Origin of the sequence: Chitinibacter sp. GC72 (assembly GCF_009760905.1) — a bacterium.
GTDB lineage: Bacteria > Pseudomonadota > Gammaproteobacteria > Burkholderiales > Chitinibacteraceae > Chitinibacter.
Map to the genome: position 1 here is coordinate 1 of NZ_VIRW01000022.1, position 49,247 is coordinate 49,247.

Genomic DNA, 49,247 nt, shown 5'->3' on the forward strand with positions numbered 1-49,247 from the left:
GTTTCGTGGAAACGGCGCAAAGCGGTGGCGGAAGACCTGAAGCGGATTTACCAGTCGGCGACGGTCGAGGAGGCCGAACAGCGGCTGGCTGAATTTGAAGCGCGCTGGGATGAAGAATATTTGCCGATCAGCCAATCCTGGCGGCGCAATTGGGCGCGGCTGATTCCCTTCTTTGACTTCCCGCCGGAAATTCGCAAGGTGATTTACACGACCAACGCGATTGAGTCGATGAACATGAGCCTGCGCAAGCTGGCGAAAAACCGAGGCTCATTCCCGAGCGACGAAGCGTTGCTGAAATTGTTCTACCTAGCGCTGCGTAATATCAGCCAGAAATGGACGATGCCACTGCGGGATTGGAAAGCGGCGCTAACCCGGTTTACTATCCAGTTTGAGGAACGACTTCCTCAGTAGTCAACGAGGCCGATTTACACAAAATTCTGCACACGCTCCGCCAAGGCGGTAATGCCGTTCACTTAAGCCAAGTGAACGGCATTTTTTCTGCTCATCGCAACCCTATTCCACGTACCATCACGGCTTTTTATGTCGACCTGTTGATGGTAGTTAGAAACTAACCCACTAGAGGCCATATTTATACAAATAATCTGACCCAGCACTTAAAAAACAAACTTTCATATTTAGAAAGTATTTGTATCTAAATTTAATAGCGCATTCGCTATCCCATCCAGCCGACCCTTCACTTTTTCCCAGTTCGGCATCACTTGCCCGATTAGTCGGTAAAACCGCTCGCTATGGTTGTGTTCAGCTAAATGGCAAAGTTCATGCACGATTACGTAATCAATACAATCTCTGGCTGCTTTGACTAAGTGAGGATTGAGTGTCAATCGTCCTGCTGGTGAGTAGCTTCCCCACTGAGTTTGCATGGTCAGAACACGGAGTGGTGGCTTTTCGCTGCCCCATAGGGCTTGCTCTAGCATTGCCTCTAATCGACGGGCAAAGACTTCTTTCGCTCGCGCTTTGTACCAATCTGCAAGCAGTGCGCTGATTTTCTCTGCTGACTTTTCCCGTACCGTCACTTCGATCTTTCCGCGAAGTAGTTTCACGGATGGTTTTTCTGTCGGGTGTTCGGTCACTTTCAGGACGTACTGCTTGCCTAGGTAATAGTGGCTTTCACCGCTGATGTATTGCCGTGGACGCCACAATGGCTGAACGCGGCTAAAGCCAAGATCGAAACCTTTCTCGCCGAACGACTGGCAGCACGAATCAACCCCAGCAAAACCATCCTGCAGCCCATCGCGCGCGGCATTGATTTCGTCGGGCAGATCATCAAACCCCACCACCGAATCACCCGCCGCCGCACAGTTGCCACGGCCTTACGGCGTTGCGCCACCGTTCCGGCCAACGAATTATTTGAGACCGCCAACAGCTATTTCGGCCTACTGCGCACCGCATCACACAACCACGCAGACCGATGCAAACTCGCCAATATTTTGCGACGGCGCGGCCACACGATCAACGGTGACATCAATAAGGCCTATCAAAAGTCAAAATAAACGTCCAGCCCACTACCTCCGATCAGGACGCCCATCCATTGCGACGGGCTTTTTTAATTCGCGGTGTAAATCTTCAGCTTTCAGTTGCGTATAGCGCGCCAAGTTTTTCCAGCTCTTATGTCCCGACACCAGCGCCACTTCCTGAATCTGATAACCCTGTTCAAACAAGCGGCTGATCGCCTCATGACGCAGATCGTGAAACGTCAACCCATCAATTTTCGCCAAGCGGCAAAGCCGCTCAAAACGCGACCTCACCCCATCGGCGGTATAAGGAAAAATCCGCGCATCAGTGCGCGGCTGGGCTTGGATGATTGCCAGCGCCTCACCCAATAGCGGCACGCGTTGATTGTTACCGACTTTTTCCTTTGGGTCTTTGCGATCCCGAATCACAATCGCTTTTTTAACCTCATCCAGATCATCCCACAGCAGCCCGATAATCTCCCCTTGCCGCATACCCGTCTCAATCGCAAAGCGCACAATATCGCCAATCGGGATAAATCCCTTGTGCTTCCACTTTTCGGCCTGCACCAAAAACGCAGCCAGCTCACCAGGCTGCAAGCGCCGCTCACGCTCGACCGATTTAGCCAGCAAACCCAACGACCAGCACTCATCACGCCCCAGCTCGAATGCTTCAATCGGCACATCCAAATCAAAAAACGCTTTGGCGCGGCGCAACACCCCACCTAAATAAACAATATCCTGATTGATGGTTTGCGGCTTCGCGCCCCCTGCGCGGCGGTCACGGCAATGCGCAATCACATCGGTTGGCTTAATATCGACCAGCGCCACTGCACCGATGCGCGAACTCGCCACAATTCCTAGCGCACTACGCTTGGAGTCTCCAAGCGGCTTGTCCTTCTCAACAAAGACGATGTATTTCGCAATCAGGTCAGCCAACGTCAGCCCACGCAAATTGCGAGCGCGAATCGCAGAATCATCTTTCATCGCATCAGTGAGCCGAGCCGCCCAATCCTCAGCCTCACGTTTGGTGGCCGCCTCAGCCCTTGGACCTTTACCCATCACCAGAAAACTACGCGACTCGCTCAATACAGTTGTACCGCCGCGATATAAGCGAACTATGGCCTTAAAACTAATCGTGCCGTCTTTGTTTTCTTTGCGTAAAATAGAAGCCATCGCCGCCCCATTTGCACCTTGAGCATTTTTATGGCCTCAAGGTACAGTCAAGGTGCAAATTTTGCAAGCCAACACGCATCAAACCCAATAAAACTGTAAACATGTCAAATAACAAAAACCCAGCAAAACCAAGTGAAAATCCGGAAAATTCAATGGGCACAAGGGGTAGACGCTTCTGCATTGCACCGATGCTCGATTGGACAGACCGTTTCTACCGGCGTTTTGCGCGAGAGCTGAGCCAGCATACCTGGCTGTATACCGAAATGGTTAATACCGGGGCGATTCTGCATGGTGATCCGCAGCGGCATTTGCGCTTTGATCCGGTGGAATATCCGGTGGCGCTGCAACTGGGTGGCAGCGAGCCCGCCGATCTGGCGCGTTGTGCCAAGATTGCCGAAGATTGGGGCTATGACGAAGTCAATCTGAATGTTGGCTGCCCCAGCGAGCGGGTGCAGTCCGGCTCTTTCGGCGCGTGTCTGATGCTCGAACCTGGCTTGGTGGCCGACGGCGTAAAAGCCATGCGCGATGCCTGTCAGATTGATGTCACGGTGAAGCACCGTATCGGCATCGACAAAATAGAGGAATATAGTTTTGTCCGCGATTTTGTCGGCCAAATTGCCGAGGCAGGTTGCAGCACCTTTATTGTGCATGCGCGCAACGCGATTTTGAAAGGTTTGAGCCCGAAGGAAAATCGCGAAATTCCGCCGCTTAAATATGATTATGCCTATCAGCTCAAACGTGATTTTCCACAACTGGAGATCATTATTAATGGTGGCATCACGACGCTGACCCAATCACTCGAGCATTTGCAATATGTCGATGGCGTCATGGTCGGCCGTGAGGCTTATCACAATCCGTGGCTGCTTACCGGAGTGGATGCGGCGATCTACGGCCAAGCGCAACGGGAACAAAGCCGCCGTGGCGCCATCGAGAATTTGCGCGGTTTCATCGAAGCCGAGCTGGCGGGGGGTACGCCACTACGCTTTATAGCCCGGCATATTCTGGGGCTTTTTCAGGGACAATATGGCGCGCGGCAATGGCGCAGGATGCTCTCTGATGCCACACTACTTAAAAATGCCGATTGGCAGCTGATCGAACAAGCCTTGCAACAGATCGAGCATAGTCAGGGCCAACGGGAAACCTCACAGAGCGAGCAATGATCATGTTAAAACCCGCAATGATTGCAATCAGCCTGGCGCTGAGCGCCCTGCCGGCCCTGGCCGACGATATCGTACTGATCGGCACCATGGGCAATAAGGGCGTATTCCAGATTAACGGCCAGAAAAAAACCCTGCAAAGCGGGCAGCAAAGCGGGATATTCAAAATCATCTCGATTCAAGCCGAATCGGCGATTATTTCCAGCAATGGTCAGCAACGACAATTGCTGCTGGGCCAAGGCTATGTGGCGCAAGGCGGCAACCCCGCAGATAGCCATGCCAGTAGCTTGACGCTGACACCCGACGAGCGTGGCCATTATCTAGTGAATGTGGGCATCAACCAGTCGTCGCAAGCAGGCCTGATCGACACCGGCGCGACGCACTTGTCGATGTCGCGCCCAACTGCCGATAGCATGAAAATCAGTTATAAAAACGGCCAGCAAGGCCGCTCCCAAACCGCCAATGGCAATATTGGCGCCTGGCTGGTGAAGCTGCCGCAAATCCGGATCAACAATATCACGCTCTACGATGTCACCGCCGTGGTACGCGACAGTAATGATAATGCACCGATTCTGGTTGGCATGAGCGTGCTCAACCGCTTCCAGATGCGGCGTGAGCAGGAATTGATGATTTTAAGCAAAAAAGCCTACTAACTGGGTATAGCCCTGCGAGTCATACCTGTTAATAGCCAGAAGCCAATACCCCATGAAAAAAATTGTCCTCGCCAGTAATAATGCTGGCAAGCTGAAAGAATTTGCTCACTTGCTCGCCCCACTGGACGTGCAGATCATCGCGCAGGGCGAGCTGGGAGTGCCCGAATGCCCGGAACCGTATGGCACTTTTATTGAAAATGCGCTAACCAAGGCACGCCATGCCGCCAAAATCACCGGCCTGCCCGCGCTGGCCGACGATTCGGGTCTGTGCGTACACGCGCTGGGCGGCGCACCCGGCGTCTATTCGGCGCGCTACGCCCAACGCGCTGGCGAGGCCAAATCGGATCAGCGCAACAATCAGCATTTGCTCAGCGAGCTGGCGCAGCACACCGACCGGCGCGCCTGGTATTACGCCGCGCTGGTACTGGTGCGCAGCGAAAATGACCCGCAACCGCTGATTGCTGACGGGGTCTGCGTGGGCGAAATCGCGCAACAAGCCAGCGGCGACGGTGGTTTTGGCTACGATCCGCTATTCTGGCTGCCCCAATTTGGCAAAACTGTCGCCCAGATTTCTGCCGAAGAAAAAAGCCAGATCTCGCATCGCGCCAAAGCGCTGCAGAGCCTGATCGCAAAAATGCAGGAAACCGGCTTATGAACCCGCAAGACGAAAGCCGCTGGGCAAAATGGTGCCGTGACGACGGCTCCGTGGTATCGTGCACCGAAAAAGTCAAAGTAATGAATGAAAACCTTGATGAATTGGCGCAAATGGCACAAGACCTGTTTGAAGACGGCCTGCTGATGGAAGTGTCGGCCGAACAAATGCGAGAGGTCTTGCACCGCCTGATTGATCATTTGCACGACCCCTACAATACCAACACCTAATTCACACTGCAGATCAGTTGACCGGAGAATATTTCAATAATGAAACATCTACTACTCGTTGCCGCGCTGACTTTACCATTGCTACATAGTGTGGCTATTGCGGCAAAGGATAACCCAAGCAATGAGACAGCAGCCAATAATCCATTTACAGCTGAGCGCAACAAAGCGATCGGAAATCTAAGTACATCGATTGTAATCTTGCAAAAGATGGGAAGCGAGTGCAAAAATCAAGCCAAACTCAGCGAAGACAAAATTAAATCCAGCCTGAATAAATGGATTGAACGCAATAAAACTTATCTCCAAATGCATGCCGATTATATGAATGGATATTTTGCAACCATTCGGCAATTTGAGGGCGAAGAACAAGCTAAGAAAGTCGTTAACGACATGGGCAAGGTATTTAATGAGCAAGCCAATACTGTAGTTCAATTAACACTTGAAAAGAATGGTAAATCCGAAGCCTGCCTGAAATACTTCCAATTGCTGGGCGAAGGTAAAATGGATATTAAAATAGGCTACCCTGATTATAAAATTCTGACCGAAATGGTTGAATACTCAAAACGCAATACACCCCAAGCGGGCAACAAGTAAATTAATGCACACCATCTCACTGGCCCAGCTGGGCAGCTCTGGCCTGAGCGCCCTGCCCCCGCTGGCGCTGTACATCCATTTTCCCTGGTGCGTGAAGAAATGCCCGTATTGCGACTTCAACTCGCACGCGGTCAGAGACGCTAACTACCCGAGTGGCCTGCCGGAAGCGCAGTATATCGATGCGCTGATCAGCGATCTGGAAAGCAACCTGCCGCAAGTCTGGGGCCGCTCGGTTTCGAGTATTTTTATGGGCGGCGGCACGCCAAGCTTATTCTCGGCTGCCAGCATGGACAGGCTGCTAGAGGCGATCCGCGCGCGCGTTAAGCTCAACCCGGATGCCGAAATCACGCTAGAGGCCAATCCGGGAACATTCGAGATCGAGAAATTCGCCGGCTACGCCGCAGCCGGGATTAATCGGCTGTCGATTGGCATTCAGAGCTTCAATGCTGAACACCTGAGCGCGCTAGGGCGCATCCATAATCGGGACGAAGCTTTGCGCGCAGTCGAGATTGCGCACCAGCATTTTGCCAACTTCAACCTCGACATTATGTACGCGCTGCCGCAGCAAACGCTGGCGCAAGCACAGGCTGATATTCGGCTGGCGATTGAATGCAATTCAACGCATTTAAGTGCGTATCACCTCACACTCGAGCCCAATACCCTATTTCATCGCTACCCACCACAGCTACCCGACGATGACCTGGCCGCCGATATGCAAGAAATGATCGAAGCCGAGCTTGCCAGCGCGGGCTTTGGGCACTATGAAACCAGCGCCTTCTATAAAAAGTCCCAAAACCGGGATTATCGCAGCCAGCATAATCTGAACTACTGGCAGTTTGGCGATTACCTCGGCATTGGCGCTGGCGCACACGGCAAAATCAGTTTTCACGATAAAATCATCCGTCAGGCGCGCTATAAGCAGCCAAGCGAATATCTGGCCAAAATGGCCGCTGGCAATGCGATTCAGACCGAAAATGTCGTAGAAAAGGCCGAGCTACCATTTGAATTTATGCTCAACTTGCTGCGCCTGACTGAAGGCTTCCCGCTGGCGCTGTTTACCGAGCGCACCGGCTTGCCGCAAAGCAAGATTTTTGCTGAGATCGAGCGCGCCTGCAGTGAAGGCTTGCTCGAGCGTGATTTACACTGGGTCAAGCCAACCGACAAAGGTCAGCGCTTTTTGAATGTATTAATGGAACGCTTTTTGCCGTAGGGTGGGTTAGGCCATTAACAGCGCGTGGAAGAGACAGCAACCCCCAAAGGCCGTAACCCACCATAACAGCAAACAATGGGTATACCACCAGAAGAAAGAAGCAATTTACCCTAGCAAGACATACCCAACCCCGTATCAACAGGATTTATTATGGAATGGCCAGTCGCGGCTTTGTCGCCGAGCGAAAAATACAATCTGATTACCGACTGCGTCGTGCCACGCCCGATTGCGTGGGTGAGCAGCATCGACGCTGCGGGCAAAATCAATATCGCGCCATTTTCCTACTTTAATATTGTGGCGAGCGAGCCGATGATTGTGTCGCTCAGCGTGAATCGCCGCCTAGGCCAGGACGGTAGCAGCGAACAAAAAGACACTGCGCTCAATTTAATCCACGGCGGCGATTGCGTGATTCATATTCCATCGCACGATCACGCCCCGGCGGTGCACGCCACCGGCTCGGGCACACCGCCAAGTCAAGCGCAAATCGACGCACTCGGCCTGCAATTTAGTCCATCACAGCAAGTCAAAACACCGCGCATTGACAACTGCGCTGTCGCGCTCGAAGGCCGTTTTCTGCAGCATATTGAAGTCGCTCAACCGGTCGTTGCCGACCTGATTCTGGTTGAAATCGTGCATATTTATGCTGCTGATGACTTGCTGCACAATGAGCGCGTGCATCCTGAGCCGTATGCGATCAATGCGAATAAACGAGCATGAAAACGTCCTTTAAAGTTGGGAGCTGCATTGCAATTGGGACTCTCAATTTACTAGTCGGCTTTATTCTCGGTGCTTACTTTTGGTTTGGTGGACACCAAACAATTAAGGCCTATGTGCCTTATCTTTTATTAATTGCAAGCTTGATCGGCATATACCTCATACTGTCAAAAAACCGTCTAAAAAACGTAGTGATCATCTTTATCACTGCGCTGATTTTATTGCTTCAGCAGCTTGGTATTGTAATCGGCCAAGTTGACTACTTTATCGCTAAACCTTGGACCGAGTTAGATAGCAAAGATTGGCCTGAAATTAAAAATACTTTTTATTTAGCAATAAATAATCAATTGTAATTTTCAAAGGAAAAACCATGAGCAAAGAAATCATCCATTCAGACAATGCCCCCAAAGCCGTTGGCACTTACTCGCAAGCGGTTAAAGTGGGCAATACGGTTTACCTGTCAGGCCAGATTGGTCTTGATCCGGCGTCGGGCGAATTGGCCGAAGGCTTTGAAGCTCAAACTCATCGCGTATTCCAAAACCTGCGCGCGGTCTGCCAAGCCGCTGGCGGCGATTTGTCCGACATCGTGAAACTCGGCGTGTTTGTGGTTGATCTGGCCAACTTTGCCAAGCTGAATGAAATCATGGGTGAATACTTCACCGCCCCCTTCCCGGCACGCGCGGCGGTACAAGCTGCAGCCCTGCCCAAAGGCGCGATTGTTGAAGCCGATGCGGTCATGGTATTGACGAAGTAATATTCAGGGGTATATCACTGCAGGGCAATGATAAATTGCTCTACAGCGATATACCCACTAGCTCAGATTAAATTGAAGATGGGAATGAAGATGACTTTCCAGAACCCTTCCGATGCAGAAATCAAAGCCATTTTACTCTCAACCAAACGCATCGCCATAGTAGGCCTGTCGGATAAACCGACGCGAGCAAGTCATGGGGTGAGTAAATTGATGCAGCAATGGGGTTTTACCATCGTTCCCGTCAATCCTAAGCCGCTGGACACCATACTGGGCGAGAAAGTCTATCCCGATCTGGCGCAGGTGCCGGGCGAGCTGGATCTGGTCAATGTGTTCCGGCGCAGCGAAGAAGCCGGTGCAGTGGTTGATGCGGCGATTGCGCGTGGCGCCAAGGCGATCTGGCTACAACTGGGCATCATCGATGAAGCCGCAGCAGAACGCGCCACAGCGGCCGGAATTCCTATCGTGATGGATCGTTGCTTAATGGTCGAATACGGCCGGCTTTTTGCGGATTAACTTGCCGCCCAACGGCGGCGGCGTTAGCCTTGCTGCATCCTTGGACTGTATCCACATCATGAAACTGAAATTTAGCAAAATGCACGGCCTGGGCAATGACTTTATGGTCATCGACGGCGTGCGCCAGACTGTCTCGCTCTCGGCCGATGTGATCGGCCAGCTGGGGCATCGCAATTTTGGAATTGGCTTTGACCAGCTCTTGCTGGTGGAAAAAAGCAGCACGCCCGGCATTGATTTTCGCTATCGCATTTTTAATTGCGATGGCTCGGAAGTTGAGCAGTGTGGCAATGGCTCGCGCTGTTTTGCCCGTTTTGTATTTGATCAAGGCTTAACCGACAAACACGAGATCGCCGTTGAAACCGCCAAAGGCGTGATTTACCCCAAGCTGGCAGCCGACGGCAATGTAACGGTGAATATGGGCGTGCCGCGCTTTGCCCCGGATGAGATTCCTTTTCAGGCACCCAGCGAAGCCATCATCGACCCGCTGATCGTCGATGGTCAGGTTTATGATATTTCGGTAGTGTCGATGGGCAATCCGCACGCTGTGCAGGTCGTTCATTCGGTTGTCACCGCCCCGGTAGCCGAGCACGGCCCGTTGATTGAAAACCATCCTCGCTTTCCGCAAAAAGTGAACGCCGGCTTTATGGAAATAGTGAGCCGCGATGAAATCCATTTGCGTGTGTTCGAGCGCGCTGCCGGTGAAACGCTGGCTTGCGGCACCGGCGCTTGCGCGGCGGTGGTGGCGGGCATCCGTCGTGGCCTGCTCAATCCATCCGTACTGGTGCACACCCGGGGTGGCGATTTGCGCATTAGCTGGGCAGGCGCAGGGCAAGCGGTCATGATGACCGGGCCGGCCGTCACAGTTTTTGAAGGTAGTATCGAGATTTAAACCGGCCCTCGCCGCCATGCGCCTTAGCGTTGGGTGGCAAGGGCTGCTTAACCCGCTTCCAGAAGGAAAAACAGATGCAAGCGAATGATGTCGTTCAGTGGTTAAAGCAAAACCCGGCCTTTTTCGATGAGTTTGCCGATGATATTGCGCAGATTTTTGTGCCGCATAATCACGGTGGGCACGCTGTTTCACTGGCCGAACGCCAATTGCTCACTTTGCGCGACCGCAATCGCCAGCTGGAAGCCCGCTTGGGCGAGCTACTGCAATTTGGCGTGGAAAACGACGCCATTTCCGACAAGCTGCACCAGCTCACCGTCGATTTGCTCAAGGCTGATGACCTGGCTTCGATCATTGGCACGCTGGAATACCATTTGAAAGCACGATTTGCCGTGCCCTGGATGGCGCTGCGCCTGTGGCTGCCTGCGGGGCAATGCAATCTGATGGAGTTTTCGCCCGTAGGGGAGACAATTCTGAAGCTGGCAGACAATCTGGTGTCGCCTTACTGTGGCCCCTACGTCACCGATGAAGTGCTCGACTGGTTTGAAATCGGCAGCGGCGAGCTAAAATCGTTCGCCCAGTTCGCACTGAAAACCGGCGATGCACCATTTGGCATTCTGGTCATGGCCAGCCCGGATAGCGAGCGCTTCTACCCGGATATGGGCACACTGTACTTGCAACGCATGTCCGAGCTGGTGTCCGCGGCAATCCGGCGCGTCGTACCAGAGGCACGTGTACCGGAACCGGCAGCACTAGAATCAGGTGTGTCGGAATCTGCTGCGCCGGAACCGGAACAGATCGCGCCGGAACAGCATTAAGCCCCCCCGATCCGCATGTCAGCCACCAAAACCAGCGCAACACCAACGCACGCGCCCCTCAGGCGCAGCAAGACAGCGCAGGAATCCCCTCCGCAAGCCGCTACGCTAGCGGCGTCAACCCAGGCCGAGCTGGCGCATTTTTTCCGCTTTCAACAAGGCGAAAAGATGGCCAGCGCACATACCCTTAGCGCCTATCAGCGCGATCTGCAACTACTGGCGGGGCTGGCGCAGGCAAGGGAATTATCCAGCCTGCGGCCACAAGACATCCGCGCCTTTGTCAGGCAGCTAGCCAGTCAAGGGCTATCAGGGCGCTCGATTGCCCGCACCTTATCGGCCTGGCGTGTTTTCTACCGATTGATGATTCGTGATTTTCAATGGGCGATCAATCCGGTCGACGGCATCAAGGCGCCCAAAGCGGCCAAAGCGCTGCCAGCAACACTGAACGCTGACGATGCGGCCGGTTTTCTGGATAATCTGCCCGATGATGACGCACTGGCCATCCGGGACAAAGCCATTTTCGAGCTGGCTTACTCATCCGGGCTGCGCGTGAGCGAGCTGGTTGGGCTTAAATTGATCGAGCTCGATTTGCCGCAAGGCATGGCCAGCGTCACCGGCAAGGGTAATAAAACGCGACTGGTGCCAATTGGCCGCCCGGCGCAGGAAGCTTTGCGGCACTGGCTGAGCATTCGTCCCGAATGGGCCAGAACACACACGCCAACGATCTTTGTCAGCCAGAAAGGCACCGCAATGACCCCGCGTGCTGTGCAATTGCGGCTGCGCCATTGGCAGCAGGAGCTGGGCATTCAGGAGCCGCTTTACCCGCACAAGCTGCGCCATAGCTGCGCCAGCCATTTGCTGCAATCGTCGGGCGATTTGCGTGCGGTGCAAGAACTACTGGGGCACGCCAGCATTGCCACCACACAGATTTACACCCATCTGGATTTCCAGCATCTGGCTCAGGTTTATGATCAGGCACACCCCAGAGCCAGAAATACCCCTGATGGGGATAAGGCTGCAACAAGCACAGAACAAGCTACAGCAGAAGATACCCCATCAAATAGTACTACGTCAGATCGCCGGTAAATTCGAATAAATCATAGCCATTTTGTTGCTCGATCAACTTGGCCGCGCGCAACATCAGTGACTTGTCACCCAGTAAAACGGCGTATTCACGCAGCGGCGTATAAAGCCCTTTCTGCGTTGCAATGCGCGCCGATTGCTTGAGCGCCGGAATCGCTGGCAATAGCAGCGCCGGCACAAAATCCAGCCCTTGCTGCTGGGTTGGGCGTAGTAAAATCGCCTGCGCCTTGGCACTCATCACCTGCAAACCCATTTCCATCGACCCGTTCTGATGCTGGTGCAGCCAGCGAATCGAAGCCACCATCCAGTTGCTCTCTTCCGCTACCGATAGCGCGACAATCTCCCCGGCATTGGCCTGCTCTCTGGGCAGCTCGTGCGCCAGAATGCCATAGCCCCCCGGGCTTTCGTTGACCACCTGCCATTGGGTCAACAGCAAGTCGCCTTCGTTCAGCGGCACGCGCTCGGTGCCCTGCCCCAGCTCATGATTGAGGCGAAACGCCGTGCGGCGCAGCCCTAGCGCCACGCTGATCGTCGATTGCGCCGGAATGCGCTGGTACAGGCGATGCGGAACAATGCTCCACTGCCGGATCACGCGGCGCAAGATTTCCAGCCAGATCTGCACCTTGGCCCTGTCCTTGGCCATCGGCGCTTTGGCTTCAACCGAATGCTCGGCTTTGTAGAGTTTCTTGGCCAGCTCGATGGTATCGAACAGCACGGCCTGACCGGCATAATGATCAAGCGAGCGGTTGCCCACAAAGCATGGCGGCTTGTCCGAATTGAGCTCGATCAGGAAAAAACCGGCGCTCGAAGCCAGTTTGCTCAAAGGCTGAAAGTGCGCATGCGGTGCATAGTTTTCGATAATTTCAATGACTTTATCGAGCTCGGGCCCGGCAAAGCGGTGCGGGTCAGCCAGCGCCAGCAGCACCATCTGCTTGTACAGAGTGGCAATCGGGCGGCTTGATTTGTCTTTCGGATTATCGTTTTTGGGCTCGTCGAGTATTTTATTTTCCGCGCAATAACGGAAAATCTGGTGCATCTCAAACCACATTCCCTCGCCGAGCGTCTGGTACAAACGCCCCGACATCTGGTACACCCGCCAGTAGGCATACAGCAAGGCTTGCAATAAAACCGGCGAGGTTTTGTTGCCGCTACTGAAAAAACCGAAGCGCTTTTCTTCGTTTTTGTCATGAATGGCAATTTTCCAGCCCACGGCCAGCTCATACCAGACATTGCGTGCCAATTGCGCGGCCGCTCTAGCCGACTCTTTCATTGGCAAACCGGGCGAGGCATAGGCCATTTCAAACGCGCCGGTCAGCATTTCCAGCGAATTTTGATACTCGGTCAGCAGCAAAGCGCGCAAATCCGGCTCGACCTTGACGCGATTGAGCACGGCCAGCGCATCCAGAATCATCCGGCCCGCGTCAATCACATTGGCCGTCGGCAAAGCGATCAGCCAATCGCGGAGTTTTTTCGGATCAGTCTGCACGACGCTGCTCAGCGACGGATCAATTTCGGGAATGGTAAATTTTAAAGTCATAGCCAATTAATCACTGATCAAACTGCGATCCAGAGCGCGAAGAGCGGCATTTGCCATCATTTCAGCCTGTGCCAAATCGATAATATACGGCGGCATAAAATATACCGTATTTCCCACCGGGCGCAGCAAAACTCCTGCATTTAAAGCGTTTTGAAAGAATTTCTGTGCAAATCCGGCGGGTGCGTCAATTACATCAAAGGCCCAGATCATACCTCGATGCCGCCAGTGCCTGATGCGCGGGTGTGCCATCAGCGGCGCAAACACCTGATTCATCGCAGCCGCTTTGCTGCGGTTTTGCACAATCACGTCGTCATCGCGAAAAATCTGCAGCGTGGCCAGCGCCGCTGCGCACGCCAATGCATTGCCGGTATACGAGTGCGAATGCAAAAAAGCGCGTGAGCTGTCGTCCGCATAAAAGGCCTGATAAATGGCATCGGTACAGAGCACCACCGCCAGTGGCAGATAGCCGCCTGTAATGCCTTTGGACAGGCAAATCAGATCAGGTTTGATACCGGCCTGCTCGCAGGCAAACATCGTGCCGGTTCGGCCAAAGCCCACGGCAATTTCGTCAGCGATCAGTAAGACCTGATATTGATCGCAGAGTATACGCGCCTGAGCCAGGTACTCCGGTGCATACATCGCCATACCCACCGCCCCCTGTATCAGCGGCTCGACAATCAGCGCGGCGATTTCATCAGCATGCGCTTGCAATACGCGCTCCAGATCAGCCAGCGCGCGCGCCGTGTAATCGGCGGCCGATTCGCCCTCGGCAGCCAGCCGCGGGTCCGGACTCATCACGGCAAAGTTCTCACGCACCAGGGGCGCGTAGGCGGTGCGAAAAATCGGCACATCAGTCACCGACAGGGCGCCGACCGTTTCGCCGTGATAACTATCGGCCAGATACACAAAGCGGTTTTTGCCTTCACGCCCCAGATTGCGCCAGTAATGCGCGGCCATTTTCAAGGCGATTTCGGTCGCCGAAGCGCCATCCGAGCCATAAAAAGCATGGCCTAAACCGGTCAGCTCACCCAATTGCTCGGAAAGTGCCACCACCGGCTCATGCGTAAAACCGGCCAGCATGACATGCTCGAGCGTATCCATCTGCCGACTGATCGCCGCCTTGATCCGTGGCTCGTTATGGCCAAACAGATTCACCCACCAGCTTGAAACTCCGTCGATAAAACGATGACCGTTGCAATCGGTGAGCCAGACACCATCAGCACGGGCAATAGGCACCAGCGGCAGGGTTTCATGGCGCTTCATTTGAGTGCACGGATGCCAGACCGCCGCCATACTGCGCACCAGCAGAGAGTGATTGGCGTTGGTATTTGAAATGGGATTTGGAATGGAATTTGAAATGGTCGTCTTCATCATCGCTATTTTCGCACAATCTGCGCCGATCTATCCGAATTAGGAATATCGGCTATAGTCAGTAGCCCGCTCAATAGTCACAATCATTGTTCAACTCAAAGCATTGCGCCATGAAAATACTCGATCTACGCAGCGACACTGTGACACAGCCCACCGATGCCATGCGCCAGGCCATGGCGCAGGCCATTGTTGGCGATGATGTCTATGGCGATGACCCCACCGTCATTGCACTTGAGCAGGCAAGCGCCAGCCGCCTGGGCAAAGAGGCCGCATTGTTTGTCCCAACGGGTACATTTGGCAATCAGCTGGCCATTCTGACGCATTGCCAGCGCGGCAACGAAGTCATTGTGGGGGACGACAGCCATATTGTCTGGCACGAAGCCGGCGGCAGTGCCGTGATCGGTGGCGTGCAGCTGCGCACGCTGGAAAGCCACCTGGGCCAGCTTGACCCGGCCGCAATCGGGCGCAAAATCCGCTACGGAATTGATATTCACGAACCTAAAACCGGCCTGATCTGCCTGGAGAACGCCCACTCGAATGGCCGCGTGATTCCACTCTCGAATATGCAGGCCATCTGGCAGGTGGCGCAGAGCAAAGGTATCCCGCTACATCTGGATGGCGCGCGCATTTTTAATGCCGCCACACATCTGGGTGTGGATGCAAAAGAAATCACGCAATATTGCGATACGGTGATGTGCTGCCTGAGCAAAGGCCTGGCCGCACCAGTGGGCTCGATTCTGGCCGGAACAAACGACTTTATCTCCCGCGCCCGCCGTTTGCGCAAAATGCTGGGCGGCGGTTTACGCCAGGCGGGGGTGTTGGCCGCACCGGGTTTAATCGCGCTCAATGAGATGAGCCTGCGTCTGGGGCAAGATCACGCCAATGCTCAGGCGCTAGCGCAGCAACTTAGCCGGATTGACGGTATCGAGATCGATCTGGCCAGCGTGCAAATCAATATGGTGTGGTTCAGGTTCACCCGCGACATCAACGCGGCAGCGCTCACCGCCGCCTTTGCCGCGGCACAGATCAAAGTAAACCCGCCTGAAGAAGGCTGGATGCGGCTGGTGACGCACTGGCAAATCGAGCACGCAGATCTTGAACGAATTGTGGCCGTACTGCGGCACTTCATGACAAGTAATTAGTACCTTGTTGAACGCCGATGCTTGCGAAATAATCAATTAAACAGGTACATAAAGGCATTCCGTGATTGTATTAGAAAATCTCAGCAAATCTTATCGCGTCGATGGGCGCGATATCCCTGCGCTTAAACGCATAGACCTGCAAATCGCAGCAGGTGAAATTTTTGGCGTGATTGGTCATTCTGGTGCCGGAAAATCGACCTTAATTCGACTTATCAATCTGCTTGAACGCCCTAGTGGTGGCCGTGTTTTACTCGATGATGTCGACCTGACCCAGCTATCAAGCGATGCGCTGCGCAAGTCACGACAAAAAATCGGCATGATTTTTCAGCATTTCAATCTGCTGATGAGCAAAACGGTCGCCCAGAACGTCGCCTTCCCGCTGCAAGTGGCGGGCGAGCTCGATCAGGCCGCCATCAACGCACGTGTGGCCGAATTGCTCGAGCTAGTTGGGCTGGCGGATCACGCCAATAAATACCCGGCCCAATTATCCGGCGGCCAGAAACAGCGCGTCGGCATCGCCCGCGCGCTGGCCAACCAGCCCAAATTACTGCTGTGCGACGAAGCCACCAGCGCGCTTGACCCGCAAACGACGGCGTCAGTGCTGCAGCTGCTGCTGGAAATCAATCAGCAACTCAAGCTGACTATCGTGCTGATTACGCATGAAATGAATGTTATCCGTAGCATTTGCGACCGCGTTGCCGTGATTGATGGTGGCGAAATTGTCGAGCTGGGACCGGTCACCAATGTGTTTTTACATCCCAAGCATCCCACTACGCGGCGCTTTGTATATGAAAGCGAGCATGTCGATGAAAGCGCCGAAGCGGACGATTTTGCCCATGTACCCGGCAAAATTGTGCGGCTGACCTTCAAAGGGGAATCCACTTATCAATCGCACCTGAGCGCGCTGGCGCGCCAGCTTGCCGTGGATTTCTCAATCCTGGCTGGGCGGATCGAGCGCATCAAAACCACGCCTTGCGGCCAGCTCACGCTGGCACTGGTGGGCTCGCAAGTGGATGAACTGCTGTCGCGCCTGACTGATGAAGGCATTGTGGTTGAGGAGCTGCGCCAATGAGTACCATCTTGAATGATTTGATGAGCAATATTGACTGGGCCGATATTGGCATGGCTAGCGTCGACACGCTGAGCATGCTCGGCGGCTCGCTGCTGTTTACGCTGATTCTGGGCTTGCCGCTGGGCATACTGCTGTTTCTGACCGGCAAAAAACAGCTACTTGAGCAGCCCGTGGTGTACGGCGTTTTATCGTTTATCGTCAACGTGCTGCGCTCGGTGCCTTTTGTGATTCTGCTGATTATCATGATTCCGTTTACCGTGCTGCTTACCGGCACTTCGCTCGGTGTCGCGGGCGCGATTCCGCCGCTGGTCGTCGGTGCGACGCCCTTCTTTGCACGGCTGGTGGAAACTGCGCTGCGCGAGGTGGATCGTGGCATTATCGAAGCCACACAGGCGATGGGCGCAAGCACCCGCCAGATTGTGATTAAAGCGCTGCTGCCCGAAGCGATGCCCGGCATCATGGCCGCCATCACCGTCACCGCGATCACACTGGTGTCTTACGCGGCAATGTCAGGGGTGATTGGCGGTGGCGGGCTGGGCGATCTGGCGATTCGGTTCGGCTATCAGCGCTTTCAGACCGACGTCATGGTGGTCACCGTCGTACTACTACTGGTGCTGGTGCAGGTTTTGCAGATGGTGGGCGACAGGCTGGTGCAACACTTCAGCCGCCGCTAAAGCTTGGCTGCGCCAAAGAGAAGGCCAAGGTTTTTATATCGCGTCTTATGCTTAGCCACTTAGCAGCATTCTCATATAGATAGAAGCAATTGGTATTTAGTATTTAAATTACGTAGTGATACTCTGTACTTAATACACCCTTCACGGGGTATATCCATGCAGAGCATAGCTCCAAAAGAGTACAAACACATACCCTCCCAAAAGGAATGAAACCATGAAGAAAGCCATTTCCCTATTTGCCGCCGCTGGTGTCTTGCTGAGCGCAGGCAGTTTTGCCGCAGATAAACTGAGCGTCGGCGCTACTGCAGTACCGCACGCTGAAATTCTGGAATTCATCAAGCCAACGCTGGCCAAGCAAGGTGTTGAGCTGGATGTGAAAGTCTTTACCGACTACGTACAACCCAATATTCAGGTCGCCGAGAAAAAACTCGACGCCAATTTCTTCCAGCACCAGCCTTACCTGAACGAATTTAACAAAGGCAAAGGCACCACGCTGGTGAGTGTTGCCGGTGTTCACGTTGAGCCCTTTGGCGCGTATTCAAGCAAAGTAAAAAAACTCGCAGAGCTGAAAGAAGGCGCGACGGTCGCGATCCCGAATGACGCGACCAACGGCGGGCGCGCGCTCCTGCTACTCGATAAAGCCGGTGTGATTACGCTGAAAGATAAAAAGAACATCCTCGCCACGAGCAAAGACATTGCAGCCAACCCGAAAAAGCTGAAATTCAAAGAGCTGGAAGCGGCCACGCTGCCACGCATTCTGAATCAGGTTGATCTGGCGCTGATCAACACCAATTACGCACTGGAAGCCAAACTCAACCCAAGCAAGGATGCGCTGACCATTGAAGGCAAAGAATCGCCCTACGTGAATATTCTGGTCACGCGTACCGATAATAAAGACGCAGCAGCAGTGAAAAAGCTGGCTGCCGCGCTTAAATCACCAGCGGTGAAGAAATTCATCGAAACCAAATACCAAGGCGCCATCGTTCCGGCATTCTAATCAAGTAAGCGGATCACCTGCGTTAAAAAAGGGGCTTTTGCCCCTTTTTTAACGGATACGCACATCGACACAGCAACAACAAGCTTATCGATCCTGCAGTAAAAATGCCTGCGGATTAACCAGTGTCCATGATTCAACCCGTGCATTGAAAAAGCCAGCTTCGGTATATGCACGGCGCAGGGTGCCATCGCGACGCATCTGGCTAAGCCCTTTATTCAGCGCTTCAAACACCACGGCACCATGCCCCGTTGGCGAGACCAGGAAATGCCGCGATCCCGGCATCGCCACCTTCATGCCCTTGACAGGAAAAAGACGCGCGCCTTCAACCTCAAACGACATATCGGGCGATGCTTTGAATGAGGACAGCGTAAAATCGCCGCGCCCGCCCTTGAGCATTTTGGCAATCATGGCAAATGTAGGGGCGCTTTCAATTTTGTTCATGCCAAGGCTTTCCAGCGTCGCCACATCGTTTTTCCATGCCCTGTTGGTCACCACCGTCATGGTGCGCATATCCTTGAGCGACGCACCGCGCAGGCCCGGATGCCCCTCGGCCATATAAAAGCCCACGACGTATTCGCCATCGCGTATCAATGGCACCGACATGCGTGCCCGGGTTTGCTGCACGTCGCTAGCCCAGACCGACGTACCGCTGGCGGTGACATTACCCGCTTCGACTTCAACCAGAATACGCGCATAACTATCCACCGGAATCAGTCGCACCCGCTCGTCCAGCCCGCCGCGCATCAGCGCCTGCTGAAACAGCACCAGCTCGACAGTATCGCGCCGCGCCCCCACACCGCTGTACTCTCGGACATCCAGAATATCGCGGTGCCGCAGCAGTTTTTGGTAATCCAGAATCACATCCCGCGGCACCGCCAGCAGGATTTCAGCCCAGGCCAGCTGCGTCGCCAGCAGTAGCGTCAGGCAAAACATGTACTTCAATCGGGATACTCCTGTTCGCAAATGAGTGGCCTTTCAGTCCAGGAACTGCCTGAAACTAGCTTGGAGTTGCTTGCTTTGCGAAGCAGACTGAGCAGCCGACACAGTTGTAAGTATTCACCTTACGACTGTGGCGACTATACGCGAGGAGGATCAATAATGAAATACTAATATTTAGCAGTCGGGATAGTACTAAGTTCCTTATTCGCCATGCACCGCAAACAGGCCTCGCAAGCAGCGGATAGGCCAGCCGATCACAGGCAGCTTTTGCAGTAATTCTTCGGCTGCATCCCAGTAATCACGGTGATTTAGCACGCGCCCATCGTCGCCAAACATCAGATGCGAGCCGCCTTCAATCCGGTAGCTTTTGCCTTTGAGTTCAAAGGCAAACACCCAGGTCACAAAGGCCTGCTGTCCTTGCACCAGCCGCTCGCCAATCACAAAGCGCGGATTGCTAGTGGTAGCAAACATGTGCGCAAAAATACTCCGGATCGCCGCCTGCCCCACCACATCGTTAAACGGGTCTTTAAATCTAGCCTGCGGCTGATAAAAGTGGGCAACTTGATCAAGCGTTTCGGGGCAAATGCACTCATACCAGGCGAGTAATTCGTCGATTTTAATAGGCATCATGAGAGTTTCAGATAGCGCTCGAACAAGGCGAAACGCCAACGATACGGCAAAAGCTGGATCAGTTTCATGGTTTGTGTAAAGCGGCGCGGAAAATGGATTTCAAAATCCCCGGCAGCCATCCCCCGCATGATGGCCGCAGCCGCCTGTTCGGGCGTTTGCAGCGCGGGCATGGTGAAGTCGTTTTTAGCCGTCAGACTGGTTTGCACAAAGCCCGGATTGATCAGATAAACACTCAGGCCTTTCGGGTGCAGATCGCTGTATAAAATCTCGGCCAGATTGATCAGCGCCGCCTTGCTGGGACCATAAACGCTGGCATTGGGTAGGCCCATATACCCGGCCACGCTCGCGATCAGCCCGATACCGCCGTGTCCCCGCGCCAGCATGGCGGGCAAGATGGTCTCGATGGCGCGGTAGGCACTGAGCAGATTGATATCAAGCGTTTGCCCGGCACGGGCGGCGCTTACTTCCCAGACGCGCTCGGGGCAATAATCAGCCGCACAAAACAGCACTAGATCGGGTTCACCCATGTTCTGGCACACGCTCTGATAGGCCTGCGGCCAGGCAGCAGGCTCGATCGCGTCAAAAGCCAGGACATGCGCCTGTTCCTGACCGTGGGCCGCGGCCAATTGCCGCAGCGCAGGCTCACGCCGAGCACTGAGCGTGACAATCGCGCCTAGTGCCAGCAATTGTTGCGCCAGCGCAGCACCAATCCCGCTGGAAGCACCTATCAGCCAGACGCGCAGCCCACGCCAGCTGGAAATCGGCTTATTCATGGCATTGAACATAGCCTAGCTCCTTTTCTTGAAGAACAGTGTCACCTGCCCCAGCTCGAAACCGAATTTGCGCATGCTGGCGCGATTGATCATCGAATGTTCGTCCAGCAGAAACATCCAGTCGTCAAATTGGACTTCATAGGTTTTGCCATCCACGGGCAGCAGCAGGGTGTATTGCCAGTTGAGCGCATTACCGGCCACCTTACCCGTGGCTTCGCCTTTCACATCCGCTGCCGTACCGCGCCAGCTGCCATCGGCTTGCTGGGTCAACGTCCACACCCGCTGATCCTTGCTGCCATCGTCGTAGCTGAAACGCTCGTCCAGTACCAGCTTGCCATCGCGCTGCGTGCCGGTGATCTCGACATGAAAACGCTTGACCACCTCGCCGCTGCGCTTCTGGAACATGCCCCACGCATCGGTTGTACCAACAAAATAACGCGCCAGATCAAGCTTGGGCTCGGCCTGCTGATAATGGCTGACATCGGGCGAGGCGCAAGCGGTGAGCAGGCCACAGCTGGCGGCCAACAAGGCGGTTTTAATCCGGTTCAGATTCATGGTGTTTGCTCCTTCAGATTGTTGGTCAAGCCGCTGCGCAGCATCACCAAGGCCAGCAGTTTGAAAAGACAGGGAAGCCCGGCGTATACCCACGCCAGCTCAGCACCAGCAGGCGCTCCGGGCGTATACCCCAAAATCGCCAGCAGCGGCAAAGCCAGACCGGACAAGGCCAGCGCCAGCTTGCCGAGCAAAGTCCAGACGCCGTAATAAGTGGCCGCTGCTTGATCATCGGGGATGAGTCTGGCCAGCAGTACGGGCGGCAGGGCTAAATCCGCACCCAGCGCCAAACCAGCCGCGATGCAGACCAGCAGATAGGCCGTGGTGTCGCCCTGCCCCAGCAGGCTGGCGCCGCAAAAACTCAGAATTGCCAGCAGCATGCCCAGCCGCCACGTGCACAACACACCGCGAACCTTGGCGATGCGTACCCAGATCGGCAGCCCTAGCGCGGCGGCAATAAAGTAGGCAGCCAGAAAAGCCCCGGCCCATTGCGGCGCGCCGATGCGATCGTTGATAAAAAACAGCGCCAGCGTTGCCGGAATAGCAACAGAAATGGCATTCAAACTATACGGCCATAGCAGCCGCGTAAATGCCGTGTTCTGCCGCATCAACTGCAGCGCTTGCGACCAGCTCAATGTTGATGATGGTGCTTTGTGCCAGCGTGGTGCGCCGCGCAGCAAAGCGGTGAGAGCCAGTGCGACGAACAGCGCAAAGGCCAGGCTATACCAGGCAAATCCATGACTTAACGCTTCCCGTGGCAAGTTCATGATCGCGCTTGGCAAGACACTGGCCACAATTACGCCCAACAGGCCCGCCCCCTCGCGCCAGCCTGCTGCGCCAAGCAATTGCTGCTCCTGGCCCAGCTTGGCACCCCAGGCCAGATAGGCAATATTGAGCATACTGTGCGCCGTATAGGCCACAACCAGCATCACAGCAAGCCATAGCGTGAGATACCCCCCACTGACTTGCGGCAACCATAATCCGGCAAAGGCCAGCACTAGCAAGAGCGCGCCCACGATCAGCCACAGATTAAGCTGTCGCCCCTGCAGGCGATCAATACAGCGCCCCAGCCACGGGTCCTGCACGGTATCGATCAGGCGCGCCAGAAACAGCACCCAGCCGGTGCCCGCCAAAGCCAGCCCCAGATGCGTGCTGTAATACGCCGGTATCTGCACATACACCGGCAATGCCGACATCGCCAGCGGCAGCCCCAGCGCGCCATACGCTGCAAGAGAAAATCTCGAATGGGATGCAGGCTGGGATTCGGCACTTGCTGACTCAGATGCCAGAGGCGAGGTCAGCTGCGACGGTGCGCCATCCGGATGTGTTGCCTGGCTCATCACCGGCCCCCGATCAGCTGCGCGCGTAAACCGCTGTCCTTGGTGCGCTCGTCAAACCAGATGGCGAAAAAGGCTTTGGCAAATTCCGGGTCACGAATTTCAGCCAGCAATTGACTGCGGCTATAAAAACGGCAGCCCGCATTGGGCAGATAGACGCCGATCAGCTGGTCGCCCTCCTTCACATCGGTAAATGCGCGCTGCATTTCGGCTTCCCAGCGCTTGAGCGTGGCGGCCGGATAGCGGTTGCCAAACAGTCGGGTGATTTCGTCCAGACTGGTTTTTACAAACTGCTCGCGGCTAATGCTGCGGTGGTAGGTCAGCTCCAGCGCAAACGGCGCTGCGGGTGCGGCTGGGTCAAAACGGCTTTGCTCGCTCCAGAGCCGGGCGGTGTAGATTTTCAGCCCGAACCAGCGCAGATCGCCACTGCCAATCGCGCGCGCCTGCGGGATTGGCTCGCGCCAGGCATTGGCATGCGCCACCTGCACAAGGGGTATTGTCATTAAGGCAGCAATGAATATACGCTTCAGCGCTATACCCAGCCTGGTATTAACGGCTTTTCTGTAATAGGAATTGAATAACATCAGTTCGCCCCTCATCAAAGCCTGCTTCGCAATAAGTCAGGTACAGCCGCCAGATCCGCATAAACGATTCGTCAAAACCCTGCTCGCGGATGGTGTTGTGCTGCGCTTCAAAATCAGCCAGCCAGCGGCGTAGTGTTTCGGCGTAGTCACGGCCAAAACGGTATTGATCCAGCGTTTTCAAGCCTGAGCGTTCGGCCTTGCCGACAAAACGCTCGGGGCTGGGCAGCATGCCGCCGGGGAAAATATATTGCTGGATAAAGTCGGTGCTGCTGCGATAGCGCTCGAAATAGCGCTCATCAATGGTGATGGTCTGAATCAGCGCCCGACCGCCGGGCTTGAGCCGCGCAGCCACGGTGGCAAAATACTGCGCCCAGAAGCGCTCGCCCACCGCCTCGAACATTTCAATCGACACAATCGCATCGTATTGGCCGGACAAATCGCGGTAGTCGCAGATTTGCAGATCGGCCAATCTGTTGAGCCCCTGCGCATCGATTCGTGCTTGCGCAATCTGTAGCTGCGCGGGCGAAATGGTCACGCCATGCACATGAATCCCGAGCCGGCTGGCGTGCTCGGCAAAACCGCCCCAACCGCAGCCGATTTCCAGCACCCGGTGCCCGGCGCGCAAACCCAGCTCATCAATAATGCGCTGGTATTTGCGCTGCTGGGCACTTTGCAGCGACTGGGCAAAATCGCCAGCAAAAATCGCGCTGGAATACGTCCAGCTCGGATCAAGCCACAGGCGGTAAAAATCATTGCCGATGTCGTAGTGCGCGTGGATATTTTTTCGGCTGCCCTCGCGGGTATTGGGGCGCAGCAAGTGCTTGAGCCGATACCACAGCGTGGCCCATTTGCCACCAAACACCATTTGCTCAAGCACCGCTTCATTGCGAATGGCCAGGCGCAACACTGAAGTCAGATCCGTGCTATCAATCCAGCCAGCAGCATAGCTTTCGGCAAAACCGATATCGCCCGCTTTGATAATGCGGCCACAGGCACGCCAGTCGTTAATCTGCAAGGTGGCGCTGGGCGGCTGGTGCAAGTCGCCGAAGGTCATGCATTCGCCTTCCGGGGTAATCAGCTGCAAATGGCCGTGGCGCAATTGGCCGAGCAATTTCAAAAACAACCTGGCTGCATTGGGCAAGCTGCGGTTGGCGGTGATAGTCAGGGTGCGGGTTTGGCTCACGATGAACGCTCCTCTAAATTGCGGTCATTGAAACTGCGATCATTCACGAAGCTGGCTTTCACGCTCAGCGGCGTTTGAAAACTGAGATTGGGCTCTGGTGCCGGGGGCTGGCGGTAAAAAGGTACTTTCTGGCACCACAGTTTTACTGCCTGCCAGTGGATTTTGGCGAAAACACCCAGCGTCAGCAGTGGCTGAGCCAGCAAGGCGCGCAGCATGCTGGCATCATTTAATGGCTGCATGTACCCGCCGATGGCGGTTTTAATCAGCAAACCGGCATCATCGAAATAATCGATCCCCACAAAAGCCGTACTGGCCGTGTCACGCAGCCGGAACTGATAATGACCAGCCACCGCGCAAAATGGCGATACATGCATCAACTTGCGCGATAGCAAGGGGGTATGCTCATCAATTACAGCACCAGCCTGGGCTACCAGCAAATACCTATGCGTATCACCAAAGGTGTTATTCACTTCAGCCAATACGGCGCGCAAATCGCCGTTTGCATCGTGGCAATACCAGAAACTGACCGGATTAAATACAAAACCCAGCACGCGCGGAAACGTTTGCAACCAGACTTCACCATCGTGCGGCAGTTCGTGTTCGCGCAAAACTTGCCGTATCCAGAGCAGCAAATCAGAGCCATCACGCGGGCCATAATCACGGCTTTGTACGCTGACCGTCCTCGCGCAATCGACACCAAACCAGCGCCCGCGCAGCTCGGTGAGCCGCGCCAGATTCAACCGCACGCAAAACACCGGATACACAAAGCGGTTGATGATCGGCCGCAATCTGGCATGCATCACCTGACCGCGCAGCAAGTAGGCAGCGGCGGCCATCATGTCACCTTCGCCCAATCGGGCAGCAGGCCAAAATCGGCCACCACCCGCAAGGCTGATTTAAGTCCGTCTTCGTGAAAGCCGTAACCCGTCCAGGCGCCGGCAAACCAGACCCGATCCAGCCCCTGAATGGCGGGAAGTTGTGCTTGCGCATCAATCGCAGCCTGATCAAAGACCGGATGCTCATAATCAAATTGCGCCAGCACGGTCTCCGGCGCTGGTGGCGTAAACGGATTGAGCGTCACCACCACTGGCGTTTCAAATGGCAGATTCTGCAATTGATTGAGCAGATAACTCACGCACACCGGGCGCTCGCCCGATACGGCAGCGCCGCCCAGATAATTCCATGCTGACCAGACTTTGCGCCGTTGCGGCAGTTGTTTGATATCGGTATGCAGCACCGCGGTATTGGGCTGATAGCGCACTGCGGCCAGAACCGCACGTTCGGCATCGCTGGCATCAGCCAGCATGGCCAGCGATTGCGGCGCATGCGTGGCCAATATAACCGCGTCAAACAATTCGGCCTGCTGCACACCCTGCTGCGCAAAGTGAACCAGCACGCCCTCAGGTGTCCGCTCAATCCGGCTCACCGGGCTATTGAGGCGAATATCGCCGAGCGTGGCGGCGATTTTGCGCACATATTCTCGCCCACCGCCCTGCACGGTTTGCCATTGTGGCCGGTCGTTGACCTGTAGTAGCGCGTGATTGAGGCAAAAACGCAAAAAGGTGGCGGCGGGAAAATCCAGAATATCCTTGGGCGAGCTGGACCAGATCGCGGCAGCCATCGGCAGCAGATAGGCATCGCGAAACGCTGCCCCATACTGGCCGGATTCAAGCAATTGACCCAGCGTCGCACGGCTTTGCAAGCACGCTTGCAGGTTTTCCGGCGCGGCGGCATTAAAGCGCAGAATATCGCGCAGCATGCCGATAAAACGCGGCGAAAGCAGATTGCATCGCTGGGCAAACACCGTATCGAGATTGGTACCGGCCCATTCCAGCTGCCCATCATCAAGCGAAACACCAAACGACATATCGGTGGCATAGCTGCCCACGCCTAGCTCGGCCAGCAGCGCAATCAGATTGGGGTAGGTTTTTTCGTTAAACACCAGAAAGCCGGTATCAACCGGGGCTGTGCGCCCTTCCAGCGTGACCTCAACGGTATTGGTATGGCCGCCGAGATAACTGCCAGCCTCGAAAAGCACCACATCATGGGCTCGATTCAGTAAATACGCGCTGGCCAGCCCGGAAATACCCGAGCCGATCACTGCAATGCGTTGTTTGGCTGCTTGGTTCATATAGACCGCTCATCCATCGTTACGGTATCAAAACGAATACACTAGTGATAACATTACTACTACTTCAATATAAAAGCTACTAATTAGTAGCAAAATAGACCGATGAGTATACTTGGCAAGCTAAGCTTTAAAGATCAGGCGTTCAAATTGCGCGAAAATGCCATTCTCGACGCGACCACGATGATCCTGAAAGACAAGGGTTTTGATTTGATGACGATGGACGATGTCGCCAGCGCAGTCGGCATCTCCAAACCTAGTCTGTACAAACACTTCAAATCCAAAGAAGATCTGGTGGGCGAAGCCATGATCAGGCTGATCGATGGTGCGGGTGACTTTCTGGATCAGCTCGATAAAGACCTCAAACCGATTGAAGTGCTCAGCGCCATGCTCGAATGGGCGCTTCGGGTCAGGCTGGAAGGCGGCATGCCGTTTTTGCCATCCACCAGCGCGCATGTGCGCGATATGCTGACGCGCAACCTCAAATACGTCGGCCGGGTGCTCAAACTCAATTACCAGCTGGAGAAACTGGTCGCCAAGGCGCAAAAAAGTGGTGATCTGGACGCCAGCCTGCCCAGCGACGTGATTTTGTTTAGCTATTACTCGCGCACTTGCGATCCGGCGGTCGAATTTTTGCAACGCTATAGCAAGCTCGATAATGAGCAGATCATCAAACATATGTTGCAGGTGTGTTTTGCCGGTCTGCACGGCCCACGTTGCGATTAAGGCATCGGTTTTCGCGGCTGCAGTATGCTGCGCAGCGATTTTGCTTTTTTGTCCGCGCATAAATGGGTTATAAAGACTTACCCCGACTCAGCCCTACCGCCATGCGCCAACGACTCACCTTTGTTTCGCTCTTTGCTGTATTGCTGCTTTTGCTGGTACTCGACTACGGTGTATTCAATTTCAGCCGCCGTATCGATCTATCTGCAGGCGATGTCATGCTCAAATGGCATGCGCACACCAGAGTGGCCAGCGACAATGTCGTGATCATTGATATTGACCAGAAAAGCCTAGAGGAAATGAACGAGGTTGCCGGAAAATGGCCCTGGCCGCGCTCGATTCATGCCGAGCTGATCGATTATCTGGCCGCGCAGCAGCCCAAAGCCATCGTGTTTGACATGATGTTTAATGAGCCAGATACCTTTGGCACCGAATCGGACGATTTATTCAGGCAAACGGCAGCCCAGCACCATAATTTATATTTTGCCCATACCTTGCTCGCAGACGGCAACCGCACCCGACTCGCTGAACTCCCCAAAAGCGTCGGCCTGATTGCCACAGCCAAGGCCAAAGCCGATGCGAGCGCGACGCTGATGCTGCCAGCCGTGCTTGATCGTTCATCCTGGCGCGGTGGCCTAATCAACTTCAGCGACGATGCCGACGGCATCGGGCGACAATATCTGATTCATGAAACCATTGACGGCTGGTTAATTCCCTCCTTGCCACAGCGGCTGGCACTTGATTTTCAGTGGCCAGCGGTTCAGCAGGATAAAATCCGACTCAATTGGCAATATCAGCGCCAGCACATTTCATACTCCAGCCTGTATCTGGACGCCAATAGCGCAAGCCCTAAGCGCTCCCCCACCGAGTTTCGCGGCAAAACGCTGATTATTGGCACTGCCGCGCCAGGCTTACAGGATTTCCGGCCCACGCCATTGAGCCAGACCCATCCCGGCGTTGAAATCCTTGCCACCGCTATCGACAATCTGCAACACGATGACTGGCTGCGAGATCCGCCACGCCAACCTTTTGCGCTGGTGGCGATCATTCTGAGCGCCTTGCTGATGCTCGGTTTTAGTAAGGGCAAAAACACGCTCTGGCTGGCTGCGGCTTTGCTGAGCATCAGTGCAATTGCGATAGCTGTTGCCTGGCTGGGGCTGAAAAAATACTGGTTTCTACCGCTGGCTGCACCGCTGGCGTGGTCGTGGATTTACTTCTGGCTGGCGGCATTGCTATCTTATTTATCGGAAAAGGCCAGCCGCGAACAGGCCGTGGCGATGTTTTCACGTTTTCTTGACTCGCGTGTCGTTGGCGAGCTGATTGCGCGTGGCGAGATTGACCTGAATAAAAAAGCCGAAGCGCGCGAGCTGACCGTACTGTTTTCCGATATCCGCGGCTTTACCACTTTGTCGGAGAATCACCCACCCGAATTTATGGTTGAGTTGCTTAATCGGTATTTTTCAATGCAGGTCGCCATTATTTTCAAACACGGCGGCACGCTAGATAAATTTATTGGCGACGCCATCATGGCATTCTGGGGCGCACCGGCACAAGACGAACAGCACGCCAATCATGCCGTCGCCGCTGCGCTGGAAATGGCGCAAGCAGTAGAATCATTTCGCGCCCAGCTGCATGAAGTCCAGGTTGAATTTGAAGTCGGCATTGGCTTGCACACCGGCAAGGCCGTGGTGGGTTTTATTGGCTCGGAATCCAGGCTTGATTATACGGTGATTGGTGATAGCGTGAATTTAGCCTCCCGCATTGAAGGGCTCACCAAGGGAGTTGCTCGAATTCTGATCTCGGAAAATTGCAGAGACGCCTGCCTGCAAACCGATACGCCATTCGAGTTTATTGATCATGGCACCTACTCGGTCAAGGGGCGTGAACAGGCCGTTGAATTGTTTGAACCAATATACCGAATCGATACACCAAAGGCTTAAACAACCAGCTATTTTTTTATCTTATCCGCTTGCAGGGGAATTTATGACTCGAATGTTTTATTCGCTACTACTGCTCAGCAGCCTTGCTCTGGCCGAGCCGGGTACGGTGATCCGCAAAACCGATTTACGCGACAAGCCTTTTCTCGATGCTGCCGTAGTGGGTAATGTATCCAGCAACACCCAGGTTGACATCCAGTCACGCAAAGGAGCGTGGATGCAGGTGAAATTGCCGAGCGGGCAAGCAGGCTGGATCAAGCTGCTCAATGTGCGCACCAGCAGCGGCACCACCAGCTCGAGTACAGCACTGGCCAATGTGATTAAAACGGGATCATCGGGCAAAACCGTGACCACCGGCGTCAAAGGTCTGTCGGCCGAAGAAATCCAGAATGCGCGCCCGAATCTGGCCGAAGTCGCCAAAATGAGCAGCTATGCAGCCAATAGCGCTGACGCGCAAAAAACAGCGCAAGCCAATCAATTAATCGCAGTGCAAGTACCCGCATTTGCCAATTCAACCCCCACAACAGCACCCGGCAGCAATATCTACCAGGAACGGAGGCGCTAAACATGAAAAAACAGTTTTTACTTCCGTTTGCCCTAGCAGCGGCCATTACGGCCAGTTTATCAGCACCGGCACACGCGCTGGATTTGGGCAAACTGCTCAGTGGCGATACGCTATCGAAGGGCCTTAGCGTCCTGAGCAACGCTGGAGAGGCGCTCAACACCTCAGTCAAAGGGCTGACCCCCGAACAGGAAGAAGCACTTGGCCACAATGTGATGGCCAATCTGCTGGGTGCTGCGCCGCTGATGAACGACGCCAAAGTCCAGCGCTATGTGAACCAGGTGGGGCTATGGGTTGCCATGCAATCGGAACAGCCAAACCTGAACTGGCGTTTTGGCGTCATTGATACGCCGAATATCAACAGCTTTGCCGCTGCTGGCGGATACATCCTGATCACGCGCGGGCTGTGGGATCGCATCCGCAGCGAAGCTGAGCTGGCGGCCATTCTGGGGCATGAAATTACCCATGTAACCCAAAAACACCATGTCAAAGCGCTGATCAGCAGCAAAAGTCAGCAGGCTGGCTCGGATTTGATCTCGATTGTGGCCGACTACAATAGCAGCAAATCAGGTGCCAAAGCCGGAGAAAAAGGCGGCAAAGCCCTATCTGAGATATTTGTCCGAGGCCTGGACAAAAATGACGAGTATGTTGCCGACGTCAATGGCATGGTTTTAGCTGCCCGCGCAGGCTACAACCCGTATGCGCTGGTCAGCGTGTTGCAGCTGCTCGGTTCGGTCAACGCCAGCGACAGTACGGTGGCGCTGCTATTTAGTACCCACCCTTCACCGCAGGAGCGGCTCGATAATATTGACCAGGTGGTTGGCGAAAAACTGGAAGGCTATGCCGATGCCACAGAAAACACCAAACGTTTCAATCAGGTAAAGCGATAGTCATTTTCTCGTCGCACAATCAGGCCGCAATCACGATTGCGGCCTTATAATTTGCTCCTTCCTGATCGCCAATTCAAAGGCCTTGTCATGCAACACACACCGCTTATCGAAACCTGCATCCAGCGACGGGCCCAGTTGGCGCAGCAGCTGGCACCAGGCATTGTGATTATTCCGACGACGCAGGAAATCATCCGCAACGCCGACACCACCTACCCATTCCGTTTTGACTCCAGCTTTTACTACCTCACCGGTTTTACCGAACCGGATGCGGTTTTTGTGCAAATCATTGGTGAAAACAAGGTCGAGAACATCCTGTTCTGCCGGCCGAAAGATCAGGAACGCGAAATCTGGGATGGTTTCCGGTTTGGCCCGGCCGCTGCCGCCAGCACTTTTGGTTTTGACGCCGCCTATTCGCTGGAAGAGCTCGATAACCGTATGATCGAGCTATTGAAAAACCAGCCGCGCATTTATTACCCGCTGGCCAAGGAAATGCGCTGGGATCGCCAGATCAACCGCTGGCTCACCGGTGTACGCTCGCTGGTACGCACCGGAATCAGCGCCCCTGCTACGGTGGTTGACGTGCGTAGCGTCGTCGATGAAATGCGGCTGATCAAGAATGATTTTGAAGTAGGTATCTTGCGCCAGGCTGCATCCATCAATGCACAGGCACATATACGTGCCATGCAATTTACCAAACCGGATCAATTCGAGTATCAGGTCGAAGCGGAAATCCTACATGATTACTATCGTCAGGGCAGCCGTTTTCCGGCCTATGGCAGCATTGTGGCCAGCGGCCCGAACGCCTGCGTCTTGCACTATGGCGAGAACAACGGCTTGCTGCGTGATGGTGATTTATTACTGATCGACGCTGGCTGCGAATTGCACGGCTACGCCAGCGACATTACGCGCACCTTCCCGGTGAATGGCCGCTTTAGCAGCGAACAGAAAGCCGTTTACGAGATCACGCTGGCAGCGCAATACGCTGCGCTGGAGCAATGTGCACCGGGCAAAACCTGGAATGCCCCGCACGATGCCGCCACCCGGGTACTGGCGCAGGGCATGATTGATCTGGGCTTGCTCAAAGGCACGCTAGACGAAGTCATCGAGACCGAAAGCTATCGCCAGTTTTACATGCACCGCACCGGGCACTGGATGGGGCTGGACGTGCACGATGTCGGTGCTTACAAAGTCGATGGGCAATGGCGTGAGCTAAAAGCCGGGATGGTCATGACGGTCGAGCCGGGTTTTTATATCCGCCCGGCTGCCAATGTGCCTAAAGCGTTTGAGCACATCGGCATTCGCATTGAAGACGACGTACTCATTAATGCGACGAGTCACGAAAATCTGACTGCAGCCTGCCCCAAAACCGTTGCCGACATCGAAGCGGTGATGGCTGCGGGCAAATAATTCACCGCTGATAGCACCCGGCGGTAAAATAGCCGCCAAAGCCCCCATCTGCTCGCCCTCGAGTTCGCGAGCCAGATGGGCGGCTTTCCGACTTGCACCGTCTGGACACCAACCATGCTGATTGAACGACTCCCCCACCATCTGGATATTCTGATCGTTGGCGGCGGCCCGGTGGGCGCGCTGCTGGCGCAAAAACTGACGGCCAGTGGCCATGATGTTTTGCTTGTTGAAGCCAAATCACACATCGGCAAAGACCCGCGTGCGCTAGCCATTGCCCATTCGAGCATTGTGGCATTGCAACAGGCGGGCTTATGGTCAGACCAACTGGGCGCAACACCGATCACCCGCGTGCATGTCTCACAGGCCGGTACGCTGGGGCGCACGGTGCTGACGGCAGACGAGCTTGAATTGCCACAGCTGGGCTGTACCGTGCCGTATCAGGCGCTGGCGCAGCATGCGCTTGACGTCGTTGCCGCAGGGCAGGCTCCGCTTGCGCTGGGCACCCGGGTGAGTGGCGTTCGGCAGATGGCCCGATTTACGCAGGTTAAACTGCAGACCTCGCACCATGGGGTCGAGTCCGAGCACCAGCTCACCTGCCGCTTGCTGGTGCTGGCCGATGGCGGGCAATTGATTGATCAATTGCACGATATCCGGCAAAGCGTTAAATCATATGAACAGCATGCAGTGTTGGCCAAAGTCACTCCCAAGCAGCCTCATAGGGGCATTGCCTTCGAGCGCTTTGCTGATGATGGCCCACTGGCATTACTCCCTAATGGTATGGATTACACCCTGGTCTGGACGCAAACACCGGAGCTAGCCGCCGCACGCCTGGCCTTGTCGGATGAGGCGTTTATTGCCGAGCTGGAGCAGCGCTTTGCCGACCGGCTCAGCGGATTTAGCGCCGTTGGCGAACGCGCCAGCTGGCCGCTGGCCTTAAAAACGCTCAACTCGGTGGTTGGCAAGCGCGTGGTGTTGATTGGCAATGCGGCACAAACACTGCACCCGGTGGCCGGACAAGGCCTGAATCTGGGGCTGCGCGACGCCGAAACGCTGGCACACGTGCTGGCACAAACACCCAAAGCGGCGCTGGGCGAAGCGGCTAGTCTGCAACGCTATCGCCAGCTCAGAGCACGCGATGCCGGGCTGGTCACTGCCTTTACCGACAGCCTGATCAGCGTGTTTGACTCGCCCGCCTATCCGATGAAGCACGCCCGCAGCGTTGCGTTACTGGCGATTGACCAGCTGGCCTGGCTGCGCAAAGGCTTTGCCAGACGCATGGTCTACGGCGCGCGTTAATCGACGAGAGAGACTGTGCACACCCTCTATCCGCTGCTGCAGATTATCGCGCCTGTACTCATCATTGTGCTGATTGGCTGGACTTATGCGCGGCATCGGCCGGTGGACATGAGCGGGGCAAACCGGCTCAATATTGATCTGCTCTCGCCGCTGTTGGTGTTTAGCGCCATGGCCGGTAAAAATGCCTCGCTACTCACCTACTGGCCGCTGATGCTATGCGCCACGCTCATCGTACTGGGCTCGGGTCTGGTCGCGTATCTGGTCGCGCGCCGCTCTGGCCTGAACGCCGCGGCATTTAGCGTACCGCAAATGTTCACCAATACCGGCAATATGGGTCTGCCGCTGTGGCTGTTCGCGTTTGGTGAAGCCCATTTTCAAGGCGCGGTGGCTATTTTTGTGCTGATCAATTTGCTGCATTTCACGCTGGGCATCAAATTATTCAATCGGCAAGCACCACTGCTCGATGTACTGAAAACGCCAATGATCTGGGCATTATTGGCCGGACTGCTGGTGCAATATACACAGCTAACGCTGGCCGACTGGCTGCTCAAGCCCATCAAAATGCTGGGTGAAATCGCCATTCCGCTGATGCTATTTGCGCTTGGTGTGCGCATGGCTCAATTCAAAGTCAGCCGCTGGGGTGCCGGTTTGCTTGGCGGCATCTTGTGCCCGGTAGTGGGTCTGGCGCAGGCCTGGCCGCTGGCGCATTGGCTGCCACACGCACAGGCTGGGATTTTGCTGCTATTTGGCGCCCTGCCGCCTGCGGTGCTCAACTACCTACTGGCCGAACAATACAAGCAAGACCCCGAGCTGGTGGCGGCACAAGTGGTTGCAGGCACCTTGTGCGCGCTGTTGTTTGTGCCACTTTCATTGTGGCTGGCACTCAATACAGCCATAGGGTATTAAGCTGCAAGGCAATACCAGAAAGCGCTAGATGAATATACCCTCGATAAATATAGTCACTCAGACTTTTTGCATTTTTGCCGCGATTTCGGCTGCGGGCAATGGTTTGGCGTAATAAAACCCCTGCAGCGTATCGCAGCCAGCTGCACGCAGCGCCAGCATTTGCGCCTCGGTTTCTACGCCTTCAGCCACCACACTGAGGCTGAGTTTTTTCGCCATCGCCACAATACTCTGGGCAATAGCCAGATCGTCGTCGTTTTGCGGAATGCCGGTGATAAACGAACGATCAATTTTCAGAATATCGAGCGGCAGGTGCTTGAGCTGAGACAGCGACGAATATCCGGTGCCAAAATCATCAATCGCCAGCGTGACACCCATGGCCTTGAGCGCATTCATAATATCAACCACTTCATTGATACGATGCATGATCAGGCTTTCGGTTACTTCCAGCTCAAGCAGATAGGCCGGAAAGCCAGTTTCGGCCAGCACGCTGGAGACTTGCTCAAGCAATACACCGGGCTTGAACTGGCGAACCGACAAATTAACCGCTACTTTGGGCACCAGCAAACCCGACTCGCGCCACTGCTGGGCAGTGCGGCAAGCCTGCAGCAAAACCCAGTGGCCAATCGGCACAATCAGGCCGGTTTCTTCGGCAATCGGGATAAATTCTGCCGGTGAAATCCAGCCCATTTCCGGGTGCTGCCAGCGCAGCAAACACTCCATACCACTCAGTTGCCCTGTTGCCAGATTCATCTGCGGCTGATAGACCAGCTGCAACTGATTGCGCTCCAGCGCAAAGCGCAAGGCGGCCTGCACTGAAAACTGCTGGGTATTGAGGCTGTTCATCTCATGGGCATAAAACTGGTAGGCATTTTTACCCAGATCCTTGGCGCGGTACATGGCCAGATCGGCATTGCGCATCAGTTGCGAAGCCATGCTGCCGTCATTCGGATACATGCTGATGCCGATCGAGCCGGTGACAAACAGCGCTTGCCCATCAATCAGATAGCTTTCGGCCATGGCCTGCAGCAATCTCTCGGCCACCTGGGAGACCTGCTGCACCTGATGGATGTTTTCCAGTACGATGGTAAATTCATCACCACCCAGCCGCGCCACCACATCATCCTGCTTCAGATGCATACGCAGCCGTTGTGCAACGATTCGCAACAGCTGATCACCTACATCATGCCCCAGCGTATCGTTGATCGATTTGAAGCGGTCCAGATCAATAAACAGCAGTGCCAGACCACGCCGCTTGGTGCTGGCCCGAATCAGCGCCTTGGCCAGCTCTTCATGAAAACCATTGCGATTGAGCAAATCGGTGAGTGAATCATGGCGCGCCAGATAGTGCGCCCGCTGCTCGGCCTGTTTGCGGCTGGTGTAATCGGAGAAAATACCGACGTAGCGATTGAGCCGCCCTTCCAGATCATGCACCGCACTGATCGAGAGCCAGGCCGGATACAGCTCACCATCCTTGCGCTTATCCTGCATTTCGCCCTCCCAGTGCCCGGTTTGCTGCAATTGCTCCAGCAAATGCCGCTGCGAATGATTGGGATTGCCGGGCCGGGTATCAAAAATACGGGAAGGACGCCCCAGCGCATCGGCTTCCGAATAACCGGTAATGCGGCTGAATGCCGGGTTGACCGCCAGCACTTTGTGCTGGCTGGAAATGAGCATAATGCCTTCGGAGGCGTGGTTAAATACCTGCTTGGCAATGCGGGCATCGGCCAGCGCCTGCTCGCTTTCGCGGCGGATCACTGCGATCAGTATGCCCATTTGCAGCGCCATACCCAGCAGAACCAATTGCTGCAGCATCTGCTCGCCGGGCAAGCCAGCGGCCACCGACGGACTACCCAGTATCAGCAACAGCACCAGCGCAATCAGACTATTGCCCACCTGCCCCAGCCGCAATGAAGACCAAGCCAGTAAAGGGAAACACAGGTAAGTCAGCTGCAAACTATCGTGATAGCGATCCGACAACAGCAGCATGGCACCAGCCGCCGCAATCGAGACGACGGTGGTCGCTTCAATTAGCCAATTAGCCCTCAGCTCGCGGATTTCATCCTGCAGCGCCAGAAAACCGGGCACCACAATCAATATGCCCAATGCTTGCCCCAGCCAGAGCAGCGTAAAGCCACTTTGCCAACTCTGATCACCACCCGCCAGCACAGGCAGATAGCCAAGTAAAAAAGCATAGACCGCACAGGAAACACCAGCCGCCGCCCAGAGCAGGCGCAAGGCGTGCCGGGTTTTAAATTCAGCCAGCGGTGCCGGATAAGCCAGCAAGAAATACGACAAAGCGCAGCAGGCCACTTTGGCACCAGCCAGCAGCAGCACTTGGGCAAATGGTAAAGCGAGCAAAAGACCAGGCAGGCACATCAGCAGCGCCAGCCAGGGCAAAATCCGCCAACCATGTTGCAGTAGCGCGGCCAGCGCCACGCCACCGGCCAGACTGACCGGACCAAAGTTGTTTCCTGTTCGGAGCAAGGCTGAATCGAGCAGACAACACAATAGATAGGCGAGTAGCCAAAGACTCGTTGAAAAATGCAGTTTCACGGTTGCCGGCTAGTTAAGAGGACGCTAATAATAGGCTGACATCTTTCCTCGTTTTGCTTTTTTAGTCCATCAATACCAATAAGACTGAGCATTAGAGCCAACAACTGCTAAAGTAGGGAAATCAGACCAAGAGCTTTTCCTGTATGAGTGACGACCTCCTCGTCTTTGCCAATGAAGACCTTCCCGGCGCCGAATCCACACTGCCCGCATGGCCCATTCTGATTGTTGATGACGATCAGGACATCCATTTAAGTACCAGTCTGGCGCTGAAAAACACCCAGTTGCTGGGCAGAAATATCGATCTGGTTCACGCCTACAGCGCACGGGAAGCGTTCGAGATTCTGCTCACGCGTAACGACTTTGCCGTGATCTTGCTCGATGTGGTGATGGAAAACGATTTTGCCGGGCTGGATCTGGTGGCCAAGATTCGTGGCATTCTGGGCTTGAAAGAGGTGCGCATCATCTTGCGTACCGGCCAGCCGGGCCTGGCTCCCGAGCCTGGCATTTTCAATTTGCACGACATCAATGATTATCGCCTGAAAACCGAACTCACCAGCAATCGCCTGATTACCGCTCTGTCTTCAGCCTTGCGCAGCTACGCCCAGATTTGCGCCATCTCGGCCAATCGCCGCGGGCTGGAAATGATTGTGCACGCCGAAACCGAATTGATGGAATGCACCAACTTCAAAGACTTTGCCCAGGCTATTCTGGATCATGCCCCGCGCATTTTTGACCGACCTTGTATCGGGTTTGTCGCCAAAATTCATACTCCGCCTCAATTCACAGCAACAGCCAATGATCTGGGCGCATGCAGCACCGAGCTGCTCGCCAGCGCCCTGCACCTGCTCTCGCAGCGCCCGCAATCGGGTAGCCACCATTTCAGTGCACGGGAAATCTGGCTGCACCTACAGGCGGGTCATGATCAGGCGATTATTTACCTGCAATTTAAAACCTTGCTGACCGAATTTGGCAATTTTGAACAGATAGCCAGCGTGTTTGCGACCAATACCTCGGCTTCGCTGGGGCATTTATGCCAGCTGGAACGTTTGAACTATCTGGCTTATCACGATGAAATGACCCAGCTGGGCAATCGCAGCTGGTTTATTGAGCAGCTTGGCCATGTAGAGCGCAACCGACATGAAGCACAAGCGGTCGTGATTCTGGACTTGTGCCGTTTCTCCGATATCAATGACGGATTGGGCTATGAAGTGGGCAACGCGCTGCTGCACTCGCTGGCGCAGCGCCTCAAGCATCATTTTGCCAGCAAGGATACGCTGGTGGCCCGTCTGGGCAATGATGTTTTTGGGCTGTTTGGCCCGATCAGGCATGTCAACCCAGATCAGTTATTCCAGCTCTTTGATTCCCCGCTACAGGCGCAGCAGCATACGATACCGGTGCAGATTGCGCTGGGAATACGCAGTCTGAATCAGGATCAGGCCAATGGCTTGCAATTGCTTGAGCAGGCCAATATTGCCTTGAATCAGGCCAAGAGCAAACCCCATCCGCGCTGGGCAAGCTTTGTCCCCGAGATGGAGGCCAATACCCGCTGGCGACACGAGATCATCCGCCAGCTGCGCTCGGCATTTCACCATCAGCAATTGCAGATCTGGTATCAGCCACAGATCAATCTGGCCAACAATCAGGTCAGCGGGATTGAAGCGCTGATGCGCTGGCCGGGCGAAAACGGCTTTGTCCACCCCCCGGCAGTCTTTATTCCGCTGGCAGAGTATTCGGGTCTGATCGTGGAAATGGGCGATTGGGTGATTGATGAAGCCTGCCGGGCATACAAAGAAATCGGACTACTTGCCAATGCCCCAGCCCGCGTCGCGGTGAATGTCAGCACGCCGCAGTTCCGCTCGGGCAATCTGGTCCAAAGCGTCAGCCAAGCGCTGCGTAAACACCAGCTGCCTGCCAATATACTCGAGCTGGAAATCACCGAAAGTATTGCAATGGACGAGCCCGAAACCGTCCGCAGCTGTCTGGCTGCATTGCGACAACTCGGCGTAGAGATTGCAATTGATGATTTCGGCACGGGCTATTCTTCACTCGGCCAACTGCATGCCTTACCGGTTGACAGCCTGAAAATTGACAAGAGTTTTGTTGATGATCTTGCGCACTCCAAATCCGGGCTGTATGTCGAGCTGATTATTGATCTGGCGCAGCGGCTGGGCTTATCAACGATTGCTGAAGGCGTGGAAACCGAGGTACAAGCCGAGCGACTGAAAGCGCTGGGTTGCACGGTGGCGCAGGGGTATTTTTATGCTAAACCCATGCCGCTTGATGAACTCAAGCGCTGGTTGCTGGCACGCCAAGGGTAATCCTTGGCGCTCCTTATAGAAGGAAAGGCAGGCTTAGTGTTTTTCGCCCGGCGCAACACCTTTGGAACCCATAGCCTCAACGCGTACTTTGACTTCAACGACACCCGCTTTGGCAAACGTCAGTTTGAGCGGGATTTTTTCCCCTTCCTTCAAACCCTGCTTCAAGTTGATCAGCATAATGTGCAATCCGCCCGGCGCCAGTTTTAGCTCGCCTCGGGCGGGCACCGCCAGGCTTTCCACCTTGCGCATTTTCATAACACCATCGAGTATTTCCATCTGGTGCAATTCGGCCACCTCGGCCACCGGGCTTTCCGCTTTCAGCAGCGTATCGCCTTCTGCACCCAGATTATTCACCGATAAAAAAACGCCCCCCATCTTGGCCGCTGGCGGCGTCGCTCTGGTCCAAGGGTGGGCAATTTTCAGATCACCGACCTGATAATCGTGCGCCAGCGCTGTGCTCATGGCCAGCATCAGCGCCAAACCCAGTTTCATTCCTGCTTTCATGGTTGACCCCAGTGTCATATGTGATTATTTACCCTATGTGCATTGCAGTAACCCATATTTCAAGCGCCGGGCGCAATTACTTTTGTATGCTCAGCGTAGATTCGGCTTCGGTTTTCTCGGCCACGGCCGCCAGCGCCGCTTGCAGCAATTGCCAGAACTGGGCCACCGAGCCGATTTCAACACGTTCATCCGGCGAATGGGCTCCGCGGATAGTCGGGCCGAATGACACCATTTCAAGCTCGGGATAGGCACGGCCAATTAGCCCGCATTCCAGCCCGGCATGAATCACTTTGACCGCCGGGGCGTGGCCATATAATTGCTGGTAGACATCCTGCAGCAATTTTAACGCTGCCGAATCCGTATCCGGCGCCCAACCGGGGTAAGCGCCCGAGGCTTCGACGCCCAAGCGAGCCAGCCGGGCCAGCGCTTCGATCATGGTTTGTAGTTCGTGCAAACCGCTGTCGGTGAGCGAGCGCAGCATCAATACGGCCTCAAAGCGTCGCTCGTCGACTTTGACCACCCCCAGATTATTGGAAGTCTCGACCACACCAGCTATCTGCTGGCTCCAGCGGCGCACGCCATGCGGTAAAGCCAGCAGCAAATCAATCGCCAGCACGGTATCTGCAGCGGTTAATGCTGGTGAATTAGCCGCCTCGGCATCACTTACGCTCAAATGTAGCGCTGGCTCGCTCTCGCCCAGCTCGGCTTGCAAAGTCTGCGTGAAGAGCTCGACACAGCGGGCAAACTGCACCGCATCACAGGCTGGAATGGCCAGCTGGGCAAAGGCTTCGCGCGGCAAGGCATTGCGCAGCGTGCCACCCCGAAAATTCAACAGACGGGCATCAAACCGGGGTATAGCCTCAGAGAGTAATCTGGCCAATAGTTTGATGGCATTACCCCTCTCCAGATGAATATCCACCCCGGAGTGCCCCCCCTTCAATCCATTCAACACCAGATCCCGTACCACATAACCAGCCGGCAGCGGTTCGTGGTGCAAGGAGCGATTCAGGCTGATGTCCACCCCGCCAGCACAACCGACATAAATCTCGCCCCAGTCTTCGGTATCCAGATTCAGCAGCAATTGCCCCTGCAGCAAGCCCGGCTCCAAACCTTGTGCCCCGCTCATCCCGGCTTCTTCATCCAGCGTGAACAAGACTTCCAGCGGCCCGTGCACCAGCTCCGGGCTTTCCAGCACGGCAAGTGCAGCGGCGACGCCAATCCCGTTATCGGCACCCAGTGTTGTGCCGCAAGCACTCACCCAGCCATCGACAATCCGTGGCTGAATCGGGTCGCGGATAAAATCATGCTCGGTCGCTTCATTTTTTTGCGCCACCATATCCAGATGCGCCTGCAGCACCACGCCAAGACGGTTCTCCATCCCTGCGCTGGCCGCTTTGCGGATAATCAGATTACCCGCGCGATCGAGCCGGGTTGAGAGTCCGCGCGCCTGCGCCCAGGCCTGAATGTGGTCGCGCAGCGCAGTTTCGTGTTTTGATGGACGGGGAAAGCGGCAGATTTGCGCAAAGTGCTGCCACAGTTGCGGCGGGGAAAGCTGTTCAATCGACATAGGCAGGAATCGTTTACCGTAGTTATACAACGTAATAACAAATGCGTAGCCCAGCATATCACTACATGCACAACACGCCCATCAGGAGATGCCGCGATGTGTTTTATCCACTCAAAACTTGGGTTAAAACAAACTTCGACCTGCCAATACCCCTTAGGATATAGCTAAACAACACTTAGCCGAGTGACATCATGAGCAAAAATCCTCCCGCACTGGCCAGCAACCCCTACTACGAAGGGGTTCCCGAATACATGACCGAGGTTTACGACTGGGCCTACGTTGACCCGAACTGGGTTAAGGCACTTGATCGTAATATTGTGGTGAAAGTGTTGCTGTTTTTGAATGATCAGCGTCTGATGCGCCGCTATCTGGCGCAGATCAAGCCGGGTGATCGCGTCTGGCAGCTCGCGCATGTGTATGGCGATCTGGTGCAGAAAGCGGCAGAAAAAGTCGGCCCACATGGCGAATTTCACTTAACCGACGTCACCCCGATCCAGATCGAACATGGCAGCGCCAAACTAAAAAACATGCCGTGGGCCAGCGTCATCCGCAGCGATGCCGCCGATTTTGCCGTTGCAGGGCGTTACGATGTGATTTGCAGCTTTTTCCTGCTGCACGAAGTCCCCGACGAGAAAAAACGCGCTATTGTCGACCATATGCTGGCGCACATCCCTGCAGGGGGCAAAGCGGTATTTGTTGACTACCACAAGCCCAAGCGCTGGCAGCCGATCCGCTATATCCTGCAGCTGGTCAATCACTATCTTGAGCCTTTTGCCAACGCGCTCTGGGACAATGAAATCAGCAGCTACGCCACGCATGCCGATGAGTTCAATTGGGAAAAAGAAACCCTATTTGCCGGGGTATATCAATCTGTGATAGTTACCAGAAAGGCTTGAGTGGTATACCCCTGCCACATCCTCGGAACACTCTTTTAGCAAAAAACGACGCAAAAAGCGTCGTTTTTTATGCGCCTGAAAACAAGATCGATCTAATTGTCGTCTTCCAGCACGTCATCCGCCGCCGTGTGCGGAATCACTTTCACCATCACAATGCGCGGGCCGTTCATTTTTTTGACCACCACATCAAAGCCTTCAAATTCGATGCACTGGCCTTCCACCGGCAGATTGCCCAGCTTCCACTGAATCAGGCCGCCAACGGTTTCGGCCTCGGGATGGTCAATATCCATCCCCAGCGCCCGTCCCAGCGAAAACAGCGGCAGACTGCCTTTGCCGAGCAGAGCACCGTCGTCTTGGCGCATCCAGTCGTTACGGCTCTGGCGAAACTCGTCGCGAATTTCGCCAACCAGCGCCGCCAGCAGATTATCCAGCGTTAGAAATCCCACCGGTGGCTCGTCGCCATAGGCGGCAATTGCAAAATGCGGTGCCCCGGCGCGAAAACGGCGAAATAACTCGATTGCTGGCGTATCCGGGCTCACTTCCTCTACCGGGCGGACAAACTGACCCAAGTCGCTTAGCTCGGCGTCGCGCAGCTCGGCCAGAAACAGGTTTTTCAGGTGGATCACCCCCAGCACCTGCCCTTCTTCATCCACATAGGGGTAGCGGCTAAAACGCTGTTCGGCGATGGTTTGCAGATTTTCATCCAGCGTTCGGTTAGTATGCAGTACCGCCGCCTCGTGAAATGGCCGCATCAGATCGGCCACCTTGAGCTTGCTAAAATCGAGCGACTGCGCAACCACATTCCATTCCTGCGGATTCATCTCCTCGCTATCCTGATTGGCCCGCAAAATCAGTTTAAGCTCGTCGTAGGAGTAATGGCTGTCATGACCAGCGTAACCATCTAGCCCCGCCAACCGCAGAATATAATTGGCGCTGCGATTGAGCAGCCAGATGGCCGGATACATCATCCAGTAGAAAAAATACAGCGGTGTAGCCGTCCACAAAGCGATAATTTCCGGACGACGAATGGCCAGCGACTTGGGGGCCAGCTCGCCAACGACAATGTGCAGAAAAGAAATCAGCGTAAAGGCAAAAATAAACGACACTGTATGCAGCAAGGCTTGCGACTCAACCCCTAGCCAGACAAACACCGGGCCGATGAGGCCGGCAAAAGCGGGCTCACCAATCCAGCCCAACCCCAGCGAAGCCAGCGTAATCCCCAGCTGGCAGGCCGATAAATAAGCATCCAGCTGGCCATGCACCTTCACCAGTATCTGACCGCGCCAACCTATTCTGGCAATGCTTTGCACCTTGGTTTGCCGCAATTTGACCAGACCAAACTCGGCGGCAACAAAAAAACCATTGAGCGCCACCAGAAACAGTGCCAGCAGCGTAAGTAGGAAATTATCCATAATGCGGGCAAGGGCCCGTCCGGAATGAAGATGGGCTTATTTTAGCGTTTCCCGCCACTTTGCGCGAATCGATGGCTTTTCCACGGTAAAATTGGCTCGCTTTTTGCACCTTGCACTTAACCTCGGATGATCGATGAAGAACCGCCCGCCCCGCCCGCTCGGTAAACTCGTTTCCCACCCCGCCAGTAGCACCAGAGTGTCAACCGTGACCCAGCCAGACACGGGCGCCAAAGTCAGTCTGGCGCGCGCGCTATCCAAACTGGGCGTCTGTTCACGCACCGAAGGCGAAAAACTGGTGCGCAGCGGCGCAGTCGCAGTCAATGGCCAGCCCTGCAGCGACGCGGAACAGCGCATCAATATCGAGCGCGATCAGCTCAGCGTCAATGGCCAGCCCGTGCTCGCACCGCAATTTGTGTATCTGATGCTCAACAAGCCGCGCGGGCTGATTACCAGCGCCAGCGATGAAAAGGGTAGAGAAACGGTATTTAGCTGCTTTGCCAACGCCAAGCTACCCCATCTGGGGCCCGTTGGCCGGCTCGACAAAGCGAGCGAAGGTTTACTGCTGTTTAGCAATGACACACGCTGGGCGGCGCGGCTAACCGATCCTGCTAGCCATTTGGATAAAATTTACCACGTGCAAATTGATCAGCAGCCGGGCGAAGCCTTGCTAACTGCGATGCAACGTGGCGTCACCTCGGACGACGGCACGCGGCTGGCGGCCAAGAAAGTGAGCATTCTGCGCAGTGGCGATAAAAATGCTTGGCTGGAGATCACGCTGGACGAAGGAAAAAACCGCCATATCCGCCGCCTACTCGAAGCGCACGGCGTCAACACCCTGCGTTTAATCCGCGTAGCGATTGGCCGCTTGGAATTGGGCGAATTGGCGAAGGGCGAATGGCGGGAACTCAGCGCTGACGAATTGCGGCTTCTCCACAATAAGTAAGGTATATAGCTGCAGAGCAATCTTGAATTGACTTACAGCCATATACCTTAACACTATTCAAATACCGGCCGATCTATTCCGTATTCAACCAGCGTTTCCAGCGAAATCAGGTCGAGGATTTCTTCATGCGTTGCGGCCAGCACAATTTGAGGGGCTGCGCCCTTTTGCAGCGCTTGCAGCCAGCGCCGTGCACACAAACACCAGCGATCACCGGGCTTTAGGCCGACAAAGCCATATTCCGGACGCGGCGTTGATAAATCATTGCCAGCAAGTTTGGAAAAGGCCAGAAACTGCTCGCTCATTACCGCGCAAACAATATGCTGACCCGGGTCATTCTCGTCGTGGGTGCAGCAGCCGTCACGGAAATAGCCGGTGAGCGGGTCAAAACTGCATGGTTGGAGCTTCTGGCCCAGTACATTCATCGTCATGGTTGAGTCCTGTTGCAATGGTCATGCCGTCATAGCCCACCACCATGCCTGCTGGCAGGCGCTGGCTCAGTGCGTGGTATTCAAGCTCGTGCGTCATGTGAATCATCACGGTTTGTTTGGCGCCAATCTGTGTGGCCAGGCTAATCGCCTGTTCGACCGACAAATGTGTGGGGTGCTCCTGCTCGCGCAGGCAATCGAGAAACAGCAACGTCAAATTGGCCAGCTTGGGCAGGCTAGTCGGCGGCAAGGCGGAGACATCGGTCAAATACGCCACATCGCCAATGCGCCAACCCAGAATCGGCCACTTGCCATGCAGCACTTCAATCGGTTCAATGCTGACACCCGCAAAATCAAATGGCTCACAGCCAACTTCATGCAGTTCCAGCACCGGCTTATCCCAGAAATTGGACGGTTTCATCAATGTATAGGGAAAGCGCTCTTCGATATGGCTGAGCATCAGGCGATTGCCAAAGGTCGGCAAAGCCGCTTTTTGCAGCCAGCAAAAGGCACGCAAATCGTCAATACCATTCAGGTGATCGGCATGCGGGTGTGTATACAGCACCGCATCAACGTGGAGAAGCTGCTCCCTGAGCGCCTGCTGGCGCAAATCAGGACCTGTGTCGATCAGAAAGGTTTTTCCGCCCGCGCGGATCACCGCAGAAGCACGGGTGCGCGTATTGCGCGCATCGTTGGACGTGCAGGTAGTGCAGCGGCAGCCTAGGGCCGGTGTACCACCGCTGGAGCCCACCCCGAGCAGCAATACCTCAACTTCGCCTTGCCAGCGTGACATGGTCATGGTGTAGCCCTGTGAGACGTCGGATCAAGAGCCCGAGAAAACAGTCTGAAGAAATTAGCGGTCGTGGTATCGGCGACTTCTTGCAGCGAAATGCCTTTCAGCTCGGCAATATGCTCGGCCACATGCCGCACCCACGCTGGCTGGTTCTGCTTGCCCCGATGCGGCATCGGTGCCAGATACGGTGAATCGGTTTCGATCAGCAAGCGCTCCAGTGGCATTTTTCGCGCAACGTCTTTCAGTTCTTCAGCCTTTTTAAACGTAACGATGCCGGAAAGCGAAATATAAAAGCCCAATTCCATCGCCTGCTGCGCTACTTCCCAGCTTTCGGTAAAGCAGTGCATCACACCGCCAACTTCATCGGCGCGTTCTTCATGCATGATGCGGATGGTGTCTTCCGACGAGGCACGTGTATGGATAATGAGCGGTAAATTGGCTGCACGCGCAGCGCGGATATGGGTGCGAAAACGTTCACGCTGCCATTCCAGATCGCCGGTCAGGCGGAAATAATCGAGGCCCGTTTCGCCAATCGCGACCACTTTCGGCGCTTGCGCAAGTTCAACTAACTGCGCAACAGTAGGCTCAGGCGTGTCTTCGTAATCGGGATGCACGCCAACTGAGGCAAAAATATTCTGATGCGCAGCGGCCAGCGCCAGCACGCTGGGCAATTCGGGCAGGTTGACGGCCACACAGAGCGCATGAGTCACCTGATTGTCGGCCATACGGCTGAGCAAGCCATCCATATCGCTGGCAAGGTCGGGAAAATTGATGTGGCAGTGCGAATCGACAAACTTCATAACAAATCATCCAAACATAAAAAAAGCCGTACCAGCCGGTACGGCTATCTTGCTGATGATACTCGAATTTGCCGCCAAGTTTACATTGTGTGCGTGGTGCGACCCGATTGCAGATAGCCACCCAGCAGATTTTCGATTTTAACGGTGGCCTGCTTGCCCGCCTCGTTGGCCGAGAACTGCACGCCAATGCCCTGCTGGTGATTATTCTGCGCCCCGGGCGGCGTTATCCACACCACATTGCCAGAGACTGCAATCTTGGCTGGATCATCCAGCAATGACAGCAACATAAACACTTCATCGCCCAAGGTATACGCTTTGTTAGTTGGAATAAAAATCCCACCACCTTTGATAAACGGCATGTATGAAGCGTATAAAGCTGCTTTTTCCTTGATATTCAAAGACAAAACCCCTGGACGTGATGTCGGGGCGCGAACTGCATCTTCACTCATAATCATTAACCTCGGCGATCCTGACCACGCAAGGCATCAAGATATCCAAACAATAAACCTTCCAGCACCAAACGCTGATTCAAGGGATGATGAGCCAGCGCTTGTGACTCATTTAACTGACTGGCAAAACCGAGCAATAGACGAGCACGCGGTGAAACCCGCTCCAGTGCATCTTGCCAATCTGGATAATAACGAATAACCCCCGCCATTCCCAAGCTGATTACGTCATAAACCCATTTTTGTAGCCAATCAAGTATCAAAACAGTATCGAGTTTGGCTTTTTCCAGCTCCGCGGCCAGCTGCAATACATTCAGCGTGGCTGGCTCAGCCATTTTTTCAAGAAATGCGCTGCGCACAGGCAGCCATTCAGCCGCAGCATCTTCAGCCGCTGCCAGCGGTGCGCCACCCGTATGTGCCAGATGCAGTAAAGGATTGACTACCGCCTGCCCAGCCAACCAGGCCATAGCCACTTTCGGCTCTGGAATCGTCAGTGGGAAAACGCGGCAACGACTGCGAATGGTTGGCAGCAATCGCCGCCAATGATCCGAAATCAGTATAAATACTGCACCAGCAGGCGGCTCTTCCAGCGTTTTTAAAAACGCGTTCGCGGCAGCGGTATTCATCGCCTCGGCAGGCACCACTATGGTGACGCGTGTGCCGCCGCGATGCGCGCTTAAATTGACAAAATCAGCCAAATCACGGACATCATCGACGCCGATCACCGATGATTTTTTTTTGGCTTTTTTGCTTGTATCTGCGTCTTCAGTAGCTTCATCAGCATCAGCGGGCTGCAGCAGGCGAAAATCTGGATGATTCCCAGCCAAAAACCAGCGGCACGCATCGCATTCACCACAAGGCTGATTAGTTTTATTCGGTGACTCGCACAATAAAAATTGCGCCAAATGCTGCGCCAGGGCGCGTTTGCCGATCCCAGCTTCACCGGTAAACAGCAAAGCATGCGGCAAACGATCACCTTCACGGATCAAATCGTGCCAGGGTTTTTCCAGCCACGGATATGGCAAATTGCTCATGCAAGAAACCCATCCATCAATTGCGCCAACTCGGTCTGAATCGCCTCGATCGAGCGATTGGCATTGATCACACGAATGCGGTGCGGATTTTCAGCGGCACGTTGCAGATAAGCAGCACGCACTTTAGCGTGAAAATCAGCCTGTTCGCGCTCAAAGCGATCAAGCACCCGTGAATTGGCCATCCGTGCTTGGCTCACATCCAGCGGCACGTCAAAAATCAGCGTCAGATCAGGCTCGATCAGACCAGCCGCAGCGCCGTCACGGCCTTGCACCCATTGCTCCAGCAGCATGAAACGCTCGATTGACAAGCCACGGCCACCGCATTGATAGGCATAGGTCGCATCGCTAAAGCGATCACACAAGACCCACTCACCCGCGGCCAGCGCCGGCAAAATCACTCGCTGTAAATGTTCATTGCGCGCAGCGAACATCAGCAAGGCTTCGGTTTCCAGATGCATTTCATCGTTGAGCAATAGAGCACGCAACTTTTCACCCAATGGCGTCCCACCCGGCTCGCGGCTTTGCCGTACCTGCAGCTGGCGGCGCTGCATATAGTCAACCAACCAAGCCAGATGTGTGCTTTTACCTGCACCATCAATCCCTTCTACCGATATAAAACGGCCACGTTGCATGGCTGAAATCTGCCTAGATGATTGGATAAAGCAGAATTGTCTCACACGAAACTCATTCGCGCTCGACAAGATACCCTTTACCGTATACGTCTGCAGGCCAACCCAGCCTTACCCTCCAGCCCGATACCCCGCATCTCGCAGACAGCAAAAAGCCCAGCTCTTTCGAACTGGGCTTCTTTACTTAGGGTAGTCTGGCAATGACCTACTTTCACACGGGCAATCCGCACTATCATCGGCGCTGAGGCGTTTCACTGTCCTGTTCGGGATGGGAAGGAGTGGGACCACCTCGCTATGGTCACCAGACAAAACTGGGGGAGTTGCTGTCTTTTCAAACAACAACTCGAAATAGAAGAAGTAATATCATCAGCAAGTCGTTTTGAC

52 protein-coding genes and 1 rRNA gene are annotated in these 49,247 nt (G+C 54.8%); 29 read left to right on the top strand and 24 right to left on the bottom strand.

From position 1 onward, the window contains the following. A partial coding sequence (locus tag FLS37_RS14145; RefSeq protein WP_198314646.1) for a transposase occupies window positions 1-411 on the top strand: 411 nt, incomplete at its 5' end. Between the two features lie 224 nt (window positions 412-635). On the opposite strand, the gene FLS37_RS14150 is transcribed toward FLS37_RS14145, so the two are convergent. Then, window positions 636-1,091: a M48 family metallopeptidase gene (locus FLS37_RS14150; RefSeq protein ID WP_232522616.1), complete on the bottom strand. Its 456-nt coding sequence runs from the start codon at window positions 1,089-1,091 to the stop codon at window positions 636-638. A gap of 51 nt (window positions 1,092-1,142) precedes the next feature. Here FLS37_RS14150 and FLS37_RS16945 point away from each other — a divergent pair, with 51 nt between their 5' ends. Beyond that, window positions 1,143-1,511, top strand: coding sequence for a hypothetical protein (locus tag FLS37_RS16945; RefSeq protein ID WP_232522617.1), 369 nt, complete (start codon window positions 1,143-1,145; stop codon window positions 1,509-1,511). 12 nt (window positions 1,512-1,523) lie between these two features. On the opposite strand, the gene FLS37_RS14155 is transcribed toward FLS37_RS16945, so the two are convergent. Further along, window positions 1,524-2,645: a site-specific integrase gene (locus tag FLS37_RS14155; protein ID WP_157670625.1), complete on the bottom strand. Its 1,122-nt coding sequence runs from the start codon at window positions 2,643-2,645 to the stop codon at window positions 1,524-1,526. 188 nt (window positions 2,646-2,833) lie between these two features. On the opposite strand from FLS37_RS14155, the gene dusA reads away from it, so the two are divergent. The 13 genes from dusA to FLS37_RS14220 all read left to right on the top strand — a co-directional run bounded on the left by dusA (window position 2,834) and on the right by FLS37_RS14220 (window position 11,906). Beyond that, a complete protein-coding gene (dusA, locus tag FLS37_RS14160; protein WP_232522619.1) occupies window positions 2,834-3,805 on the top strand; it encodes a tRNA dihydrouridine(20/20a) synthase DusA in 972 nt (323 codons plus the stop codon). 2 nt (window positions 3,806-3,807) lie between these two features. Next, window positions 3,808-4,455, top strand: coding sequence for a TIGR02281 family clan AA aspartic protease (locus FLS37_RS14165; RefSeq protein WP_157670627.1), 648 nt, complete (start codon window positions 3,808-3,810; stop codon window positions 4,453-4,455). A 52-nt stretch (window positions 4,456-4,507) separates the two neighbouring features. Next, window positions 4,508-5,110 carry an RdgB/HAM1 family non-canonical purine NTP pyrophosphatase gene (gene rdgB, locus FLS37_RS14170; RefSeq protein WP_157670628.1) on the top strand — a complete coding sequence of 201 codons (603 nt, stop codon included), beginning with the start codon at window positions 4,508-4,510 and terminating at the stop codon, window positions 5,108-5,110. Continuing rightward, entirely contained in the window at window positions 5,107-5,337 is a 231-nt protein-coding gene (locus FLS37_RS14175) for a hypothetical protein (protein ID WP_157670629.1), read from the top strand. Before rdgB ends, FLS37_RS14175 begins: the two co-directional genes overlap by 4 nt. A gap of 39 nt (window positions 5,338-5,376) precedes the next feature. After that, complete coding sequence (locus FLS37_RS14180) at window positions 5,377-5,928, top strand: hypothetical protein (RefSeq protein ID WP_157670630.1); 552 nt, start codon at window positions 5,377-5,379, stop codon at window positions 5,926-5,928. 4 nt (window positions 5,929-5,932) lie between these two features. After that, window positions 5,933-7,138: a radical SAM family heme chaperone HemW gene (gene hemW / locus FLS37_RS14185; RefSeq protein WP_157670631.1), complete on the top strand. Its 1,206-nt coding sequence runs from the start codon at window positions 5,933-5,935 to the stop codon at window positions 7,136-7,138. A 150-nt stretch (window positions 7,139-7,288) separates the two neighbouring features. Continuing rightward, window positions 7,289-7,855 (top strand): flavin reductase family protein, encoded by a 567-nt coding sequence (locus tag FLS37_RS14190; RefSeq protein WP_157670632.1) that lies wholly within the window; start codon window positions 7,289-7,291, stop codon window positions 7,853-7,855. After that, window positions 7,852-8,205, top strand: coding sequence for a hypothetical protein (locus FLS37_RS14195; RefSeq protein WP_157670633.1), 354 nt, complete (start codon window positions 7,852-7,854; stop codon window positions 8,203-8,205). Before FLS37_RS14190 ends, FLS37_RS14195 begins: the two co-directional genes overlap by 4 nt. Before the next feature lie 17 nt (window positions 8,206-8,222). After that, on the top strand, window positions 8,223-8,606 hold the full coding sequence (locus FLS37_RS14200) for a Rid family detoxifying hydrolase (RefSeq protein WP_157670634.1): 384 nt from the start codon (window positions 8,223-8,225) through the stop codon (window positions 8,604-8,606). 90 nt (window positions 8,607-8,696) lie between these two features. Next, on the top strand, window positions 8,697-9,119 hold the full coding sequence (locus FLS37_RS14205) for a CoA-binding protein (protein ID WP_157670635.1): 423 nt from the start codon (window positions 8,697-8,699) through the stop codon (window positions 9,117-9,119). A gap of 55 nt (window positions 9,120-9,174) precedes the next feature. Continuing rightward, complete coding sequence (gene dapF / locus FLS37_RS14210; RefSeq protein ID WP_198314651.1) at window positions 9,175-10,008, top strand: diaminopimelate epimerase; 834 nt, start codon at window positions 9,175-9,177, stop codon at window positions 10,006-10,008. A 74-nt stretch (window positions 10,009-10,082) separates the two neighbouring features. Next, window positions 10,083-10,823: a DUF484 family protein gene (locus FLS37_RS14215; RefSeq protein ID WP_157670637.1), complete on the top strand. Its 741-nt coding sequence runs from the start codon at window positions 10,083-10,085 to the stop codon at window positions 10,821-10,823. Between the two features lie 15 nt (window positions 10,824-10,838). Then, window positions 10,839-11,906 carry a tyrosine recombinase XerC gene (locus FLS37_RS14220; RefSeq protein WP_157670638.1) on the top strand — a complete coding sequence of 356 codons (1,068 nt, stop codon included), beginning with the start codon at window positions 10,839-10,841 and terminating at the stop codon, window positions 11,904-11,906. On the opposite strand, the gene FLS37_RS14225 is transcribed toward FLS37_RS14220, so the two are convergent. Further along, window positions 11,887-13,440, bottom strand: a complete 1,554-nt coding sequence (locus tag FLS37_RS14225; protein ID WP_157670639.1) for a hypothetical protein — start codon at window positions 13,438-13,440, stop codon at window positions 11,887-11,889. The genes FLS37_RS14220 and FLS37_RS14225 overlap by 20 nt on opposite strands. Window positions 13,441-13,446: 6 nt before the next feature. After that, window positions 13,447-14,814 carry an adenosylmethionine--8-amino-7-oxononanoate transaminase gene (locus FLS37_RS14230; protein ID WP_308418767.1) on the bottom strand — a complete coding sequence of 456 codons (1,368 nt, stop codon included), beginning with the start codon at window positions 14,812-14,814 and terminating at the stop codon, window positions 13,447-13,449. A gap of 107 nt (window positions 14,815-14,921) precedes the next feature. On the opposite strand from FLS37_RS14230, the gene ltaE reads away from it, so the two are divergent. The 4 genes from ltaE to FLS37_RS14250 all read left to right on the top strand — a co-directional run bounded on the left by ltaE (window position 14,922) and on the right by FLS37_RS14250 (window position 18,696). Next, complete coding sequence (ltaE, locus tag FLS37_RS14235) at window positions 14,922-15,953, top strand: low-specificity L-threonine aldolase (protein WP_157670640.1); 1,032 nt, start codon at window positions 14,922-14,924, stop codon at window positions 15,951-15,953. A gap of 61 nt (window positions 15,954-16,014) precedes the next feature. Then, on the top strand, window positions 16,015-17,025 hold the full coding sequence (locus FLS37_RS14240) for a methionine ABC transporter ATP-binding protein (RefSeq protein ID WP_157670641.1): 1,011 nt from the start codon (window positions 16,015-16,017) through the stop codon (window positions 17,023-17,025). Then, window positions 17,022-17,699: a methionine ABC transporter permease gene (locus tag FLS37_RS14245; RefSeq protein ID WP_157670642.1), complete on the top strand. Its 678-nt coding sequence runs from the start codon at window positions 17,022-17,024 to the stop codon at window positions 17,697-17,699. The genes FLS37_RS14240 and FLS37_RS14245 overlap by 4 nt, the downstream gene beginning before the upstream one ends. Window positions 17,700-17,913: 214 nt before the next feature. Then, complete coding sequence (locus FLS37_RS14250) at window positions 17,914-18,696, top strand: MetQ/NlpA family ABC transporter substrate-binding protein (RefSeq protein WP_157670643.1); 783 nt, start codon at window positions 17,914-17,916, stop codon at window positions 18,694-18,696. Window positions 18,697-18,780: 84 nt separating this feature from the next. Here the strand turns inward: FLS37_RS14250 and FLS37_RS14255 are convergent, their stop codons facing one another. The 9 genes from FLS37_RS14255 to FLS37_RS14295 all read right to left on the bottom strand — a co-directional run bounded on the left by FLS37_RS14255 (window position 18,781) and on the right by FLS37_RS14295 (window position 26,825). Beyond that, window positions 18,781-19,638, bottom strand: coding sequence for a hypothetical protein (locus FLS37_RS14255; protein ID WP_157670644.1), 858 nt, complete (start codon window positions 19,636-19,638; stop codon window positions 18,781-18,783). Window positions 19,639-19,836: 198 nt separating this feature from the next. Continuing rightward, the gene (locus FLS37_RS14260; RefSeq protein ID WP_232522622.1) at window positions 19,837-20,265 is read right to left on the bottom strand and encodes a nuclear transport factor 2 family protein; all 429 of its coding nucleotides are present in this window, start codon (window positions 20,263-20,265) and stop codon (window positions 19,837-19,839) included. Continuing rightward, the gene (locus FLS37_RS14265) at window positions 20,262-21,050 is read right to left on the bottom strand and encodes an SDR family NAD(P)-dependent oxidoreductase (RefSeq protein WP_198314648.1); all 789 of its coding nucleotides are present in this window, start codon (window positions 21,048-21,050) and stop codon (window positions 20,262-20,264) included. Before FLS37_RS14265 ends, FLS37_RS14260 begins: the two co-directional genes overlap by 4 nt. 3 nt (window positions 21,051-21,053) lie before the next feature. Beyond that, a complete protein-coding gene (locus FLS37_RS14270) occupies window positions 21,054-21,593 on the bottom strand; it encodes a DUF3833 domain-containing protein (protein ID WP_157670645.1) in 540 nt (179 codons plus the stop codon). After that, window positions 21,590-22,930 carry an MFS transporter gene (locus FLS37_RS14275; protein WP_157670646.1) on the bottom strand — a complete coding sequence of 447 codons (1,341 nt, stop codon included), beginning with the start codon at window positions 22,928-22,930 and terminating at the stop codon, window positions 21,590-21,592. Before FLS37_RS14275 ends, FLS37_RS14270 begins: the two co-directional genes overlap by 4 nt. After that, window positions 22,930-23,430, bottom strand: coding sequence for a chalcone isomerase family protein (locus FLS37_RS14280; protein WP_157670647.1), 501 nt, complete (start codon window positions 23,428-23,430; stop codon window positions 22,930-22,932). Before FLS37_RS14280 ends, FLS37_RS14275 begins: the two co-directional genes overlap by 1 nt. Before the next feature lie 46 nt (window positions 23,431-23,476). After that, window positions 23,477-24,694: a cyclopropane-fatty-acyl-phospholipid synthase family protein gene (locus FLS37_RS14285; RefSeq protein WP_157670648.1), complete on the bottom strand. Its 1,218-nt coding sequence runs from the start codon at window positions 24,692-24,694 to the stop codon at window positions 23,477-23,479. Beyond that, the gene (locus FLS37_RS14290) at window positions 24,691-25,533 is read right to left on the bottom strand and encodes a DUF1365 domain-containing protein (RefSeq protein ID WP_232522623.1); all 843 of its coding nucleotides are present in this window, start codon (window positions 25,531-25,533) and stop codon (window positions 24,691-24,693) included. Before FLS37_RS14290 ends, FLS37_RS14285 begins: the two co-directional genes overlap by 4 nt. Beyond that, window positions 25,530-26,825, bottom strand: coding sequence for an NAD(P)/FAD-dependent oxidoreductase (locus FLS37_RS14295; protein ID WP_157670649.1), 1,296 nt, complete (start codon window positions 26,823-26,825; stop codon window positions 25,530-25,532). The genes FLS37_RS14290 and FLS37_RS14295 overlap by 4 nt, the downstream gene beginning before the upstream one ends. A 102-nt stretch (window positions 26,826-26,927) precedes the next feature. On the opposite strand from FLS37_RS14295, the gene FLS37_RS14300 reads away from it, so the two are divergent. The 7 genes from FLS37_RS14300 (at window position 26,928) to FLS37_RS14330 (ending at window position 34,543) form a co-directional block, all read left to right on the top strand. Continuing rightward, window positions 26,928-27,548, top strand: coding sequence for a TetR/AcrR family transcriptional regulator (locus FLS37_RS14300; protein WP_157670650.1), 621 nt, complete (start codon window positions 26,928-26,930; stop codon window positions 27,546-27,548). Window positions 27,549-27,649: 101 nt separating this feature from the next. Continuing rightward, complete coding sequence (locus FLS37_RS14305; protein ID WP_198314649.1) at window positions 27,650-29,485, top strand: CHASE2 domain-containing protein; 1,836 nt, start codon at window positions 27,650-27,652, stop codon at window positions 29,483-29,485. Between the two features lie 43 nt (window positions 29,486-29,528). Beyond that, window positions 29,529-30,047, top strand: a complete 519-nt coding sequence (locus FLS37_RS14310; RefSeq protein ID WP_157670652.1) for an SH3 domain-containing protein — start codon at window positions 29,529-29,531, stop codon at window positions 30,045-30,047. Between the two features lie 2 nt (window positions 30,048-30,049). Next, window positions 30,050-30,934 (top strand): M48 family metalloprotease, encoded by an 885-nt coding sequence (locus tag FLS37_RS14315; protein ID WP_157670653.1) that lies wholly within the window; start codon window positions 30,050-30,052, stop codon window positions 30,932-30,934. An 87-nt stretch (window positions 30,935-31,021) separates the two neighbouring features. Continuing rightward, window positions 31,022-32,341 carry a Xaa-Pro aminopeptidase gene (gene pepP / locus FLS37_RS14320; RefSeq protein WP_157670654.1) on the top strand — a complete coding sequence of 440 codons (1,320 nt, stop codon included), beginning with the start codon at window positions 31,022-31,024 and terminating at the stop codon, window positions 32,339-32,341. Between the two features lie 114 nt (window positions 32,342-32,455). Beyond that, window positions 32,456-33,637, top strand: coding sequence for an FAD-dependent monooxygenase (locus FLS37_RS14325; RefSeq protein WP_157670655.1), 1,182 nt, complete (start codon window positions 32,456-32,458; stop codon window positions 33,635-33,637). A gap of 15 nt (window positions 33,638-33,652) precedes the next feature. Next, entirely contained in the window at window positions 33,653-34,543 is an 891-nt protein-coding gene (locus FLS37_RS14330; protein ID WP_232522625.1) for an AEC family transporter, read from the top strand. Window positions 34,544-34,600: 57 nt separating this feature from the next. Here the strand turns inward: FLS37_RS14330 and FLS37_RS14335 are convergent, their stop codons facing one another. Beyond that, on the bottom strand, window positions 34,601-37,096 hold the full coding sequence (locus FLS37_RS14335; RefSeq protein ID WP_157670656.1) for an EAL domain-containing protein: 2,496 nt from the start codon (window positions 37,094-37,096) through the stop codon (window positions 34,601-34,603). A 143-nt stretch (window positions 37,097-37,239) separates the two neighbouring features. On the opposite strand from FLS37_RS14335, the gene FLS37_RS14340 reads away from it, so the two are divergent. Continuing rightward, on the top strand, window positions 37,240-39,414 hold the full coding sequence (locus tag FLS37_RS14340; protein ID WP_157670657.1) for an EAL domain-containing protein: 2,175 nt from the start codon (window positions 37,240-37,242) through the stop codon (window positions 39,412-39,414). Between the two features lie 33 nt (window positions 39,415-39,447). Here FLS37_RS14340 and FLS37_RS14345 read toward each other — a convergent pair whose 3' ends face one another. Further along, window positions 39,448-39,918 (bottom strand): copper chaperone PCu(A)C, encoded by a 471-nt coding sequence (locus FLS37_RS14345; protein WP_198314650.1) that lies wholly within the window; start codon window positions 39,916-39,918, stop codon window positions 39,448-39,450. Between the two features lie 76 nt (window positions 39,919-39,994). Then, entirely contained in the window at window positions 39,995-41,485 is a 1,491-nt protein-coding gene (locus tag FLS37_RS14350) for an aminoacyl-histidine dipeptidase (RefSeq protein WP_157670659.1), read from the bottom strand. A 191-nt stretch (window positions 41,486-41,676) separates the two neighbouring features. Here FLS37_RS14350 and rquA point away from each other — a divergent pair, with 191 nt between their 5' ends. Further along, window positions 41,677-42,381: a rhodoquinone biosynthesis methyltransferase RquA gene (gene rquA / locus FLS37_RS14355; protein ID WP_157670660.1), complete on the top strand. Its 705-nt coding sequence runs from the start codon at window positions 41,677-41,679 to the stop codon at window positions 42,379-42,381. Window positions 42,382-42,473: 92 nt separating this feature from the next. Here the strand turns inward: rquA and FLS37_RS14360 are convergent, their stop codons facing one another. Continuing rightward, window positions 42,474-43,793, bottom strand: coding sequence for a hemolysin family protein (locus FLS37_RS14360; protein ID WP_157670661.1), 1,320 nt, complete (start codon window positions 43,791-43,793; stop codon window positions 42,474-42,476). Window positions 43,794-43,998: 205 nt separating this feature from the next. Between FLS37_RS14360 and FLS37_RS14365 the strand changes: the two genes are divergently transcribed. After that, the gene (locus FLS37_RS14365) at window positions 43,999-44,736 is read left to right on the top strand and encodes a pseudouridine synthase (RefSeq protein WP_232522626.1); all 738 of its coding nucleotides are present in this window, start codon (window positions 43,999-44,001) and stop codon (window positions 44,734-44,736) included. A 53-nt stretch (window positions 44,737-44,789) separates the two neighbouring features. Here the strand turns inward: FLS37_RS14365 and FLS37_RS14370 are convergent, their stop codons facing one another. The 7 genes from FLS37_RS14370 to rrf form a co-directional block, all read right to left on the bottom strand. Then, a complete protein-coding gene (locus FLS37_RS14370; RefSeq protein ID WP_157670663.1) occupies window positions 44,790-45,164 on the bottom strand; it encodes a DUF2237 family protein in 375 nt (124 codons plus the stop codon). Continuing rightward, a complete protein-coding gene (locus tag FLS37_RS14375) occupies window positions 45,118-45,960 on the bottom strand; it encodes an MBL fold metallo-hydrolase (protein ID WP_232522628.1) in 843 nt (280 codons plus the stop codon). The genes FLS37_RS14370 and FLS37_RS14375 overlap by 47 nt, the downstream gene beginning before the upstream one ends. After that, window positions 45,957-46,754, bottom strand: coding sequence for a TatD family hydrolase (locus FLS37_RS14380; protein ID WP_157670664.1), 798 nt, complete (start codon window positions 46,752-46,754; stop codon window positions 45,957-45,959). Before FLS37_RS14380 ends, FLS37_RS14375 begins: the two co-directional genes overlap by 4 nt. Window positions 46,755-46,834: 80 nt before the next feature. Further along, window positions 46,835-47,203, bottom strand: coding sequence for a PilZ domain-containing protein (locus tag FLS37_RS14385; RefSeq protein ID WP_157670665.1), 369 nt, complete (start codon window positions 47,201-47,203; stop codon window positions 46,835-46,837). Between the two features lie 5 nt (window positions 47,204-47,208). Then, window positions 47,209-48,234 carry a DNA polymerase III subunit delta' gene (gene holB, locus FLS37_RS14390; protein ID WP_157670666.1) on the bottom strand — a complete coding sequence of 342 codons (1,026 nt, stop codon included), beginning with the start codon at window positions 48,232-48,234 and terminating at the stop codon, window positions 47,209-47,211. Continuing rightward, window positions 48,231-48,866, bottom strand: coding sequence for a dTMP kinase (tmk, locus tag FLS37_RS14395; RefSeq protein WP_157670667.1), 636 nt, complete (start codon window positions 48,864-48,866; stop codon window positions 48,231-48,233). Before tmk ends, holB begins: the two co-directional genes overlap by 4 nt. Window positions 48,867-49,055: 189 nt before the next feature. Next, a 5S ribosomal RNA gene (gene rrf / locus FLS37_RS14400) occupies window positions 49,056-49,169 on the bottom strand. Between the last annotated feature and the right edge of the window lie 78 nt (window positions 49,170-49,247).

Bases quoted from the DNA above. Each gene is read 5' to 3' on its own strand.
- FLS37_RS14155 (WP_157670625.1), bottom strand. From the start codon at position 2,645: ATGGCTTCTATTTTACGCAAAGAAAACAAAGACGGCACGATTAGTTTT.
- dusA (WP_232522619.1), top strand. From the start codon at position 2,834: ATGCTCGATTGGACAGACCGTTTCTACCGGCGTTTTGCGCGAGAGCTG.
- FLS37_RS14165 (WP_157670627.1), top strand. From the start codon at position 3,808: ATGTTAAAACCCGCAATGATTGCAATCAGCCTGGCGCTGAGCGCCCTG.
- rdgB (WP_157670628.1), top strand. From the start codon at position 4,508: ATGAAAAAAATTGTCCTCGCCAGTAATAATGCTGGCAAGCTGAAAGAA.
- FLS37_RS14175 (WP_157670629.1), top strand. From the start codon at position 5,107: ATGAACCCGCAAGACGAAAGCCGCTGGGCAAAATGGTGCCGTGACGAC.
- FLS37_RS14180 (WP_157670630.1), top strand. From the start codon at position 5,377: ATGAAACATCTACTACTCGTTGCCGCGCTGACTTTACCATTGCTACAT.
- hemW (WP_157670631.1), top strand. From the start codon at position 5,933: ATGCACACCATCTCACTGGCCCAGCTGGGCAGCTCTGGCCTGAGCGCC.
- FLS37_RS14190 (WP_157670632.1), top strand. From the start codon at position 7,289: ATGGAATGGCCAGTCGCGGCTTTGTCGCCGAGCGAAAAATACAATCTG.
- FLS37_RS14195 (WP_157670633.1), top strand. From the start codon at position 7,852: ATGAAAACGTCCTTTAAAGTTGGGAGCTGCATTGCAATTGGGACTCTC.
- FLS37_RS14200 (WP_157670634.1), top strand. From the start codon at position 8,223: ATGAGCAAAGAAATCATCCATTCAGACAATGCCCCCAAAGCCGTTGGC.
- FLS37_RS14205 (WP_157670635.1), top strand. From the start codon at position 8,697: ATGACTTTCCAGAACCCTTCCGATGCAGAAATCAAAGCCATTTTACTC.
- FLS37_RS14215 (WP_157670637.1), top strand. From the start codon at position 10,083: ATGCAAGCGAATGATGTCGTTCAGTGGTTAAAGCAAAACCCGGCCTTT.
- FLS37_RS14220 (WP_157670638.1), top strand. From the start codon at position 10,839: ATGTCAGCCACCAAAACCAGCGCAACACCAACGCACGCGCCCCTCAGG.
- FLS37_RS14225 (WP_157670639.1), bottom strand. From the start codon at position 13,440: ATGACTTTAAAATTTACCATTCCCGAAATTGATCCGTCGCTGAGCAGC.
- FLS37_RS14230 (WP_308418767.1), bottom strand. From the start codon at position 14,814: ATGATGAAGACGACCATTTCAAATTCCATTCCAAATCCCATTTCAAAT.
- ltaE (WP_157670640.1), top strand. From the start codon at position 14,922: ATGAAAATACTCGATCTACGCAGCGACACTGTGACACAGCCCACCGAT.
- FLS37_RS14245 (WP_157670642.1), top strand. From the start codon at position 17,022: ATGAGTACCATCTTGAATGATTTGATGAGCAATATTGACTGGGCCGAT.
- FLS37_RS14250 (WP_157670643.1), top strand. From the start codon at position 17,914: ATGAAGAAAGCCATTTCCCTATTTGCCGCCGCTGGTGTCTTGCTGAGC.
- FLS37_RS14260 (WP_232522622.1), bottom strand. From the start codon at position 20,265: ATGATGCCTATTAAAATCGACGAATTACTCGCCTGGTATGAGTGCATT.
- FLS37_RS14265 (WP_198314648.1), bottom strand. From the start codon at position 21,050: ATGTTCAATGCCATGAATAAGCCGATTTCCAGCTGGCGTGGGCTGCGC.
- FLS37_RS14270 (WP_157670645.1), bottom strand. From the start codon at position 21,593: ATGAATCTGAACCGGATTAAAACCGCCTTGTTGGCCGCCAGCTGTGGC.
- FLS37_RS14275 (WP_157670646.1), bottom strand. From the start codon at position 22,930: ATGAGCCAGGCAACACATCCGGATGGCGCACCGTCGCAGCTGACCTCG.
- FLS37_RS14280 (WP_157670647.1), bottom strand. From the start codon at position 23,430: ATGACAATACCCCTTGTGCAGGTGGCGCATGCCAATGCCTGGCGCGAG.
- FLS37_RS14290 (WP_232522623.1), bottom strand. From the start codon at position 25,533: ATGATGGCCGCCGCTGCCTACTTGCTGCGCGGTCAGGTGATGCATGCC.
- FLS37_RS14295 (WP_157670649.1), bottom strand. From the start codon at position 26,825: ATGAACCAAGCAGCCAAACAACGCATTGCAGTGATCGGCTCGGGTATT.
- FLS37_RS14300 (WP_157670650.1), top strand. From the start codon at position 26,928: ATGAGTATACTTGGCAAGCTAAGCTTTAAAGATCAGGCGTTCAAATTG.
- FLS37_RS14305 (WP_198314649.1), top strand. From the start codon at position 27,650: ATGCGCCAACGACTCACCTTTGTTTCGCTCTTTGCTGTATTGCTGCTT.
- FLS37_RS14310 (WP_157670652.1), top strand. From the start codon at position 29,529: ATGACTCGAATGTTTTATTCGCTACTACTGCTCAGCAGCCTTGCTCTG.
- FLS37_RS14315 (WP_157670653.1), top strand. From the start codon at position 30,050: ATGAAAAAACAGTTTTTACTTCCGTTTGCCCTAGCAGCGGCCATTACG.
- pepP (WP_157670654.1), top strand. From the start codon at position 31,022: ATGCAACACACACCGCTTATCGAAACCTGCATCCAGCGACGGGCCCAG.
- FLS37_RS14325 (WP_157670655.1), top strand. From the start codon at position 32,456: ATGCTGATTGAACGACTCCCCCACCATCTGGATATTCTGATCGTTGGC.
- FLS37_RS14340 (WP_157670657.1), top strand. From the start codon at position 37,240: ATGAGTGACGACCTCCTCGTCTTTGCCAATGAAGACCTTCCCGGCGCC.
- FLS37_RS14345 (WP_198314650.1), bottom strand. From the start codon at position 39,918: ATGAAAGCAGGAATGAAACTGGGTTTGGCGCTGATGCTGGCCATGAGC.
- FLS37_RS14350 (WP_157670659.1), bottom strand. From the start codon at position 41,485: ATGTCGATTGAACAGCTTTCCCCGCCGCAACTGTGGCAGCACTTTGCG.
- rquA (WP_157670660.1), top strand. From the start codon at position 41,677: ATGAGCAAAAATCCTCCCGCACTGGCCAGCAACCCCTACTACGAAGGG.
- FLS37_RS14360 (WP_157670661.1), bottom strand. From the start codon at position 43,793: ATGGATAATTTCCTACTTACGCTGCTGGCACTGTTTCTGGTGGCGCTC.
- FLS37_RS14370 (WP_157670663.1), bottom strand. From the start codon at position 45,164: ATGACGATGAATGTACTGGGCCAGAAGCTCCAACCATGCAGTTTTGAC.
- FLS37_RS14375 (WP_232522628.1), bottom strand. From the start codon at position 45,960: ATGACCATGTCACGCTGGCAAGGCGAAGTTGAGGTATTGCTGCTCGGG.
- FLS37_RS14380 (WP_157670664.1), bottom strand. From the start codon at position 46,754: ATGAAGTTTGTCGATTCGCACTGCCACATCAATTTTCCCGACCTTGCC.
- FLS37_RS14385 (WP_157670665.1), bottom strand. From the start codon at position 47,203: ATGAGTGAAGATGCAGTTCGCGCCCCGACATCACGTCCAGGGGTTTTG.
- holB (WP_157670666.1), bottom strand. From the start codon at position 48,234: ATGAGCAATTTGCCATATCCGTGGCTGGAAAAACCCTGGCACGATTTG.
- tmk (WP_157670667.1), bottom strand. From the start codon at position 48,866: ATGCAACGTGGCCGTTTTATATCGGTAGAAGGGATTGATGGTGCAGGT.